Source organism: Corynebacterium sp. ACRPJ (assembly GCF_022347345.1).
Lineage (GTDB): Bacteria > Actinomycetota > Actinomycetes > Mycobacteriales > Mycobacteriaceae > Corynebacterium > Corynebacterium tuberculostearicum_D.
In genome coordinates, this window is the sequence record NZ_JAKRNC010000016.1 from 1 (window position 1) to 41,497 (window position 41,497).

The following is a 41,497-nucleotide window of genomic DNA, read 5'->3' on the forward strand; positions in this document are numbered from 1 at the left end:
TAAACGAGTCTCAAGAACAGCCGGCAGACTCATGGAAGGAGCCCGAGTATCCGGCTGGAAACAAGCCATCAACCAAATGGCCGTGGCCTACCCCGACCGCTTCGACAAATACCTATAAACCAACCCCCACACACAAACAACTTGACACGCTCTCAACAAATCGCTTGCGGGCGCTGCGCGTGCCACGAGGTCGACGTTGGGCGTGACCGCGACGTAGTGCAGCAGCGATTTCCTTTTTCAACTCGCCTTTAGCCTGGAAATACAGAGATTGATAAATAGTTTCAGGACACACGTACATAGTCTCATCACCGGGGTAGCAACTGCGCAACCGCCCAGAAATCTGCTCTGGCGAGTACCTGTCTTTTACCATTTCCCAAACCACCTCACGCAAGCGTGGATTGGCATCAATCTTGCGCTTTTTCGGTCTAAACCTACGCAACACCGATTTACGGTGCGCATGCGTGGGAAGATATACCCCAAACTCATCCCGGTTGCGTTTAAGTTCCTTGCTGATAGTTCCAGCAGAGCGCTGAAGACGCCGAGCTATCTCACGTACACCTTTGCCTTGCCGGTCAAGATCAAAGATGAGCTCGCGCTCTTCTACCGATAGATAACGCGAGGAAATACGCTTATCGATACGCTGTTGTGGAATAACCTGGACTGGAACTGCTTGGCGACCATCAACGTACTCGAGTACCTGCATAAGCCTGTTATACAGCGCCACATCCGGGCCATCCGGGACAAAAGGCACACGCCCGGTGGAAAGCTTAATGACGCCTTTGTCTATATCAGCAGCATTACGCGGATGAATGCCACAGGCTAAAGCGGCATCTTTGCGTCCTAAAGCATTTACACGCAGTTGCAGATAACTACACCGGCGAGTTGTTGCCGCAGCTTTGCGGCCGTACGGATTGCGTTTCCACAAACCAAGCTCAATACCGATTCGATATACCGGAGTAGAGCCTATAGAAAGCTGGCGCGCAATATCCATTGGTGCCACACCTTCAAGCCACAGGCGAGCTATTGCCTGACTGTCAGCCGAGCTAATACGCCTGCGGCGCTTGCGCGGCAAGTCCAACTCACCAGCAAGCCGATAAGCCACCGACCGCGGTAAACCAACCACCCCAGCAGCCGCCCGTATTGAACTACCAGCCCGAACCAACGACGCAAACCGCGCCACAACAACAGAATCCGGAACCCATTTCGACTCCACACAATCACCCAACCCATGTCAGGTGTTTCCACGACCGCTAGAAATCAAGCCTCACCTAAGTTCCGCTCTATGAAGTCTTCCTCGCTTGTTCCTGGCCTCATTGCCGGCGCCATCCTTGGCTTAATACTGTGGCTGGGCTCTGGCATGTTCTGGCTCTTTTTGGTCGGCTTGGCCATCGGCATCGCCGCAGCCCCGCTTCTAAAGCTGGCCGCCGATCCTTCTCGTTCGCGCAAGCGCCGCGATAGTTCCTTCCGTGACTAGTTCTGCACAAGTCTCATGCAATCCACTTATAAAATGCAGGACACGTATAAAAATTTTGCAGCAACCTTCCAGACAGACTTAGTAGAAAAAGAAAGTCTTTATTAACAAGGGGAGCGTGGCGACGCGTTTCCCTCCGTCTTGAAGGAGAACGCTAGGTGTTAGCACCCTCGCGCATTGTAGGGCTCGATATAGCCCGCTCACTTGCGATTATCGGCATGATAGTTCTGCATATGGCCTCCTTGGTGTGGCATACCAAGGTCATTTTAAATGGCTTGCCCGCCGCACTATTCGCCGTTCTGGCCGGCGTCACGTTGATGATTATCGCCCGCGATTTTACGGTGACGACGTTTCTGCGCATCATCGCCCGCGGCTGCATAATTACGCTTATCGGCCTCGCCCTGCTGCCCGTGGGCGGCGAGATTCAAATCGTCCTCGTGGTCATCGGCATCACGATGATCCTGGTGTCCTGGGTCCCGCCGCTGCGCTGGTGGTGGAAGCCCCTGCTCCTCGCCGCCGCCACCGCTGCCGCGACCATAAAATATGCGCCGCTGACCCTTCCGCAGGTCTATCCACTGCTGGCCTATTGCGCCTATTTCCTCGCTGGCATGCTGCTCTATGAGGTCTATATCCGCAGCTCCCGCGCCGCTGCCCAGTGGGTGTCCACCGCCATCGCGGCCGCCGTTGCGGCTGCCGGTTTTTACTTCCGCTTTAACCCGGATATGCCTGGTTGGCTGCGCTTTACCGGCCACACCGGCGTGCTAGGAGAGATTGTCCTATCCATCGCCGTCGCCGCCATCGTCCTGCACCTATGCCTGCTTATCGGTTGGACGGTGCCTAAGTTGGCGTATCCCTTTGCTGCGCTGGGCGCGATGTCGCTAAGCATCTACATCCTGCATGTGCTCACCGCTTACTACTGGCAGAGCCACGTTTCCCTCCACAACACCGGGTGGGCCTGCGCGTTTATCGCCCTCTTCCTCGTCCTCGCGAGCCTATGGCGCCGCCTGATAGGGAAGGGGCCGGCCGAATGGGCCGTCGCTAAGACCATCGCCATCGCCGTTCCTGCCGGAAAGAAGGACTAATCATGCAGCACAAAATCTTCCCCGCCCTCCTTACCGCCGGCATCGTGGCATTAACCGCCGCCCCTGCCAGCGCCCTCGAGCGCGGCGAGCCGGCCCAAGACTCGGCCGAGTCTCGCACCGTGGCGCAATTGAAAATCGGGCGCGTGGGCAGCTTCGGCGATTGCACCGGCACCCTCGTGGCCGCCCAGTGGGTCCTTACCGCGCGCCACTGCCTCGAGTCCGTCAACAACGAGGGCACGCAGGCCCGCATCAACGGAACCACCTACGACGCTGATTCGTGGGCGCTGTCCCCACTTTCCGACGCCGCCCTTCTCCACCTCACCGTCCCTGTCACCGATACAAAACCCGCAGAGATTTCCACCCAAGTTCCTGAACCAGGTAAACGCGGCACCCTCTACGGTTGGAGCAGCAGTTCGTCCATGGCGCGCCGCGGCCAGCTGCCGCAGGCGGAGATGGAAGTGGCTGAGCTCCTCGGCGCCGGCCCTGCTGGCCCCGCTAGCTCCACCGAACCAGGCGCCGCAGACGCCGCCGAGGATGCCGCTGGCGGAGAAAGCGTTCCCGCGGCTGAGGCCATGCCGGGGCTCAGTGCACCAGAGGGGACAGAAAGCGTACCGGCCGGCGAAGCGATGCCGGGTGGGGCGCCAGATGGCCCGATGCCACTGATGGAAAGCGCCATTCTCGACGTACACTCCACCGGCCGGGCCGGCATGCAGGGCGGCGACTCCGGCGGGCCTTTCTTCGTAGACGGAAAGCTTGCCGGTTTGGCCACCGCGGGCACGGCGAATGGGGATCCAGATCTGCCCTCGCCAAGCGCGGCAATCACTACGCTGGCCGGCACCAAGGACTGGATAGAAGGTGTGGTGAGCGGCCGCGATAAGGAAGCGATTCTCACCGCGGAAACCACTCCCGAACCGCCGAAAACCCCGCAGACTAGCGGCGACCGCGCTTGGCTTTATGCCGGAATAGCAGCGCTAGGTCTTATTGCCGCCGCAGTAGTATCCCGCATTCCCGGCCTACGGGGCCGCAAGCGTTAGAAAATCTCGATGCGCCCGCCCAGGGATTCGGTTTGGCGCAGCTGTGCCACCCACTTCGGGCCGCCTGGGTGTAGGCGCAGCACCGGGCGGGAAGAAATCTTGACTGGGGAGACCGATTCCTTGCGCGCGCCGGAACGGGCATCGATGCGGGTGCGGGCGCGATAGCCGGCGTCGGAAAGCTCAGCGATGGAAGGCTCGGGGGAGTCGAGCTTCTCGCGGGCGTCGCGAAGCAGGTCCATGGCTTCGTCCAATGCTTCCACCAACGCCGGCGCATTGGTCTCGCACATCTGCTGCACCAGCTCCGGGTGCGTGCCAGCCACGCGGGTAGCGTCCTTGAAAGAACCGGCAGACAGGGACTGCGCCAGGATTCCGCCGTTATCGCCCACGACGGCGAGGATCTCGGCAAAGACGTGCGGCAGGTGGGAAATGCGTGCCACCGCGGCATCGTGATTAGCCACGCGGATAGGAATCGCCTCTGCGTGCACCATCTGGGTCATGCGCACGACCTCGGTGAAGGTCTCAATCCACTGCTTCGGAATCTTTTCCCCGCGCGCCTCACACTCGGCGGCGTAGTCATAGGTAATGCCCCACGCCGCGCGGCGGAACAGGTCCTTCTGCGAGTTATCCCAACCGGACTTGGACGTGCCTGCCATCGGGTGGCCGCCCACGTAGCGCGCCTCCATTCCGCGCTCCAGTACCTGTTGGCGTACGGCTGTCTTAACGGAAACGACGTCCGTAATACCGCAGCTCGGTGCGTGCTCCTGAATGGCGTCGAGCACCCCGCCCACCGCGCCCATGGGCACGGCTATGACAATGAGCGCGTTCTCCGTCTCCGCGCGGGTCAAAATCGCCGGAAGATCATCGGTGACGTCAAAACCCTGCTTTACTGCAGTGCGGGCGCCAGAAGTGGAGTGGTTGTATCCAAAAACGGGGTGATTATATCCGGCGAGATCGCGCAGCAAAGAGCCGCCGATGAGGCCGAGGCCGATAATGCAGATGGGGCGTTGAACATCTTGAGAACTCACGATGACAATTGTGGCACAACACGACTAATCTCACGAGGTATGAGCAACGAAAATTACTCCTTCGCAGTAACCGTCGCCCGCAACGCGGGCCAATGGCTGGTGCGCAGCTTCAACGATGATTTTGAGGATCCGCAGACCTCCATCAATGCGGTGCGCAGCCTGCGTTCTGAGGGCGCTGCGTTCGCGCTGTTGTGCGTGGAGGACGCCTATTTTATTGCCGTGCGCCCAGTGCCAGGCGGGGTAAAGATGCTCATTTCTGATGCCACCTATGGCGTGGACGATGACTTCGCCGCCGATTTCATGGATATCAACGATCATGAAATCCCGGATGTGGACCCCGAAGAGGCCGATCCTTATGGCGAGGGCGATTTCGATATCTTCGCCGACCTTGGCCTATCCGAGGACCAGGTGGGCTACATCATCGACAATGACGATGACTGGCCTTCCGATATGTTGCTGCGCATCGCCGGCGAGCTCGGCTTTGGCGATGAGTTGGAAGACGTCATTGATAACGCCTGAGCCCTTGCTGCGCGCTGAGGCTCGGATGCGCCGCGCCCTCGACGTCGCCAAGCGTACGCCGGCCGGCGACGTCCCCGTGGGTGCGGTGCTTTACGACGCCGCCGGAACCGAACTTGCCACCGGCGTCAACCGCCGCGAAGAGCTGGCGGACCCCACCGCCCACGCCGAGGTCGAGGCCATTCGCCAGGCCGTCCGCGTGCACGGCGATGGCTGGCGGCTTTCTGGCTGCGAACTCGTTGTCACCCTGGAACCTTGCGCCATGTGTGCCGGTGCGTTGCAGGCCGCGCGGGTGTCTTCCGTCGTCTTCGGCGCCTTTGAGCCCAAGACGGGCGCGTGCGGCTCGCTTATCGATGTCCTGCGTGCCCCCACCGCCCCCTTTACCCCGCAGGTCCGCGGCGGCGTCCTCGAAGGTGAATGCGCTGGGTTGCTCCGAAACTTCTTCGACGGCCTGCGCTAAACGCGCGTACACTGGGCGTTATACAACAACCGTCTACTCAAAGGAGTGATTATGGGCGATTTGGAAAACAAGAAGGATGGCCTCGTAGGCAAGGCAAAGGAAGCCTACGGCGACGCTACCGGCAACGAGGACGTAGCTAACGAGGGCAAGGCCGACCAGGTCACCTCCGAGGCTAAGGACAAGCTGTCTGACGCCGCTGAAGGCGTTAAGGACAAGGCCAACGAGGTTATCGGCGGCCTGAAGGACGACTAATCCTCGTTCCTCGTTTCCACATCTCGCTGCGCTGGCACCCCGCCGGCGCAGCGATTTTGTCGCTCGGGCCCACTCCCGTAATCTGGAACGCGGTGGCGTGTCCGAGCGGCCGAAGGTGATCGCCTCGAAAGCGATTGTTGGGTAACCCCCAACCGCGGGTTCAAATCCCGCCGCCACCGCACCGGGATCCCGGCCTGTTTGCGCAGGTCGGGATTTTCTTTTGCCCAATTTTCCGGGAGGCGCGGGGAATCCGGCTGGCTGGCCGCCAGCTGTGAAAACTGGGACGCAGGTGGCTTCGCGATAGGGGATTAGAGGGGATGGCCACTACACTAGGGCAAAGTTCAACCCGTCCCCCACGCGAATGCAAAGGTACATCTACCCGTGGCTAAACTGCTTTATCGTCTTGGGCGCTGGTCTTTCCTCCATAAGTGGAAGGTCATCGTGGCATGGCTGCTGCTGCTCGCCGCCGTCGGCGGTGCCGCCGCCTTGCTGATGAAACCGATGACGAGCGAGTTCTCCATCAAGGGAACCCCGTCCATCGACGCCACCTACAAGACCATGGACCTCTTCCCAGAGGGCGGCAACCCTGCCAACTCGCCCTCGGTCAACGTGGTCTTCAAGGCCCCAGACGGCCAGAAGCTTTCTGATCCCGCCAACCGCGAGGCTATCGACGCCACCATCTCCTATCTCGAGGACAACCTGGAGATGGGCGATACCACGCGCTTTGGCAACCCGCTCGAGGTCTCTCCTCGCCTGCAGGACCAGGTCATCCACCAGTTCACGGATATGGGGCTACCGGAAGCATCCGCCCGCGCGGACGCAGATAACCTCGCCATGGTCAATGATGACGAGACCATTGCCTACACCACCTTCAATTTCGACGCCGAGTCGCCCTATAGCGTGGAGCAGGCCGACAAAGACACCGTTACCGACGCAATGAACATCGCCCGCGACCGCGGCCTCACGGTAGAGGGCAATGGTGCCGGCTTCGGCGATGAAATCGCGGTCAATTCCACCTCTGAGATCATCGGCCTCGGCGTTGCCTTTATCGTGCTCATCTTTACCTTCGGCTCCCTGGTGGCCTCGGGTATGCCTTTGGTGTCCGCCGTCATCGGCGTGGGACTAGGCGCGCTGGGCATGTTCATTGCCACCCACTGGATTGAACTCAATAATATGACCCCGGTCCTGGCCATCATGATTGGCCTTGCCGTGGGCATTGACTACGCGCTGTTTATCCTGTCGCGCTACCGCGCCGAGCGCCGCCGCATGGACGGGCCCGATGCCGCAGGCATGGCGGTGGGAACCGCCGGCTCCTCCGTGGTCTTTGCCGGCGCGACGGTCTTTACCGCGCTCTTCGCGCTCCTCATTGCACGCATTGGCTTCCTGACAGCCATGGGCTTGGCCGCCGCCGGCACCGTCGCCATCGCCGTATTGGTCTCGCTGACGCTCATTCCCGCGATGCTTGGCCTGCTGGGCGATAAGGCCTTCAATGGCCGCATCCCCGGCGTGGCCGGCAACCCGACCCGCAAGGGCAAGCGCCGCCGCGGTCCCACCATGGGCAACCGCTGGGTGCGCCTGGTTCAGAAGGTCCCCGGCCTGGCCATGGCGTTGGTTGTGCTCTCCCTGGGCGCGATGACCGCGCCGGTGCTCCACATGGAGCTCGCCCTTCCGGCCGATACCACCTCCAATCCCGATACCACCCAGCGCAAGGCCGCCGACATCATGTCCGAGGGCTTCGGCCCCGGCGTCAACGGCCCCTTCCTCGCCGTGGTCGATGCCCACACGGTCAACGCGGATGCCGGCGCCCTCGCCCCGCTTGTCGACGCCCAATCCCAGCCCGAACCAGCCCCCGCCCCCGAGGACACTGCACCAGACGCGGAGGCCGCGCCCGAGGGCGCTGCACCAGAGGACGGTGCGCCGCAGGACGTTGCGCCGGAGGACGCAGCCCCTGAGCAGCCGCAGCCGGAGCAAGACCAGCCCGCGGCCGAGGCCGAGCCGGAAATCGCCCCGGCCGCCGAGGTAGTAGACACCTCCGCAGACGCTGCGGACAATTCCTCGCCAGAGGATAAGGCCGCGCTCGCGTCCTTCCTGTACACCGCGGACCAGCTCAAGGGGCTGGGCGGCGTGAAGCACGCGCAGATCGTCGGCCTGAGCCAGGACCAGCGCGCCGCGCAGATCATGGTCACCCCAGACACCGCGCCGACGGATGCCGCGACGGTCAACGTTGCGCACGCGCTGCGCTCGGCCACCAGCGAGATTGAAGACGCCACCGGTACCGACATCGGCTTGACCGGCCTGACCGCCGTGCAGCTCGATATCACCGAGCGCCTCGAGGAAGCCATGGCGCCGTACCTGGCCATCGTCGTAGGCCTGGCCATCGTGCTACTGCTGTTGGTCTTCCGCTCCATCCTGGTGCCGCTGGTTGCGGGCCTGGGCTTCTTGCTGTCCGTCGGCGGCGCCTTCGGCCTGACCGTTCTGGTCTGGCAGGAAGGCCTGTGGAACCTGGTTCCCGCGCCGGGCCCGCTGATTTCCTTCATGCCCATCTTCCTCATCGGCGTGACCTTCGGCCTCGCGATGGACTACCAGGTCTTCCTGGTCACCCGCATGCGCGAGCACATCTCGCGCCACCCGGAGGGCACCGGAGGGCGATATAACGCCGTCGACGAGGCCACCATCACCGGCTTTACCCAAGGCGCCCGCGTGGTGACGGCCGCGGCCATCATTATGATTTCGGTCTTCGTGGCCTTTATTAACCAGCCGCTGCCCTTCATCCAGATCTTCGGCTTTGCCTTGGCCGCCGGCGTGCTTTTCGACGCCTTCTTTATCCGCATGACCCTCGTCCCCGCCACCATGTTCCTCATGGGCCGCGCGACGTGGTGGATGCCAAAGTGGTTGGAGAAGATTCTGCCCACCCTGGATATCGAAGGCACCGCCCTGGAAGAAGAATGGGAAGCTAAACACGCTACCCCTAGCCCTACCCCTAGCCCTGCACACAAGGAAGAAGAGTAAAGATGGACTTGAGCTTCGACGTCGGCAAGCGCCTGCCTGAAGGCCCCGGCAAGCACGGCCGCAGCGGTGTCATCCACACCCCGCACGGTGATATTAAGACCCCGGCCTTCATCCCGGTGGCCACCAAAGCCACGGTCAAGACGCTGACCCCGGAACAAATTCGCTCTACCGGTGCGCAGGCCATCTTGTCGAATGCGTATCACCTCTACCTGCAGCCGGGCCACGACATCGTGGACGAGGCCGGCGGCGTGGCCAAGTTTGAAAACTGGCACGGCCCGACCTACACCGATTCCGGCGGATTCCAGGTCATGTCCCTGGGCGTGGGGTTCAAAAAGGTCCTTGCGATGGATATTGCGGATCTCAGCGATAAGGACATCCGCGCTGCCAAAAAGGAACGCATGGCGCAGGTGGACGAGGATGGCGTGGATTTTAAATCCGTCATCGACGGCTCCAAGCACCGCTTTACCCCCGAGAAGTCCATGCAGATCCAGCACGGGCTGGGCGCAGACATCATGTTTGCCTTCGACGAGCTGACCACGCTGGTTGATACGCGCACCTACCAGGAAGAATCTGTCGCGCGCACGCACCGCTGGGCCAAGCGCTGCCTGGACGAGCACGACCGCCTCACCCGCGAGCGCGCCCACCGCCCGAAGCAGTCGCTGTGGGGCGTTGTTCAAGGCGCGCAGTACGAGGATCTGCGCCGCCAAGCCACCCGCGGCCTGCTCGACCTCGACCGCGCCGCCCGCGAGGACGGCAAGCGCGGCTTCGGCGGCTTCGGCATCGGCGGCGCGCTGGAAAAGGAAAACCTGGGCACCATCGTCGGCTGGGTCTGCGATGAGCTACCCGAGGACAAGCCGCGCCACCTGCTCGGCATCTCCGAGCCGGACGATATCTTCACCGCCGTCGAGGCCGGCGCCGATACCTTTGACTGCGTGGCGCCCACCCGCCTGGCGCGCCGCGGCGGCGTCTACACCCTTGACGGCCGCATGAACCTTACCAATGCGCGCTTCAAGCGGGATTTTGCCGGCGTCGACGAGGAATTCGGCGGCTACGTATCCGAGAATTACTCCCGGGCCTACCTGCACCACCTGCTCAAGGCAAAGGAATTCCTCGCCGGCACGCTGTGCACCATCCACAACGTGGAGTTCATGATCCGCCTGGTGGATAATATCCGCGCCGCCATCGACGGCGGCTACTACGAGGCCTACCGCGATGAATTCCTCGGCCGCTATTACGCCGGCAAATAGTCCTCGCGCTTCTTCACCCACTTAATGACCGCGGCCGTCACCGGCAGCATGACGGCCTCCATCAGGGTCTTCCATACGAAGCCCACGATGACGTAATTGATGAACCCGCCCACGGTGTCTACGCCGATAACCGGCGCGGCGATGGCGCAAAAGAGTAGCGTATCGCCGAACTCGCCCACCACGGTGGAGGCGATAAGGCGCGCGAAGAGGCCCTTTTCGCCGGACCGCTTCTTCATGGCGGTCAGCGTCCAGGCGTTGAGGAGCTGGCCCACTAGGTAGCCGGCCAGCGAGGCGGCCAGGATCTGCGGCATCAGGCCGAGCGTGGCGGCGAAGGCCTCCTGGCCCTCGTAGAAATCAGCCGCCGGCAGCCAGATGGCGATATAGAAACACACGGCCGCCAGAATTGCCATCGCGAAGCCGATATAGACCGCGCGCCGGGTGGACTTGAAGCCATAGCACTCGGAGAGCACATCGCCGACGATATAGGCTAGCGGGAAGAGGAAGAAGGCGCCGTCGGTAACCAGCGGGCCGAGCTGGACGCCCTTGGTGGCGTTGATATTAGAAATCAGGAAGGTCACCACAAACACGGTGACCAGCCAGGGGTAGAGGGTGGAGCGGACGGGAATGAAGCGCACCTCAGCGCCGTTCGATTTTTCCATGCCCGCCATTGTGCCAGCCCGTAGACTGTGGGCATGAATTCCGCGACCACCGGCGCCGGCCGCTACGCGCCAAGCCCCTCTGGCGATCTGCACTTTGGCAACCTCCGCACGGCGCTTCTGGCGTGGCTTTTCGCCCGGTCCACGGGCAGGCGCTTTGTGGTGCGCGTGGAGGACATCGATAAGCAGCGCTCTTCCCCGGAGTCGGCCGAGCGCCAGCTCGCGGATCTGCGCGCGCTCGGGCTGGACTGGGACGGCGAGGTCATCTACCAGCACGATCGCGACGCCGCCTATGAGCAGGCCCTGGCCCAGCTGCCCACTTACGAGTGCTATTGCTCCCGCAAGGATATCCGTGAGGCCTCCCGCGCCCCGCACGCCATTCCCGGCCAGTACCCGGGCACCTGCCGCAACCTCACCGAAGACCAGCGCGCGGCCAAGCGCGCCGAGCTTGCGGCCCAGAATCGCCAGCCTGCTCTTCGCCTGCTTGCCGACGCCCCCACATTCACCATCCACGACGCCCTCCACGGCACCTATACGGGCGACGTCGATGACTTCATCCTGCGCCGCGGCGGCCAAGACACCGGCTGGGCCTATAACTTGGCTGTCGTCGTCGACGATGCCTATCAAGGCATCGACCAAGTGGTCCGCGGCGATGATCTGCTCTCCTCCGCGCCGCGCCAGGCCTACCTCGCCTCGCTGCTCGGCATCGAACCGCCGGAGTATATCCACGTCCCGCTCGTGCTCAATGCATCCGGCGAGCGTTTGGCCAAGCGCGATGGGGCGGTGACCATGCGGGAGATGGGGGAGGAGGGGGACGTCGTCAAGCAGCTGGCGGCCTCGCTGGGGTACGAAGCTCACAGTGCCGCGGAGCTGCTCGCGCAATTCGCGCCCGATCGACTCAGCCCTGAGCCTTATATCTGGCGCGGGTAAAATCTGAGCCCATGGAAGTTCTTCTGGTGCTCATTGGGCTCATGCTGCTGACCGTGTTCGTCGTCGCCATCGGTGACAAGATTGGGCTGCCGTGGCCGGCGTTGCTGACGATTATTACCGCCTGCGCCGTCTTTGTGCCCGGCCTGCCCCAGTTCGAGCCGCCCACCGAGCTCATCCTGCCCATTTTCCTGCCGCCGCTGCTGTGGGCGCTGGCCCGGCGCACCTCGTGGGGTGTTATCCGCGAGCAATGGGTGACCATCTTGAGCCTGTCCGTGTTGCTGGTGGTCGCCACCACGCTGGCCGTTGGCTTCACGGCCTACGCCTTCCTGCCCGGCATCAGCCTGGCCGCGGCCATCCTCATCGGTGCGGCCATCGCCCCGCCGGACCCCGTCGCCGTTGACGCCGTGGCCGAGCCCGCCGGCATCCCGCGCCGCATCATTACCACCTTGCAGACTGAGGGCTTGTTTAACGACGCCGCCTCCATCGTCGCCTTCAACCTTGCGCTGACGGCCGTGACCCAAGGCGATGAGCTTTCCTTCGGCGGCGGCGTGCTCAACTTCTTCTACTCCGCATTCGTCGCGGGCGGCCTCGGCTGGGGCGTCGGCCGGCTGGTGGCGCTGTTTATTACCCACGTCCACGACGTCACCGCGCGCAACGCACTGACCTGGGTGACGCCGTTTGCGGTCTACCTCATCTCGGAGGAACTCGGCGCCTCCGGCGTTATCGCCGTGGTCATTGCGGCCGTGGAGCTTAATTCCCGTGCCGATATCCAGGCCGAAGACCGCCTGTCCGGCCAGTCCTTCTGGGAGACCATCGAGCTGCTCTTTACCGGCGTGGCCTTTGGACTCATTGGCCTGACGGTCAATACCGCTATCGGGGAGGTGGGCTCGGACCTATGGCACTCCGTGGTGGTGGGCGTCATCTTGTCCCTTGTGGCCTTCGTCGTTCGCTTGGTGTGGATGTACATCTATTACCGCATCAACGTCTCCCGCGGCCGCCCGCGCGTGGCGCCGCTGCGCCTGCAGGAGGTGCTGCTGATGACGTGGTCCGGCATGCGCGGCCTCGTCACCTTGGCACTGGTTTTGTCCATCCCAGCCGGCGTGTTCAGCTTCCACCACGAACTGGCGGTCATTGCGCTGACCGTTCTCCTGGTCACGATGGTGGTACCCGGCCTGCTGCTGCCGTGGCTGATGGAGCGCCTCGACCTCACGGAGGCCTCCCAGATTGCCAGCGATAAAATGCGCGCCGCCGTGGTGAGCCGCGCGCGTGCGGCCAGCATCGAGGCCCTGTCACACTTCCGGCCGGACGGCCACATTACTGCCGACGCCGAAAAGGTCGACCCCGAAATTTCCGCCAACGTGATTCAGTGGTTCGAGGACCGGCTGGGCGATGGCGAGGATGTTTCCGATGATTCCCGCAAGCAGCGCGCCTGGCAGGCCCGCCACGTGGCTCTGGAGGCCCGCCGGACCGCTTTGGCGGCGGCGCAGGAGGAGCTGCTACGCATGCGCGGCGATCGGGCTTATAACCCGGCCATTGTGGACGAGGTGCTCGAGGAGATTGACCGCATGGTTCTAGGCGCCAAGCGCCACTAGGCTGGGCGGCATGGATCCCTTCGATTATGCGCAGCTTGAGGACGCGCTGGATTACCTCTACGACTTCCTCGACCAGGACCTAGCGGACCGCGTGCGCGCCGAGCGCGAATATGTCCCGGCCGGGTTGGAGGGCCTGCTTGCCGACGACTCCCTCGACGACTACGTCTGGCTCTGGATCAAGGACCCAGGCCCGAATGGCTTCCGGCAATACCTGCGCGATGGGGGCTATTCCGAGGCCGAGGTCTCCCAGGCTTTCCTCTGGGCGCGCACCGAGTGGGGGATGAATACGCCGCCGCACGTCGCGTGGCTGAAGGCGGATGGCTATGAGCCACCGGTCATCGATTAGCGGCCAGCGCGGCCGCGCGCCCGTATACAACAAAAATCCCGGCTCCATGCTGTGTAGCAGGAGCCGGGATTTCCTGTGGCGGAGGATGTGGTGTCTGAGTTCATGACATATTTGACAGTCTGTGCCTGAGGGAACCGTCGTGATGCTTGACAGATCAGCCGCGACATATTTGACGCTTAGGGCTACCTTACCGTGTCGGGTGATGCTTGACTGGTGAGTCGGGACATGTTTGACACTATGAATAGTCCTAACCGCAATATGGCCATCGTCAAAGCTGTACGCCAATCCGGTGGCGTCGAAATAGAGCGCGGCCATTCAGGGCCTAAGGCACCTTCTAGAGCCCAAGAGGGAAAGGGCTCCGCCCGTCAGGCGTAGGTGTTCTTACGGCGTCTTGGTACTGCTGCTTGGAACGATGCGCCCTGGCACTGCCCGCCTGATCGAAGAAACCGGCACCCCAGAACAAAAAGCAACTGGAATGCCGGTTTGTTAACGATGTCGCGACTCATCTGTCAAACATGTCGCGACTCATGACAATGGCGGAGGATGTGGGATTTGAACCCACGAGGGGCGTGAACCCCGCACGCGTTCCAGGCGTGTGACATAGGCCGCTAGTCGAATCCTCCGAGAAGAAACATTAGCAGCCGTGGCAATTATTTTACCAATCGCCAGGTCAGCGGCCATTTTCAGCGATCTAAAGTGGTTTTGTGTCGGATGGTCCTTGGGTCGCGCGCCTGCGGGCGGTGGCGGCCCGTGCGGCCGGAGGCTCATTTGGCTAAACCGGCGCGCGGGCGTTAGAGTATGAGGCAGGATTCCGCGTGGCGTCCATCCTCTGAACTCCCCCAGGGCAGGAATGCAGCAAGGGTCAGGAGGCTCTGGCGGGTGCGCGGGGTCCCCTTTTTGTATGGCGTGCGTTACTATTGGGGGCTAAAAGTCGCCCTATACATGGAAGGTAGACATACGCATGTCGCTTCTTACTTTGGAATCGTCCGAACTCGCGGAGCTCGCCGCCCAAGTCCGTAAGGACTACGAGGACCTTAAGGCTAAGGGCCTGAAATTGGACCTGACCCGCGGAAAGCCGGCCAAGGCACAGCTGGACCTCTCCAATGATTTGCTGGCGCTGCCCGGCCCGGGCCATTACACCGATGCGGCCGGAAACGACCTGCGTAACTACGGCAACCAAAAGGGCATCAAAGAACTGCGCGATATCTGGGGCAAGCTGACCAACATGGACCCAGAGCTGCTCGTGGCCGCAGACTCGTCCTCGCTGAACATCATGTTCGACCTGATCTCTTGGGCGTTTCTCTTCGGCACCAATGATTCCGCGAAGCCGTGGAGCAAGGAAGAAAAGCTCAAGTGGATTTGCCCGGTGCCGGGCTACGACCGTCACTTTGCCATCACGGAGCAGTTCGGCTTCGAGCTGGTTACAGTGCCAATGGAGGAGGACGGGCCGGATGTAGAGGCCGTCGAAAAGCTGGTAGCGGATCCGGCAGTCAAGGGCATGTGGGTAGTGCCGATGTTCGCTAACCCCACCGGCGCCGTGATTTCTGAAGACAAGGCCCGCCGCCTCGCCCGCATGGAGGCCGGCGCGCCGGATTTCCGCATCGTGTGGGATAACGCCTACGCGGTGCACACCCTGACCGAGGACTTCCCGGAAATCCTGCCGATTCTGGATATCGCTGCGGAGGAAGGCCACCCGAACCGCTTCTGGGCTATGTCTTCGACCTCGAAGATCACCTTCGCGGGCGCGGGCGTGGGCTTCTTCGGCACCTCGGAGGACAACCTCGAGTGGTACCTGGAGCACGCGGGCATCCGCGGCATCGGCCCCAATAAGATTAACCAGCTGGCGCACCACGAGTTCTTCGGCTCTGCCGAGGGCGTGCGCGCGGTGATGCGCCGCCACGCAGCGCTGATTAAGCCCAAGTTCGATGCCGTGCTGCGCATCCTAGAAAAGCGCCTTGGCGAGTATGAGGTGGCGCAGTGGACCAACCCGAAGGGCGGCTACTTCATCTCCCTCGACGTCGTCGACGGCACCGCCAACCGCGTCTGGGAGCTGGCGCGCGATGCCGGCATCCTGCTCACCCAGGCCGGATCCGCCTACCCTTATGGCCAGGACGACAATGACCGCAATATCCGCCTCGCCCCAACCCTGCCGCCGCAGGAAGAGGTCGAGGCCGCGATGGACGGCGTCGCCACCTGCGTCCTGCTCGCCGCCGTGGAGAAGCTGGGGGCCTAAAATCAACGCCGACGAGTCTGCCCTGTGGCTGAGCGAGCTTATCCCGGCGCCGCTGGAGTTCCGCTACGTCGATAAGCGCCGGCTGGGCCTTGCCTCGCTTGCCGACGCCCAATCGCTCGCCCTCACCACCACCTTCAACACCACCGACACCGGCCTTCAAAACCAGGACGACGGCACCGATGTGCGCTGCGAGCTGCTCACGGTGGCGCGCACCGGGCAGCCCGAGGTGGCCGCCGCCATCAACGCCGCGGCTGACACCTTTGAAAAGGCCGGCGGCCTGCTGCCGGCGCAGCCGGGCGTGATGCTGCCGTCCATCCTCGATGTCCCTGACGTCACCGTGCACCACGGCCTGTTCATCGCGCCGTACCTGTGGGGCGGGCAGACCCCGCAGTTTCGGGAGGAGGGCCGCCTGACCCTCATCTTGCAGCTAGTCATGCTGACGGATTCGGAATATGCGTTTGGGGTAGAAGAGGGCGTCGGCAAGCTGCAGGAGGCGGTGGCCGAGCAGGGCATTGACCTGCTGGACTGGTCGCGCGAGGGTTAGCCGGTAAACTGGCTAACCGTGGCTTTATACCGGAAATATCGTCCAGCAACGTTCGCGGAGGTCGTGGGCCAAGAGCAGGTCACCACGCCGCTATCCGCCGCCCTTGATGCAGGGCGCATCAACCACGCCTACCTCTTTTCCGGCCCGCGCGGCTGCGGCAAGACCTCCTCGGCGCGGATTATGGCCCGCTCGCTCAACTGCGAGCACGGGCCGACCTCGACGCCGTGTGGCAAGTGCGATTCCTGCGTCTCCCTCGCCCCCGGCGGTCCCGGCAACCTGGACGTGACGGAGCTCGACGCCGCCTCGCACAACGGCGTGGAGGACATGCGCGAGCTGCGCGACCGCGCCTACTACGCGCCGGCCGAATCGCGCTACCGCATCTTCATTATTGACGAGGCGCATATGATTTCGCCCTCCGGTGCGAACGCGCTGCTCAAGGTGGTGGAGGAGCCGCCCGAGCACGTCATTTTCATCTTCGCGACCACGGAGCCGGAGAAAATCATCGGCACCATTCGCTCGCGTACCCACCACTATCCCTTCCGCCTGCTGACCCCGCCGGCCATGAAGGGCCTGCTGCAGCGCACCGTTGCGGCTGAGGGCGTACAGGTCGAGGACGCCGTGTACCCCATGGTCATTGAGGCGGGCGGCGGTTCCCCGCGCGATACTTTGTCTCTGCTGGACCAGCTGCTAGCCGGCGCCGGGCCCGATGGCCTGACCTATGACCTTGCCCGGCCGCTGTTGGGCGTCACCGATGTCTCGCTGCTTGACGACGCCATCGAAACCCTCGCCAACCAAGACAAACCCGGCCTCTTCGCGATGGTCGACCACGTCATCGAGGCCGGCCACGATCCGCGCCGCTTCGCCGTCGATTTGCTCGACCGTTTGCGCGATTTGATGATTCTGCAGGCCGTGCCCGGCGCCATCGAGGCCGGCCTCGTCTCCGCGCCCACCGACCGCGCCTCCGTGCTCACCGCCCAGGCGCAGCGCTTTTCCGGCCCGCAGCTGACTTACCTGGCCTCCACGGTCAACGACCGCATCAGCGACCTCACCGGTGCGACTTCACCGCGCCTGCTGCTGGAAATCATGTGCGCGCATCTGCTTATCGGGTCCACCGGCCCCGCTGCTGCCGCGCCGGCACCCGCAGCGGCTCCCGCCCCCGCCCCCGCTGCCAATGCTGCCGCGGTCTCGCCCGCGCCGGCTGGCCCTGCGACCCCGGGCGGTGCTCCCGCGGCCAACTCTGCCGTCGCCAGTGCTCAAGACCCCCAGTCCGCCGCTGCTGCCATCATCGCTCGCCGCCGCGCCAAGTCCCAGGAGCAGCAGGCTTCTGCCCCGTCTTCTGCTCCAACCTCAGCACCGGCCGCTCAGCCGCAGCCGCAGCCGCAGGCCCCGTCCCAACCGGAATCGCAACCGAAGGCGCAACCCGAGCAGCCGGCGGCCGCCGAGGCGCAACGCACGCAGAAGCCTCAGAACCAAGAGTCGCAGCCGCAACCGCAACAGCAAGAGGCTGGAGACCCGTGGCAGCGTGAGCGGCAAATCCCGCAAGCGGACGTGCCCGAGCAGCAATCGGCGCAGCCGGCGCAGCCAGCACAGAGCGAGGCACCGCACTCAAGGCCGGCCCAGGAGGAGCAGCGCGAGCCACTGGAGAAGCCCGTGCCGGCCCGTGCAGAGGAATCTGTCCAGGAAACCAAGCCGGAATCTGGGGCGGAGTCTGGCGCAGAGAAGGCGTCGGAAATGGCGCAGCCGCAAGCGGCGGAGGAGCCGGCGGGTGACTTCGCAGAGGCCGTGAGGGAGAAATGGGTGGCGTTGAGGGGGAGCGTCGGAAAGCGGAATAAGGTGGCCGAAATCATGCTGGCTGAAGCCCGCGTGCTTGGCTTCCGCGATGGCACCCTGACGCTGGGGCACACCACCGGCGCGCTGGCCGAGCGCATCAACGCGCCCGCCAATAACGCCGTCATCGTGGAGGTGCTCAAGGAGGAGTTCCAGCGCGATGTGGCCGTGACCTGTGTGGTGGGCACCGACCCGAAGACCGCCGGTTTCGATGCCCCGCGGCCGCCGCAGCGCAAGGAAGCGTGGACGCCGAATCAGCCGGCGCGCGAGCCGGCCGACGACCAGGAGGCGGAGAGTAAACCGGAAAGCGTCCCCGGGTGGCGCTCACGCATCGCACGGGCGACGCAGGCTGCCAAGCAACGCGATGAATCGCAGTTTAGTAACGGCGTGCCGCTGCCGCCCGAGCCTGAGCCGGACTTTGCCGCTCCGCCCGAGGAGCCGCCGGCCTACACCCGCGACGACGAAGAGCGCGACATGATGGAGGCCGCGCAGTCGACCGGCGAGATGGATCATCGCAGCGCTACCGAGGTAGCTATGGAGCTGCTGGAGCGCGAGCTGGGCGCCCGGCGTGCCTAATCGGCAAGCAGGGTACACTCGGGCGGTAGCGAAATTTACAGTTGAATTAGAAAGGAAACGACATGGCTGACCAAGACCCAATGCAGCAGGCAAATGACATGAACGACCTCATCGCGCAGGCCGCGCAGGTGCAGGCAGACCTGCAGAAGGCGCAGGAAGAAATCCTCGCCACCAACGTCGAGGGCCAGGCAGGCAACGGCCTGGTTAAGGTGACCATGACCGGCGGCGCCGAGCTCGTGGACCTGCAGATCGATAAGTCCGTCGTGGACCCAGAGGACGTCGACACCCTGCAGGACCTGGTCATGGGCGCGTTCAAGGAGGCCCACGCTGCGGCCGGCCGCCTGGCACAGGAGAAGATCGGCCCGCTGTCCCAGGGCATGGGAGGCCAGGGTGGCCCGTCTTTTGAGGATGTCTTCGGCGGCAACCAGTAGTCCGCGCGATACGATAAAAGGCCGTTGCCCCGCGTTGGGGCCGCGGCCTTTTGCTGATTTTGGGAGTAATTGATGTTTGAAGGACCTCTGCAAGACCTCATCGACGAGTTTTCGCGCCTGCCGGGCATCGGCCCGAAGTCGGCGCAGCGCATCGCGTTTCACGTTTTGCACATGGAGCCCGAGGACATCGAGCGGCTGCAGAACGCGCTGGGCGCGGTGCGCGACGGCGTGACCTTCTGCCGCATCTGCTGCAATATTTCCCGCGAGGATGTCTGCCGCATCTGCATTAATTCGCAGCGCGACGCCTCGACCATATGCGTGGTGGAAGAGCCGAAGGATATCCAGGTCATCGAGCGCACCGGAGAGTATGAGGGCCGCTACCACGTCTTGGGTGGCGCGCTGGATCCGCTAGCGAATGTGGGCCCGCGCGATTTGAATATTTCCACGCTGCTGCAGCGCCTGGGTGGTGTGCTGCCCGACCGCGAGCTGGCGGATTCCACCCCTGAAGCCCCGCTTTACGACGCCACCCCCACCATCCACGAAGTCATCCTCGCCACCGACCCCAATACGGAGGGCGAGGCCACCGCCGCATACCTGGTGCGGTTGCTGCGCGACTTCCCTGATTTGAAGATCACCAGATTGGCCTCCGGCATGCCGCTCGGAGGCGATCTGGAGTTCGTGGACGAACTCACCTTGTCCCGCGCGCTTTCTGGCCGCCTGACCATTTAACGCGGGGAATCCGCAAGCGCGGGCTAGGGGACGGCGGCCGTGGGCCCGGTTCGCGCGCGGCCGGTGAATACCGGCGGGCCGTGCGCTCTGCTGGCCACCCCGCTCTCCGCGTTGCTGTGTATACCGCTGTGGCCGCTATGCATGCTGCTATGCGGGCTGCTAGGCGAAGCGTTGTGCCGGCTGGCGGGCGGAAGCCAGGCGATTCGGCCGTTGACGCGGGCCATGCGGCCGCGGCCCGGCAGCCCGTTGATGGAGTTGTGATACGGGCACAGCAGCGTCATGTTTTCGGGGTGGGTGAGGCCGCCGCGGGAGTATTCGAGGAGGTGGTGGGCTTGGCATTCGGAGGCGGGGCGTCGGCAAGCGGGCCAGGCGCAGCGGGCGCCTTCAGCCTCGAGCATGCGGCGCTGCTTCGCGGAGGCCTGCCGGGTGCGGTAGAGGTTGACCGGGCCGCGTTCGGGGTGGATGAGCGTGAAAAGGCCGGCGCCGGCTAGGGTGCGGCGGACGAGTTCGGCGCCGGTGATGGTCGCGCCGTTGGTCATGGCGAGGCGGATGTCGTCGCCGTCGCCGGCCAGGATTTTCAGGTAATCCGGCAGCTCGATGATGACATTGGTGGTCACGGTCGCGGGCGCGGCGGCGCGGGAACCGGTGAGCCAGGCCAGCGGGTCGGATTTGGCGGCGGCCCAGATATCGGCCATCTGCGCGGCGGGGCCGGTGAAACTCAGGGTAGTTTTCTCGCCGTGCATGATGCGGCGGCCGCCGTCTTCGCGCTCGGGCGGCGGGTTGATTTCGCGCAGCAGCCGGGTCGCCGCGCGCGAGACTTGCGCGGTGGTGCCGGCAGTGGCGCATAGCTTCTCGCGGAATTGCCAGCGCTTGGTGGGGTCAGAAATGCCGCGCGAGCGGCGGGCGATGAGCGCGAGGGTCTCCAGGCTGTGTTGGTTGCGGCGCGCGGCGGCCAGGGCGCGGGATTGGTAGCGCGAGTGGCTGGTGGGCGAGAGGAAGGCCGCGGCGGTGCGGCGCACGGTGCGCGCTTGGTCCGCGGGCAGGGGCAGGCTGGAGGCGGCGTGGGCCTCTTCGAGAAGTTCCACGCCGCGCTTAGCGATGTCGCCCAGCTGCTCCAATAACGTCATGCCCCGCAGCCTATGGGCGGGGGCAAGCCGCTACAAGGGGAAGCGGCCGAGCCTGTGGATAACTCGGGGGTTTCGCGGCCGCCGGGCGAAGTTATCCACAGGTTTGAGCCTATCTTTGGGAGCGCGGGGGCTCGGAGGCGTTGAAACGTTCGACGCGCAGGCGGTCGACGGCCGGAATCTCAATCGGCTCGAGGTCCGCGAGGGCCACGCCCATGGCCTGGGCGAGGAGGAGATCCGCCAGCTGCGGGTTTCGGGCCAGCGCCGGGCCGTGCATATAGGTGGCGATGACGCTGCCTTGGACGGCGCCTTCGTAGGTGCGCTGGGCGGAGCCGTCGCTGAGATCGGCGGTGGCGGCTTGGTCGGCATTGCCATTGCCGCGGGTGAGCGTGCCGAGCGGCTGCGCGGAGGGGCCGAGGATGGTGGCGCCTAGGTGGTTTTCAAAACCGGTCAGCGGCTCGGTGAGGTCCGCGGTGACACCGGCGCGGGTGGGCTCGGAGGCTACCTCGCCGATGGCGCGGTCCTGCATGCCAGCCGTGGTGGCGTCGAGTAGCCCGACGCCGTCGACGATGCGGCCGGAGGCGCGGAAGGATTCGCCGAGGACTTGCAGGCCGGCGCAAATGGCGAAGATGGGGCGGCCGGCGTTAGCGGCGCGGGTAAGGCCGCCATCGGAAATCAGGTGGTCCGCAGCCAGGATCTGCGCGGTATCTTCGCCGCCGCCGAGGGTGTAGATATCCAGCGTCTCGGGCACGGGCTCGCCCAAGCGGATGGGGTGAATCTCCGCCTCGAAGCCGCGCATGCGGGCGCGCTGGCGCAGGACGAGGGCGTTGCCGTCGTCGCCGTAGGTACCGAGGACGTCGGGAAGCACTAGGCCGATATTAAGCATTGGTGGCCTCCTTGGAAAGCGCCTTCTTCAAATCGCGGAAGGCGGTGTAGTTGGCGAGGACCTCGATGCGGCCCTCCGGGCAGGCGGCGAGCGCGTCCATTGGGTCCGGGATGAGCTCGTGGGAGATATCGGCGTAGACCAGGCGCACGGCCAGGTCGGTGCCGCGCTCGCCGGCGGCCTTGACGCTTAAGCCATTGAAGCCTTCGAATTTCACGTCCCAGAGCCAGGACATGTCGATGCCATCGGCCACCTGGCCGTTGGTGGCGATGACCAGGCCATCGGCGCTGCGATCCACCATGGATAGCGCTTCCTGCCAGCCGGCCGGGTTCTTGGCCAGCAGCAGGCGAATTTCGCGGCCCTTCCAGTGGATGGTGGAGTAGCGGCCGGCGACATCGTCGATGCCCTCGGCGGCCGCAATGGCCTTATCGAGGTCCACGCCGAAGCCCTGCACGGCCGCGGCGATGGCCTGGGCGGCGTTGCCGCGGTTCGCGCGGCCGGGCAGCGCCAGGTTCAGCGGGCGCTTGGCGGTGGGGGTGATAATGCCCCGCTTATCGACGCCCCAGGTAGGCTGCGGCCGGCGGAATTCGCGGCCGTCGGCAAGCGGCTTAACGGCGTACCAGTCATCCTCGGTGCGCACGACGTGCCCGCCGGTGCGGGGGCAGGTGACGGAATCGCCGAGCCAGCCGGCGCCGGCCGAGACCCAGATGACATTCTTGGCGTCATAGGCCACGGAGGTCATGAGCACGTCGTCGCAATTGGCGATGACGAGCATGTCTGGGTGAGCCTCCACGGCGCCGCGCAGGGCGCGCTCAATCTTGTTGATTTCGCCCACGCGGTCCAGCTGGTCGCGGGTGAGGTTGAGCAGGACTAGGGCCTGCGGGTTGAGGTTATCGGCTACGTGGGGCACGTGGAGCTCGTCCACCTCGAGGACCAGGTGCGAGGCGTCTTTGCCGGCCATGAGCGCGGAGATGATGCCGGCGTCCATGTTGTCGCCGCCGTCGTTGGTGGCTACGGTGTGCTCGGCGCGGACCGCGGCGGCCAACATGCGGGTGGTGGTGGACTTGCCGTTGGTGCCGGTAACCAGCACGGCTGGGCGCCCACCACCCAGGTTGGTCATGATGGAAGGGTCAATGGCATTGGCGATTAGACCACCGATCATGCCGCCGGCGCCACGGCCGGTGGCGCGGGAAGCGGTGGTGGCCAGCTTCGCGGCGGTAGTGGCGGTGGTGGTGCGCAACTTCTTCAACGCACCCGGGACTCTAAAACTCATGTCCCCTAGGGTAGTCGGGCGGGCGGCCTAGTCGTTCTTTTTCCCCGCCGAGCCGCCAGAATTTCGTCGGCCCCTGCCGCGACCTCCGCGGCCGCCGCGGCGCCGGCGCCGCTTGTTGTTCTTGCCGCCGCCTTTTTTGTTGCTCTGAGACGAGCGGTGGGCCCGCGGCGCTGGTTTAGCGGATTCGGGTTCGGGCTCGGCGTCTTCGATGCGCGTGAGGGCGTCAAGAAACGCGGCGTCCGACATCAGCGGGATGCCCTTGCGGTGGGCGTGCATGGGTTTGCCCACCAAGTCCGTGGTGACATTGCAGACCACCAGCGAGGATTCGCGGGTAAGCTTCTCGGAATAGTTGAGCTCTTCGCGCATGAGCGCGGCGATGATGGTGTCTGGGTCCTCGAGGATTTCCGGTGCGACCACGATTTCCATGCCGCGGCGCAGCTCCTTACCTGGCTCGTATTTGCCGGGGTTGTGGTGCTGGACGGGGGCCTCGGCGGCGTCGACGCGCACGTGGGAGCGTTGCAGGCCGAAGCGATCGGCGCGCACGTCATCCGGCGCATAGCTGCGCACCGTGCCGCCTTCTTGCTGGCGGTAGAGCGCGATGAGCAGCCCGGTTTGCTCGCGGGAGGTTTCTGGCTCGGGCCGGCCGGCGCGCTCCACCGAGGCTTTCGGCGTGGCGTCCAGGCCGCTCTGCTTGGCGACGCCCCCCAACCGCACATCATTCGACCGCACCTGCTGCGCATAGGAGGTGGCCAAGGTATCGATAATGCGCACCGGCGTGGGGACGTGTCCGACCTTTTGGCGGCGCCGGCGGCCCTTGTTGCGGCCGCGGTTGCGCGCCCGGTTTTGGCGCGCGGCGGCCATCATGGCGCGGCGGGCCTCGGCAACGATAAATCCCCAGGTATAGGGGAGATCGTGGACGATGAGCGTGCGGCCGTCGATAAGCTTGTCCAGCGATTTAAGGATCTTGCCAAAAGCTGGTGCCTGCTCAATATCGGTGGTGCTCAGCCCGTGGAGGTGGCGCGGTCCGGCGTCGATATCGGGCTTGAGGACGGCGTGGAAGAGCTGGCCGTGTTCGCCGGCGTCGTTGAAAGCAACGGCGTCGATAGTCACGATGCGCCCGGTGCTGGGGTGGATGCCGGTGGTCTGTAGGGTCAGCGCCACGTAGGGGTAGTCGGCCGCATCGGTGGATGATTCGGCCTGCTGCGGCTGCTGCGGCTTCTTGTTAGCTGCCTCCGGCGCGGCAGGTCGCTCGTGATGGGCTGGTGGGTGCGGCTTCGGCTTCGGTTTTGGCTTGGGTTTTGCGGCGTCTGGTTCGCCGGACGGTCGCACCGCGCGGCGCGGCCGAGTGCGTCGCTGTTCTGCGCCCGGTTTGGGTGCTGTGGACCTGGCCGCGTGGCGCGAAGCCACCGTCGCGGGCGACGGCGCTGGGGCCGACGCCGGCGTGTGCTGCGGGGAGGGGCCAGGTGTGTTGTTCATTAAACTCAGTGTAGTATCCCGCATTTCGTGCAGGGGGACAGGACGCGCCGCTTAATTTTCGACGACGATGACAATGACCTTCGGCGGAGTCGTTGGCTCCTCGGGCTCCTCAGGTCGCCCCGGTTCCTCCGGCTCTGCGGGCTCTGCCGGTTCTGCCGGTTTCTCCGGTTCTTCCGGCTCTTCCGGCTCGGACGGTACCAGCGGCATCTCCGGTCCATCCGGTGCGCTGCGGTACGGCATAGGCAGCGCCGGTTCGAGCTCTACAGGGATCTCTGGTTCGGGGGTGGGGTCGATTTCTGAGCCAGGGATCGTCGTCGTAGGAGCAGTAGTCTCCGGCTCTGGCGTCGGCTCGAGCTCGGAACCTGCGATAGTGGTGCTTGGCGCGGTGGTAACCGGCGCCGGCTTAGGCTCGGGCTCGGACTCCGAGGTCAGCAACGGAGACGTCGTCGTAGGTGCGGTCGACTCCGAGGGCTTTGAATCCGAGGACGCAGGCTCTGAAGATTCGGGCTCGGGCTGTGCCGAAGTGGACGTAGAGGACGCAGAGGTAGACGTAGACGAGTCTGCAGCCTGGGTCGGCTCAGACGTTGGCTCGCTCGTGGCAGAACTGGTGGCGGAGCTGGAAGGCTCTGCGGTCTGCTTTTCCGTCGAGGCTGCGGTGGTGGTTTCAGTCGTCGTTTTCTCGGAAGTTGTCTTTTCCGAGGTAGATGTGCTTGAGGTCGGCAGATCGGACGGCTTGGCAGGCGAGGATGCCGCAGAGGACGGCTCCGCAGATGTCGTGCTCTTCGTAGACTCCGTGGTCTGGGAAGGCTCTGCAGACTGGGAGGACGAGGAGGTTGCGGTCGGCGTCTTGGCCGCCGCTACCTGGGGTGCGGGTTCTGAGCTGGAGGATGGCGTCGCGGCAGGCGTGGTCTGAGACGGTGCTGGGGCTGGGGCCGGGGCCGAGGCGACGTCATTGGCTGCGGCCATGGCGGCAGAAGCCGCGGCGGAGGCGGCGCGGGAAATTGACTGGGAATCCTCGCCGTGGTGGCCGCCGCGGGGTTCGCTGTGGTGGCCACGTCGGTTGTCGGAGGCAGGGGCGTGGGTCTGGGCACGGTCAGCGTGGGGAGAGTGCGTCGCGCTGGGCTTTTTCGTGGTCTGCGAAGTGAAGGTGGGGCGGTGCGGTGTTGGAGAGGAGGGGGCGTCGGCAAGCGGGGGCGGAGCCGAGGTACCGCTGGTGGGGTCGGCATCGTAGATGCGCGGCGTGGCGGGGTGCGCGGGGCGCTTGGGGCCATTGCCGTCGAAGTGGGAAGAATGGTTGCCTTTCGGAGCAGGAGCGGTGGAATGCGCGTTGGAGTCCGAAAGGGCTTCGTCGTCGCTCAGTAGGTTGGTGGCCACGGTGGCACCGCCACCAACGAGCACGGCGACGCCGGCTGCGGCCAGCAGGTTCGAGGTCACGGCACCGGAAGCGCCAGCAGCACCGGCTGCAGAGGTGACACTGAAACCGCTGGTTGCGGAAGCGCCGGCGGTGGTGGCACCGGCAGTAGTGCCGCCGGGAACAGCGGATGCGGCCTGTGCGCGGGCTGCGGTGGCTGCGGACATGACGGCGGCACCACCGGCGACAACGCCCAAAACTAGGCCGGCGTGGTGCTTATTGGCGGCGTTGTGCGCGTAGATGGTCAGCGCGGGGCGGTCATCGGCGTTGTAGTGGAAGTAGCCGTGGGCAATGGCGAGGCGGCCGGTCTTGGTGCAGTCGAGGACGGCGGGGGCAATCTCGCGGGCGGCGTCTCGCGGGAGGGAGCCTAAGAAGGTGCTATTGACATAGACATCAACGGTATTTCGACGCAGGAAACCGCGGGTGTGCAAAGAGACGAGATAGTGCTCGTCGGTTTGCGGAAAGCCGGTGACGTCCTTGGAAAATTCCGTCATCGTGGCGGTGGTCTCGCCGGGCAGCATGGTCCAGCGCTGCGCCGGCGGGTTATTGGCGGGGATGCACAGGTGCGGTGCCGGCAGGAGCAGGTTGAGCGTGGGCCATTCTTTGCCGGAGGCGTCCGTCATGCTCACATGGGCGGTGGTGTGCGGGCGTAGGCCGGCGCTGAGAATCCAGTCAAAGAGGGCGTAGGCCTGGGAGTCAGCGGCGCTGAGGCGGCCAAGGAGAGAATCGCCGATCCACACCGCGAAGCCTTCCTGGGCGGTGCGGGGACCGAGCTCCGCGGAGAAGTAACCGCCTTCCGCGGCGGTGGACTCGAGCAATTCGCTGAAAACTTCTGGCGGAACATCCCCGACGGGCAGATTATGGATCACGCCAAAACCGTGGTCGGGGACCACGTAGGTGGCGGAATCCAGCGAAGTCATTGGGGTCTTTCGATACGGGGGAATAGTAACACTGCATTTTAGGCGTTGACTTGGGCCATTTCCAATTTCCCCTGCCGGTGAATAAGGGGCGTTGTCCTGAGCAAAAGTTTCTACAGGATGAAAATAAGTACGGCGATAAGCGCTGCAATCATCAGTAGGGCAATGAGGGCAGGCCGCCACTGACGGCGCGGTGCGGAGTCATCGACGTTGACGGCGCGGAAGCTCGTGGTTTCGAAGGTTTCGGTGGCGGCGGGGGAGGTAGGGGTGGCGTCGGCAAGCGAGGCTTCCTTTGAATCCGGCAGCGGCGCTCCCGCATAGATGCTGAGCACCCGGCCAGTGCTGCGCGGCGCATGGTAGGCGTGGGCTAGGGTTATGCCCTGCTTGGCGACGTCCACCCCTTCCAGCCGCCCCACCCACTGCGGGCCCAAATAAGCATCGGCGCCGGAGCCGGTGGTGCTGGGTGAAAGCGTCACCAATACGTGCATGCGGGCGTGGGCGGGGATATCCAAATCCGCGGGCAGGTCGGTGATGTTGATGGGCGGGGCATAGCCCAGCATCGTCCACGGGCCGGCTGGCGGGTTATTGGCCGGCAGGCAGAGGCCCGGCCGAGGCAACAGCAGGGATAGGGATCCATCGGGCTGCGGCGCGGCGGTGGCCGCAGGGGTGAGCCCGGCGCGAAAGAGCAGATCTATCTCGGGGTATTCGGCGCGGTCTGCGCTGGTGATGTGCCCGATGGGGGAGTCGGTGCGCACCTCCAGGCCACCGTCCTGGCGGGGCGCCAAGGTGACGGTGAATTCCTGGTTTTCCTTCGTCTGCGCACCATAGATGGGCAGGGCCTGCACGGCGCCCAAGCCGCGGTGCGGAATGAGGTAGGTAGAAGAAGGCATACCCACCCTTCTACCACGCCGGGGCGCGGCGCTGGTGTGTAGCACCGGCGGCTGGGCTTAGGCCAAGGCGCGGTTGACGGCGGAGTTAATCGCGTTGATGGAAGCCCGCGTGGTGGATCCGGCGATGCCTGCTCCCCAGACCTTGTTCTGGTTGACGTCGGCGGCGATATAACAGGCGGCCTCAGCGTCGTCGCCGGCGGAGCGGGACTGCTGGGAGTATTCCATGACCTCGAAGTCGATGCCCAGGGATTCCAGCGCGTTGGCATACGCCGCGATGGGGCCGTTGCCGGTGCCGGAGACGGTGGATTTTTCCCCGCGGAAGGCAACCGTGGCGGTCACGGCGACGTCACCGTCAGCGGCCGGGGAGTTGTCCATGTGGAAGGCCTCCACAGCCAGCGGGGTCTCGCGATCAAGGAATTCGGTGGCGAAGATGTCCCACATATTCTTGGAATTGACCTCGCCGCCCTCGGAGTCGGTGATTTCTTGCACCACGGTGGAAAATTCCGCTTGCATGGCGCGCGGCATATTGATGCCGTGGTCGGTCTTCATGATGTAGGCAACGCCGCCCTTGCCGGACTGGGAGTTGACGCGGATGACCGCCTGGTAGTCGCGGCCCACGTCCTTCGGATCGATAGGCAGGTAGGGAACCTCCCAGATGGCTGCGCGCAGTTCTTCCCACGAGACCTCGGTATTGTTCGTGCCGGGGCGGATGGTGGTTGCCAGCGCATCCAAGCCCTTGTTGATGGCGTCTTGGTGGGAACCGGAAAAGGCGGTAAAGACCAACTCGCCGCCATAGGGGTGGCGCTCCGGCACGCGCAGCTGGTTGCAGTATTCAACGGTTTCGCGAATCTGCGGCAGATCAGAAAAATCGATCTGCGGGTCCACGCCCTGGGTGAGCATGTTCAGGCCCAAAGTGACGAGATCGACGTTGCCGGTGCGCTCGCCGTTGCCAAACAGGCAGCCCTCGATGCGGTCCGCGCCGGCCATAAAGCCCAGCTCGGCGGCGGCGATTCCCTCGCCGCGGTCATTGTGCGGGTGCAGCGAGAGCACGATGTCCTCGCGGCGGGCCAGGTTGCGGTGCATCCACTCGATGGAATCGGCGTAGATATTGGGCGAGATCATCTCCACGGTGGACGGCAGGTTGATGATCATGGGGTTATCCGGGGAGGGATCCATGATCTCTACTACTTCATCGCAGACCTCGCGGGCGAAGTCCAGCTCGGTGCCGGTGAAGGATTCGGGGGAGTACTCCCAGCGCCACGTGGTGTCTGGGTAGTCCGCGGCGATGGATTTGATGAGTGCGGCGGCGTCGGTAGCCAGCTTCTTGATGGCGGGCTTGTCCTTGCGGAAGACCACACGGCGCTGCAGCTTCGAGGTGGAGTTATAGAAGTGCACGATGACGTTCTTGGCGCCCTCGCAGGCCTCAAAGGTGCGGCGGATGAGGCGTTCGCGCGCTTGGACTAGCACCTGGATGGTGACGTCATCGGGAATCTTATTGCCCTCGATGATTTCGCGGACGAAGTTGAAATCCGTTTGGGAGGCGGACGGGAAGCCGACCTCGATTTCCTTGTAGCCCATCTTGACCAGCAGGTCGAACATGCGGTGTTTGCGCTCTGGGCTCATGGGATCAATCAGCGCTTGGTTGCCATCGCGCAGATCCACCGCGCACCACTGTGGGGCGTTCGTGATCTTCTTGCTGGGCCACGTGCGGTCCGCCAGGTCGATGTCTTCCACCTCGAGGGCGAAGGGTTGGTAGCGCTCGTGGGGCATGGCGGAGCCGCGCTGCTTATTCCATGCGGGCTGTCCTTCGCGGCGTGGGCCGTTCGGGGTGGTGATATCGCGAGGGGCGCTGATGAAAGAGTCAGTGGGGGACATGGTGGTGCGGTTTCCTTGTCTGTGGTGTCTATGGGGAGACGGCCAGCTGGGCTTGGGTAGCCGGACTCCGCGACGGGGCGCTGGCCAGTATTTAGGCCGAAATCCCGCCGCGGCAGATAAGGAGTAGGTCAATCCGCTGTGCCATATCGGTCACACTACAGGCTCTCTCACTATGTGGCAAGAGATTTCATTCAATGAGACGCGACGGCGGTGCGGTACTATGCCTTTCGTGTCTACCGCCCGCAATGCCGTGTCCAACTCGTCGTCCTTACTGCGCTACTTGTGGGCGCCTGCTGCGCTCGTTGCGCTCATCGGAGCCGCAGTGCGCGTGGGCGTGCTCGCGGCGGTGGCCGCCGTGCAGGACGATAAGCTCTGGGGACTGCTTAATAAGTGGGACGCCAAGCACTACGTAGAAATCGCCCGCGGCGGTTACTTCGGTGCGGATATCTCAACGGATGGGCCGGTCCATGAGACGACCATGGCCTTCTTCCCGGGCTTTCCCTTCCTGGTGCGCGCGGTAAGCGGCATCCTGGGAACCGGCGAGGCCGGCACCGCTATTGCGCTTAACGTGCTCTTTAGCATTGCGCTGGCCGCCGGGGTGATGGCCCTGGCCGCGCAGATGGGCATGGGGAAGTGGGCCCAGGTGCTCAGCGCCGTAGTGGTAACCAGCGCGCCGATGTCCATCGTGTTTTCTATGCCGTATACCGAGGCGCTTTTCGGGGCACTGGCTATCTGGGCGGTGGTGGCGCTGGTGGGCGAGCGCTGGTGGGCCGCCGCGGCGTATATCTTTGTGGCCGGGCTCGTGCGCCTTACCGCGGTGGACCTTGTTGCGGTCTTTGGGCTTATGGTGCTGCTGCGGGCCCGAAAGGACTGGCGAGCCTGGGCCGCGGTGGCGTTTTCGGTCGTGCCGCTGGTGGGGTATTTGTGGTGGTCGAGCAGCCATTTGAAAGATGTCGGCGGTTACTTTGGTATCCAGAAGGAACATTGGAATTCCGGCTTTGATGGCGGCAAAGCCACGGTGGTGTGGCTGTGGGAGACGCTCACCGGGGCCACCAATGGCGGCTACCTGCTTAGCGCCGGCGTAATGATCGCTGCCCCGGTATGCCTGGTGCTGGCGTGGCGCCGCCTGCCGCTGGCGGCCTGGCTATTTTCCGCCGTCCTCATGGCCAATGTGCTGCTTTCTGATGGCATCATGCACTCGCGGCCCCGGCTGCTCCTGCCGGCGGTGATCGTGTTGTTGCCGTGGGTGAAAAAGGGGGCGTCGGCAAGCGTGGCGGTTATTGCCTGGGCCCTGTTTGGCGCGTGGTTTTCGGCCTATATGCTCGGCGTATTTGAGTGGGCCATCTAGCCGCGCTGGCTCACCGGGCTGCGGGAGAGCACGATGGTGGATAGCACCATGACGGTCAGGGCGATGAGCATAATTGCCCAACCGACGGCCGTATCGATGAGGAATTTCTCTCCCAGCACCATGTATCCCAAGCCGAAGGCCACGATGGGTTCAAAGATGGTCATGGCCGGCAGGGAATGGGCCAGGGGGCCGGCGTTGAAGGAATATTGCTGTACCACCGTGCCGGTGAGCGCGAGGCCGATGAGGCCGTAGAACTGCCAGCTGGCCAGCAGGGTGGTGAGGCCTTCGTGGGTGAAAATATCCACCACGGCCTTCGAGAGCAGGGCGACGAAGCCATAGATAACGCCGCAGGCCGTGCCCAATGCCAGGGGGCGCTGATCCGGTAGCTTTGCGGCCGCCGCGCCGAGGATTGCGAGGGTGGTCAACCCCACGAGGAGCGCCGGCCACCAATCGCTCCATTCTGGGCGGGGATTGCCGGCAACCGGTCGGCCGTAGATGACCATGATGCCCACCGCGATGGTCAGCGCAATGGACCAGAAAACTTCGTGGAAGGGCATCTTGCGGCCGGAGTACCACGCCGATAGCGGCAGGGTAAACATCAAGGACAGCACCAAGATGGGCTGGACGACCAGCAAGGTGCCGAAGCCGAGCGCGATAACCTGCAGGCCGTAGGCGCCAATCGCGGCCGCGGTGCCCACCCACCACAAGGGGTTAGACATGGCGGCGCGCATGACCGAATCATCGGCGTCAAGGGCGATGCGGTGGCGGATGACTGTGCCCCAAGCAACCGTCAGCGCGGATGCGAGCGCGAAAAAGATGGCGAGGAGGTTGCTTAACACCCGCTCAACGGTAGTAAAGATTCCTGTTATATGCATATTCTGCGCTGTATGGCGCGCGTTTTTCTCCATGGGGGGCGGCCGGCGCATGGCGCGCTTTACGCTCGGGCGTGTGAATAAAAAGCAAGCATTGTCTAGGAATTATGATGAGGACTAGACCCCTGCGGGGTAGCATGGGTATTTGACTAATGACCGACAGATATTTCTGGACGCGCGCGAACGCACACTCCGGAAATGCCTGGAAAGACGAAAGGCGGCATCCTCACCGTGGCCCTGATCGTGCAAAAATATGGCGGCTCATCCCTCGAATCCGCAGACCGCATTCGCGCCGTTGCGGAGCGCATCGTGGCCACCAAGAAGCAGGGCAACGACGTCGTTGTGGTGTGCTCCGCCATGGGCGATACCACCGATGAGTTGCTCGACCTTGCCGCCCAGGTCAACCCCGTGCCACCACGGCGCGAAATGGACATGCTGCTGACCGCGGGCGAGCGCATCTCCAATGCGCTGGTGGCCATGGCCGTGGAATCTCTGGGTGCCCATGCTCAGTCCTTTACCGGCTCCCAGGCCGGCGTGCTCACCACCGAGCGCCACGGCAATGCCCGCATCGTGGACGTTACCCCAGGCCGCCTGACTGAAGCGCTGGATGAGGGCAAGATCTGCATCGTCGCCGGATTCCAGGGAGTTAATAAGGAATCGCGCGATGTCACCACGCTGGGCCGCGGTGGTTCCGATACCACCGCGGTGGCGCTAGCCGCCGCGCTGAATGCGGACGTGTGTGAGATTTATTCCGATGTCGATGGCGTGTATACCGCAGACCCGCGCATCGTCCCGGACGCGCAGAAGCTAGACAAGCTCTCCTTTGAGGAGATGCTGGAGATGGCCGCGGTAGGTTCCAAGATTTTGGTTCTGCGCAGCGTGGAGTACGCCCGCGCGTTCAATGTACCCTTGCGAGTTCGCTCGTCTTATTCAAATGACCCCGGCACCCTAGTGACCGGATCGATGGAGGATATTCCTGTGGAAGAAGCAGTACTCACTGGTGTAGCAACCGATAAGTCCGAGGCAAAGGTCACCGTCCTTGGAATCCCGGACCGCCCAGGGGAGGCAGCGAAGGTTTTCCGTGTCATTGCCGATGCGGAGATCAATATCGACATGGTCTTGCAAAACGTCTCCTCCCTGGAGGATGGCACCACCGATATCACCTTCACCTGCCCGCGTGCCGACGGCCCGCGCGCCATGGAGCTGTTGACCAAGCTGAAGTCCGAAGGCGGCTGGGCCAATGTGCTTTACGACGACCAGGTGGGCAAGGTCTCCCTCGTCGGCGCCGGCATGAAGTCCCACCCGGGCGTGACCGCCGAGTTTACCGAGGCCCTGCGCGACGTCGACGTCAATATGGAGCTCATCTCCACCTCCGAAATCCGCATCTCCGTGCTCACCCGCGAGGCTGACCTGGATAAGGCCGCTCGTGCGCTGCACGATAAGTTCCAGCTTGGTGGCGAAGAAGAAGCCACGGTTTATGCTGGAACCGGACGTTAAATACCCAAAAGCAACTACAGAGGATTTTTAAGTCATGACCACTGTTGCAGTCGTAGGCGCTACCGGCCAGGTCGGCCGCGTTATGCGCTCCATCTTGGAAGAACGCAATTTCCCGGCGGATAAGGTGCGCTTTTTCGCCTCGTCTCGCTCCGCCGGCACCGAACTGGAATTCCGCGGCGAGCAGATTACCGTAGAAGACCTCGCTGAGGTTACCGAGCAATCCGTTGCAGACGTTGATATTGCCTTGTTCTCCGCCGGTGGCTCCACCTCCAAGCAGTGGGCCCCGGTATTCGCCGCAGCCGGCGCGACCGTGGTGGATAATTCCTCGGCCTACCGCAAGGACCCAGAGGTTCCCCTCATCGTTTCCGAGGTCAACCCCGAGGCAGCCAAGAACACCCCGAAGGGCATCATCGCGAACCCGAACTGCACCACCATGGCTGCCATGCCAGTGCTGAAGGTCCTCCACGATGCCGCTGGCCTGAATAAGCTTCACGTGTCCTCCTACCAGGCGGTGTCTGGCTCCGGTCTGGCCGGCGTGCAGGCGCTGGCCGCGCAGGTATATTCCGTCGGTGAGCACAATGTGGGATTGGTCCACGACGGCTCCGCGATTGATGACGAAGACTTTGGGCCGTACGTGGCACCTATCGCCTATAACGCCCTGCCGATGGCCGGAAACCTCGTTGATGATGGCTCCCTGGAGACCGACGAGGAACAAAAGCTGCGCAACGAATCCCGCAAGATCCTGGACATTCCGGAACTCAAGGTAGCGGGCACCTGCGTGCGCATCCCCGTCTTCACCGGCCACACCCTGACCATTCACGCCGAGTTCGATAAGCCCATCACCCCAGAGCAGGCCACCGAGCTCTTGGGTGGCGCTCCGGGCGTTACGCTTGCCGACGTCCCCACTCCGCTCGCCGCCACCGGCATCGACGAGTCCTTGGTTGGCCGCATCCGCCAGGACCAGACGGTGGACGATAACAAGGGCCTCGTGCTCGTTGTCGCCGGCGATAACCTCCGCAAGGGCGCTGCTCTCAACACCATCCAGATTGCAGAGCTGCTCGTCTAGCACAGCGCTACATCGCCGCCTGTCGCACTACAAAGCTCGGTGCCCTCCTTCCCTGGTTGTGGGAAAGGAGGGCGCCGAGCTTTTGGCTTATTAGCCGTGGGCGAGGGGTTAGTCCTCAGAAACCGGCTTGGCGGTGCCAGTATCGGAGTCGGCACCAGTGCCCCTCTTGCCAAAGTCGAGGTCGCTAGTGGACGACGGAACCTCCGGCTTGGTGTGCTGCACGTAGGTCACGGACGGCTCCGGATCTTCGCGGTCATACTCAATATCATCATCATTTTCGAGCTCCTCGTGGATCTCTTCTGCGATATTGGTAACGAACTCGGTGGTTTCCATATTGGATGCTGCAGCCAGCTTGCGCAGCTCGCGCTCGTTCTTCTTGGTAAAGCGCTTGCGCGGATCCAGACGACGGGACACCAGCTCGTGTGCGCGCATGCGGCGGTCAGACTCGTCCGAGAGCTTGCTGCCGTTCTTGATGCGGTTAAAGACCATCACCACGATCATCAGCAGGCCCAGGTAGCCCAGGATCGGGTAGACGTTGCTGACCAAGGCCTGGAAGCCTACGAAGGACAAGATGAAGCCGATGATGCAGGCGCCGGCATAAACCGGGTAGAAGCGCTTGGGGTTATTGCGGGTCAAGCGCTTGCCCAGCGCGTAGAACATGCCGATGGCGGTATTAAAGACCATGCCGTAAATGACAAAGGTCATCAGCACGCCCAAGACTGGGTGGATGCTGGTAATCAGGCTCAGTACCGGCATATCCTGGCCGTTGACGGTTTCTGCTTCGAAGAAGAGGGCGAATACCAACAGTGCCAACAGGATGAGATAAAGCAGGCCACCGATGAGGCCACCGACGCCAACTGCACGGTTATCCAGGAAGTTACCGCCAATAACGATGGACATGGATACTGCCGTCATCACGTTCAGGCCGGTGTAGTTCAGTGCGGCTAGCCACCAATTAGGCAGCGAGGTATCAACATTGTTGACCGCCCAGTCATTCATGGCGGAGAAATCAACGTCTGCATTCAAGATGGTATAGCCGGTGGCAAGCACCACGAAGATGATGATGAATGGGGTGATGGTACCGATGACTGCGGTTACGCGGTCGACATCCATCAGGCCGACGAGCAGCACCAAAATCAGCATGGCGGTGGCGCCCACCCATACTGGGATGGACGGGAACTGCTGATTGATATTCGAACCACCGCCGGCGAACATGACGAAGCCGATGGCGAACAAGGTCACCAGGGTGGACCAGTCCAAAATCTTGGCGGTAAACGGCGATGCGACCTTGTCGTAGACAGCGGTGTGCTCCTCGGCTTGGAAGTACGAGCCGAGCTGCAGGATGGAGATGCCGGTGATCATCATCAAACCAGCGGCCAGGGCGATGCCCCACAGGCCCCAGTTACCAAAGGCCACGAAGTACTGCATGGCCTCCTGGCCGGAGGCGAAGCCTGCGCCCACGACGACGCCGATAAACGCCATGGAAATTCCGATTGCGCGTTTTAACATGAAAGGGAGAAACTCTCTTACTCACACGCGCCGGGCCCGGCATTGGTATCGCGCGGGCCCGGATCGACGGTCGATTTATCACGTGTGTACACAACTAATAAACCACACATTGGACAGATATTTCGGGCAAGAATCGCCCTCATTGTGGCCTCGTTCACCCCACTCATTGCGCGTAAAGTGCAGCTAAGTGCCAATATCTGGGGCCCGCGGGATACAAGGTAACCAGGGCGTAACAATTTGGGAGTGAAATTAACTCCGCAATCGCAGGGGGCTATTTGGGGGTATTAACCTGTCCCCGCGATGAGATCCTTGCGGGCGCGCGCCACGCGGGAGCGAATGGTGCCCACGCGCACGCCGGCAATCTTGGCCGCCTCCTCATAGGTATAGCCCAGTACCTGGGTGAGGATGAGGGCTTCGCGGCGGTCGGCCGGGAGGGCGTCGATAAGCGTACGCGCGTCGATCCACTCGCTCCACGCCGCGGATTCTTCCGGCGCCGCACCCATCGCGTCTTCGTACTCGGTGGCAGATTTCCGCGGCCGGGCCATATCGTGGCGAATATTGTCCACCCACACGCGCCGGGCCAAAGACAGCAACCACGTGCGGGCGGAGGACCGCGCCGCAAAGCGCGGCAGGGCGCTGATGACGCGCAGATAGGTCTCCTGGGTGAGATCGTCGGCCCCCTCGGGCCCGCCCAGGTGCGCCAGCAAGCGCCACACATCATCCTGGGTGGCCTTGATAAACTCCGTCAGGGCCGCGCGGTCGCCGCGACCGGCCCGAAGAGCGAGGTCGGTGACGCGGGCGTCGTCTGCTGCGGAGTGGTGAGTCACCTGAATGAATCTACCAGCACCCTTTACTCTCTTTGGCGAGCCCTGACAACCGTGCAAAGTTTTGCCACACTGGGAAGAACTGACCGCGAATTGCCAGGAGGCAAAAATGAGTGAATTTACCGCTGATGACATCCTGAACAAGGGCCAGCGCCCCGCTGGCAAGGGAAATACCACCCGCCCCTCGGGCCAGCCGGTGCCGTCCGAAAACACCTCGGTGACCGCGGGCCAGCAGGGACCGGTGGCGCTCAATGATATCCACCTCATTGAAAAGCTCGCGCACTTCAACCGCGAGCGCGTGCCCGAGCGCACGCCGCACGCTAAGGGCCACGGTGCCTTTGGTGAGCTGCACATCACGGAAGATGTCTCTGCCTACACCAAGGCCAAGGTCTTCCAGAAGGGCACCGTCACCCCGATGATGGGCCGCTTTTCCACCGTGGCCGGCGAGCAGGGCTCCCCGGATACCTGGCGCGATGTGCACGGCTTTGCCCTGCGCTTCTACACCGAGGAGGGCAACCTCGACATCGTGGGCAATAACACCCCGGTCTTCTTCATTCGCGATGGCATTAAGTTCCCAGACTTCATCCACTCCCAGAAGCGCCTAGGCACCAATGGCCTGCGCGATGCCGATATGCAGTGGGATTTCTGGACCCGCAACCCGGAATCCGCACACCAAGTCACCTATCTGATGGGTGACCGCGGCACCCCGAAGTCCACCCGCCACCAGAATGGCTACGGCTCCCACACCTTCCAGTGGGTCAATGAAGAAGGCGAGGCTTTCTGGGTCAAGTATCACTTCAAGTCCCGCCAGGGCGTGGAGAACTTCACCGATGAGGAGGCCACCACCACCGCCGGCCAGAACCCGGATTGCCACCGCGAGGATCTTTACAACGCCATCGAGGAGGGCAACTACCCGATCTGGGACGTTAAGGTGCAGATCATGCCGCTGGATGAGGCGGAGAATTACCGCTTTAACCCCTTCGACCTGACCAAGGTCTGGTCCAAGAAGGACTACCCGCTGCACGATGTGGGCTACTTTGTACTCAACCGCAACCCGCGCAACTTCTTTGCCCAGATTGAGCAGGTGGCGCTCGATCCTTCCAATATTGTGCCGGGCGTTGGCCTATCCCCAGACAAGATGCTGCAGGCCCGCGCCTTTGCTTACGCTGACCAGCAGCGTTACCGCATCGGCGCGAATTACAAGCAGCTGCCGGTTAACCAGCCGCAGAATGTGAACGAGGTCAATACCTACGAGCACGAGGGCAGCATGCAGTTCCTCTTCAATGCTCCGGAGGATCCGGTCTACTCGCCCAACCGCCACGACAAGGGTACGGGCGTGCTTGACGACGCCGCTGTAAACGACCGCTCCCAGCTCGAGACCACCACCGCGGCAGAGCTCTATATCAATCCGGAGTCCCACGGCAGCGACTTGGTGCGTGCACCGTATGTTCGCCACGCCGAGGACGATGACTTTGTGCAGGCGCGCGACCTGTACGAAAACGTCTATGACGATGCCGCCAAGGAGCGCCTGGTCACCAATATCACCAACGCGATGGCCGGTGTATCCGAGGAGACCGAGGAGCGCGTCTACGAATACTGGACCAACGTGCACCCAGCCCTTGGCCAGCGCGTGCGCGAGGTCTACGCCGAGAAGAAGTAATCTTTTCCCGGCAGCGCTTGTGCGCTAACGACGCCGCCCCCGTACCGAGTTGCTTTACTGCACGGTACGGGGGCGGTTTCTTGCTGTGTGGCTAGTCGCAGCGGCGCATCTTTTCCGTAACAAAGGCGGGAGCGCCCTCGGCGGCCCACTTATCCACGTCGTAGCACGGGGCGGCCATGCCGGAGGTTGCCTCGCCAATGGATTCAATGGCTACCCACTGGCCGCCCTCGTAGCGCGCCCAAGCAGTCCAGTCCGTGCTGTCTTTGCCAAAGTGGGCCCACTGGCCATCGCAGTTATTGACTCGGATATTGGTCATGGTGGGAGCTGCGGGCTGTAGCGCTTCTGGGGAGCAGTCGCCGCGGCCGGTGTCGGCGGGTACGGCGGCCGGGGCTTCGCTTTCCGCGTTGCCGGATTCCGCGGTCTCCTCAGCGGGAGCTGCCTCCGCAGAAGTGGGCTCGGCCGCTGCGGTCTCGGTGACGGTGTCTGCGGCTTCCGAGGTAGCGGGCTCGCTCGTGGTCTCCTCGGCCGACGAGCTTGCGGCGGTGGCGTCGGAGAACTCCGGTTCTGCCGAGGTATCGGCGTCGTTGGAGCAGGCAACAAGGCTGAAACACAGCGGCGCGATGGCCGCGGCGGCGAGGTAGCGGGAAGGGGTCAGGGAATAATTGTGGGACATGCCATATATCGTAGAGGAACTGCTATTGCGGGGGTGCTCGGCGCGCCTGCAACAGGGGAGTGACCTGCACGGATAGGTTCAGTACCATGACCTCACGCCTTGCTTCCCCAGACGCTGCGTCCCCTTCCCGGTGGCGCAGCGTCCTCTTGATCCTCCTGCTCGCCCTGCCGCTCATTATCGGCGCTGCGGTGGCGGGCCTTGCGCAGTGGGAACCCGCCCACACCTGGTCTAGTGCCGCGCAGCCGTTTGGTGCGCCGCGGGAAAATTCCGCCTCGCCAGAGGTAAAGGAAGCCGCCGAGGCGGCCAGCCGCGCGCAGGCCCAGGCGAGCATGCTTAAATCGGGCGCCACGCAGCTTGACGACGGTACAGGGGAGCTGAATAAGGGGGCGGATGAGCTCGGAGGGGGCGTCGACAAGCTGGCGACGGGCTCCCAAGAACTGGTAGCCGGCCTCAATCAGCTGCAGTCCGGAACTAATACGCTCGGTGGCGGTGCAACGGAGCTGGCCAATGGTGTCGGCGGTGCCGTGGACCAGGTAGTGGGCCTGGGCGCCGTGCAAGGGCAGATTCTGCAGGCCATCGATGGCACGATGCGCGACCTGGAAGGAAATAAGTCCAAGGAAGCGAAGGAAATTCGCTCGCAGCTGGGCGATCTCCGTGCGCAGGTGAATAATTTCCGCCTGGATAATTCGGTGACCGACCAGCTTAAGAAGCTTAAGGACGGCTCGCGCGATCTATCCAATCAGTTGGCGGTCAACGGCTATGCCTATCACGATGGCGTGAACCAGGCCGTATCCGGTGCGCAGGAGCTCAATGAAGGAATTGCGGAGTTGAACAAGCGCGTCGGTGAGGCGCAGGAGGGCGTGGACAAGCTTGACGACGGCGCCGGCAAGCTTTCCACCATGGCGGCCCAAAACCAGACCAATGTGGGTGACATTCAGCGCGCCCTGCCGCCGGCGCATACCGCGACCGACGGCCCGGCACATCTGCTCAGCCCCATCGTGGCGATGTTGGTCTCGGCCCTGGTCCTGCTCGCAGGCGCCGCGGCCGGTGTGGCCTGGCAAGTGGGATTCCGCCCATGGCTGACGGTCTTCGGCGGCACGCTGGCCGCGGTCGCCATCGGCGAAATCCTCCTCTTTGTGCTTGCCACCGGATTTACCCCTGTGGCGGCGGTGTGGGCCGGCGCGGCGCTCCTTCTGGGCGCGCTGTCCATGGCGGCCATCACCCGCGGCCTACTCGGGCTATGCGGTATTACTGCCGGCAGTATCCTCGCGGCGCTCTTTGGCATAGGCCAGACCGCTCTGGTGGGGTGGCTGTGGAAATCCGCGGCAATTGCCGGTGTTTCTAAGGTTTGGCAGATTGTTTCTAATCTTTTGCCACTGAATTGGACTACCGCGGCCGTCACGGCGGCGGGTAACGAAGGCGAACAGGCCGTCTTGTGGACCGGCGTTGCGGTATTGCTCGTCATCACTCTCATTGGGCTGAGTGCAAAGTGGTGGGCTCCATCCACAGGAAAATTCAAACCTACGGTTCATTAGGTCTGAAAAAGCACACCTAAGAATAAGAAACATTGGTGGAAACTGGGAATTTTGATTCGCGTTACCGTTTGCATTGTGCGAGTGCTACAGTTGGTCTTGCTCACAAAGCCTACTTAGGGGGTAGGCGAACGGTTTCTCCAATCCGTTGTGAGTGATAGGGAATAGGGACGACGCGGCGCTGTAGGGGCACCGCGTCGTTTCCCATATGTGGGGTGCCTAGCTGCAATTTTGCGGAAAATTCCGTGCAATTTGTTGAATGCTTTTGCTGGGGTGGGGACTTTTTCAAGCAGTGCGAAGTGCTTCGTGGTGACGATTATCTATAGGCAATTCAATTTAAACCGGTGTGAGCTTTGGGGATAGTAGTAGCGTTGTCGATAGTTGGGGTTTAACCTAGGGCACACTCGCTTGCCCGCGTAGCGTAGGGCATGGCAGATCGTCGGCGTGTGAAGCGACACTAAGGGGGCCTAGTCGGGCTTGCGGCCATGGGTCCGACCCTCACCTCTGCGGCGGCGGGACTTCTGATCTGCGGCCGAGTAAATCCCATTATTTCTATGGGGCTGGTACCCGTCGTTGGTGCCTTGATAGGGTTAAGTAGCAAAAAGTGTGTCTGAGTTACAGTGATCTTGCTGCTCAGGTTGGGTAAATCGGGCGGATATAAGGTCTTGGTGCTTATATCCGCGCGTTTCGTGTTCAATCCATCGGAA

Annotated in this window: 35 protein-coding genes, 2 tRNA genes and 1 other RNA gene; 23 read left to right on the forward strand and 15 right to left on the reverse strand. The window is 63.4% G+C overall.

What is annotated here, in order from left to right:
• Positions 1–112: 112 nt before the first annotated feature.
• Complete coding sequence (locus MHY08_RS10070; protein WP_239236534.1) at positions 113–991, reverse strand: helix-turn-helix domain-containing protein; 879 nt, start codon at positions 989–991, stop codon at positions 113–115.
• A 291-nt stretch (positions 992–1,282) separates the two neighbouring features.
• On the opposite strand from MHY08_RS10070, the gene MHY08_RS10075 reads away from it, so the two are divergent.
• From MHY08_RS10075 to MHY08_RS10085, 3 genes are all read left to right on the forward strand, one after another.
• Positions 1,283–1,474 (forward strand): hypothetical protein, encoded by a 192-nt coding sequence (locus tag MHY08_RS10075; RefSeq protein ID WP_239236536.1) that lies wholly within the window; start codon positions 1,283–1,285, stop codon positions 1,472–1,474.
• 215 nt (positions 1,475–1,689) lie between these two features.
• The gene (locus tag MHY08_RS10080; RefSeq protein WP_255710495.1) at positions 1,690–2,553 is read left to right on the forward strand and encodes a DUF418 domain-containing protein; all 864 of its coding nucleotides are present in this window, start codon (positions 1,690–1,692) and stop codon (positions 2,551–2,553) included.
• Between the two features lie 2 nt (positions 2,554–2,555).
• Complete coding sequence (locus tag MHY08_RS10085; RefSeq protein WP_239236542.1) at positions 2,556–3,587, forward strand: trypsin-like serine protease; 1,032 nt, start codon at positions 2,556–2,558, stop codon at positions 3,585–3,587.
• On the opposite strand, the gene MHY08_RS10090 is transcribed toward MHY08_RS10085, so the two are convergent.
• The gene (locus tag MHY08_RS10090) at positions 3,584–4,612 is read right to left on the reverse strand and encodes a prephenate dehydrogenase (protein ID WP_239236544.1); all 1,029 of its coding nucleotides are present in this window, start codon (positions 4,610–4,612) and stop codon (positions 3,584–3,586) included. The two genes, MHY08_RS10085 and MHY08_RS10090, sit on opposite strands and share 4 nt — an antisense overlap.
• 39 nt (positions 4,613–4,651) lie before the next feature.
• Here MHY08_RS10090 and MHY08_RS10095 point away from each other — a divergent pair, with 39 nt between their 5' ends.
• From MHY08_RS10095 to tgt, 6 genes are all read left to right on the forward strand, one after another.
• Positions 4,652–5,131 (forward strand): tRNA adenosine deaminase-associated protein, encoded by a 480-nt coding sequence (locus MHY08_RS10095; protein ID WP_204610480.1) that lies wholly within the window; start codon positions 4,652–4,654, stop codon positions 5,129–5,131.
• Positions 5,132–5,156: 25 nt separating this feature from the next.
• Positions 5,157–5,588 (forward strand): nucleoside deaminase, encoded by a 432-nt coding sequence (locus MHY08_RS10100; RefSeq protein WP_204611388.1) that lies wholly within the window; start codon positions 5,157–5,159, stop codon positions 5,586–5,588.
• A gap of 51 nt (positions 5,589–5,639) precedes the next feature.
• Positions 5,640–5,840: a CsbD family protein gene (locus MHY08_RS10105; RefSeq protein WP_204610479.1), complete on the forward strand. Its 201-nt coding sequence runs from the start codon at positions 5,640–5,642 to the stop codon at positions 5,838–5,840.
• A 91-nt stretch (positions 5,841–5,931) separates the two neighbouring features.
• A tRNA-Ser gene (locus MHY08_RS10110) sits at positions 5,932–6,019 on the forward strand.
• A 202-nt stretch (positions 6,020–6,221) separates the two neighbouring features.
• The gene (locus MHY08_RS10115; RefSeq protein WP_239236547.1) at positions 6,222–8,849 is read left to right on the forward strand and encodes an MMPL family transporter; all 2,628 of its coding nucleotides are present in this window, start codon (positions 6,222–6,224) and stop codon (positions 8,847–8,849) included.
• 2 nt (positions 8,850–8,851) lie between these two features.
• A complete protein-coding gene (tgt, locus tag MHY08_RS10120) occupies positions 8,852–10,096 on the forward strand; it encodes a tRNA guanosine(34) transglycosylase Tgt (RefSeq protein WP_239194337.1) in 1,245 nt (414 codons plus the stop codon).
• On the opposite strand, the gene MHY08_RS10125 is transcribed toward tgt, so the two are convergent.
• On the reverse strand, positions 10,081–10,755 hold the full coding sequence (locus MHY08_RS10125; protein ID WP_179387271.1) for a queuosine precursor transporter: 675 nt from the start codon (positions 10,753–10,755) through the stop codon (positions 10,081–10,083). The two genes, tgt and MHY08_RS10125, sit on opposite strands and share 16 nt — an antisense overlap.
• A gap of 33 nt (positions 10,756–10,788) precedes the next feature.
• On the opposite strand from MHY08_RS10125, the gene gluQRS reads away from it, so the two are divergent.
• The 3 genes from gluQRS to MHY08_RS10140 are packed head-to-tail and all read left to right on the forward strand — an operon-like array spanning position 10,789 to position 13,620.
• Positions 10,789–11,682, forward strand: a complete 894-nt coding sequence (gluQRS, locus tag MHY08_RS10130) for a tRNA glutamyl-Q(34) synthetase GluQRS (RefSeq protein ID WP_239236548.1) — start codon at positions 10,789–10,791, stop codon at positions 11,680–11,682.
• An 11-nt stretch (positions 11,683–11,693) separates the two neighbouring features.
• The gene (locus MHY08_RS10135; RefSeq protein ID WP_239229228.1) at positions 11,694–13,274 is read left to right on the forward strand and encodes a sodium:proton antiporter; all 1,581 of its coding nucleotides are present in this window, start codon (positions 11,694–11,696) and stop codon (positions 13,272–13,274) included.
• A 10-nt stretch (positions 13,275–13,284) separates the two neighbouring features.
• Positions 13,285–13,620 (forward strand): hypothetical protein, encoded by a 336-nt coding sequence (locus MHY08_RS10140; protein WP_005323168.1) that lies wholly within the window; start codon positions 13,285–13,287, stop codon positions 13,618–13,620.
• 534 nt (positions 13,621–14,154) lie between these two features.
• On the opposite strand, the gene MHY08_RS10145 is transcribed toward MHY08_RS10140, so the two are convergent.
• Positions 14,155–14,243 (reverse strand) — tRNA-Ser (locus MHY08_RS10145).
• Positions 14,244–14,422: 179 nt separating this feature from the next.
• On the opposite strand from MHY08_RS10145, the gene ffs reads away from it, so the two are divergent.
• The 6 genes from ffs to recR all read left to right on the forward strand — a co-directional run bounded on the left by ffs (position 14,423) and on the right by recR (position 19,960).
• Positions 14,423–14,521: signal recognition particle sRNA small type (ffs, locus tag MHY08_RS10150), an RNA gene on the forward strand.
• Between the two features lie 60 nt (positions 14,522–14,581).
• A complete protein-coding gene (locus MHY08_RS10155) occupies positions 14,582–15,853 on the forward strand; it encodes an aminotransferase class I/II-fold pyridoxal phosphate-dependent enzyme (protein ID WP_239236549.1) in 1,272 nt (423 codons plus the stop codon).
• Positions 15,738–16,397: a suppressor of fused domain protein gene (locus MHY08_RS10160; RefSeq protein WP_239236550.1), complete on the forward strand. Its 660-nt coding sequence runs from the start codon at positions 15,738–15,740 to the stop codon at positions 16,395–16,397. The genes MHY08_RS10155 and MHY08_RS10160 overlap by 116 nt, the downstream gene beginning before the upstream one ends.
• A gap of 18 nt (positions 16,398–16,415) precedes the next feature.
• A complete protein-coding gene (locus MHY08_RS10165) occupies positions 16,416–18,800 on the forward strand; it encodes a DNA polymerase III subunit gamma and tau (RefSeq protein ID WP_239194349.1) in 2,385 nt (794 codons plus the stop codon).
• A gap of 62 nt (positions 18,801–18,862) precedes the next feature.
• The gene (locus tag MHY08_RS10170) at positions 18,863–19,231 is read left to right on the forward strand and encodes a YbaB/EbfC family nucleoid-associated protein (RefSeq protein ID WP_005327377.1); all 369 of its coding nucleotides are present in this window, start codon (positions 18,863–18,865) and stop codon (positions 19,229–19,231) included.
• A gap of 72 nt (positions 19,232–19,303) precedes the next feature.
• Positions 19,304–19,960 (forward strand): recombination mediator RecR, encoded by a 657-nt coding sequence (gene recR / locus MHY08_RS10175; RefSeq protein WP_005323161.1) that lies wholly within the window; start codon positions 19,304–19,306, stop codon positions 19,958–19,960.
• A gap of 23 nt (positions 19,961–19,983) precedes the next feature.
• On the opposite strand, the gene MHY08_RS10180 is transcribed toward recR, so the two are convergent.
• From MHY08_RS10180 to leuA, 7 genes are all read right to left on the reverse strand, one after another.
• Positions 19,984–21,087 (reverse strand): HNH endonuclease signature motif containing protein, encoded by a 1,104-nt coding sequence (locus MHY08_RS10180; protein ID WP_239236551.1) that lies wholly within the window; start codon positions 21,085–21,087, stop codon positions 19,984–19,986.
• A gap of 109 nt (positions 21,088–21,196) precedes the next feature.
• Entirely contained in the window at positions 21,197–21,970 is a 774-nt protein-coding gene (locus MHY08_RS10185; protein WP_179387277.1) for a type 1 glutamine amidotransferase, read from the reverse strand.
• Entirely contained in the window at positions 21,963–23,240 is a 1,278-nt protein-coding gene (locus tag MHY08_RS10190) for a MurT ligase domain-containing protein (RefSeq protein ID WP_150851661.1), read from the reverse strand. The genes MHY08_RS10185 and MHY08_RS10190 overlap by 8 nt, the downstream gene beginning before the upstream one ends.
• A 27-nt stretch (positions 23,241–23,267) precedes the next feature.
• Positions 23,268–24,569 carry a DNA polymerase III subunit epsilon gene (locus tag MHY08_RS10195; protein WP_370658799.1) on the reverse strand — a complete coding sequence of 434 codons (1,302 nt, stop codon included), beginning with the start codon at positions 24,567–24,569 and terminating at the stop codon, positions 23,268–23,270.
• Positions 24,570–24,767: 198 nt separating this feature from the next.
• Positions 24,768–27,047, reverse strand: coding sequence for a hypothetical protein (locus MHY08_RS10200; RefSeq protein ID WP_239236554.1), 2,280 nt, complete (start codon positions 27,045–27,047; stop codon positions 24,768–24,770).
• 110 nt (positions 27,048–27,157) lie between these two features.
• Complete coding sequence (locus tag MHY08_RS10205) at positions 27,158–27,934, reverse strand: hypothetical protein (protein WP_204610463.1); 777 nt, start codon at positions 27,932–27,934, stop codon at positions 27,158–27,160.
• Positions 27,935–27,991: 57 nt separating this feature from the next.
• Complete coding sequence (gene leuA, locus MHY08_RS10210; RefSeq protein WP_239236556.1) at positions 27,992–29,809, reverse strand: 2-isopropylmalate synthase; 1,818 nt, start codon at positions 29,807–29,809, stop codon at positions 27,992–27,994.
• A gap of 220 nt (positions 29,810–30,029) precedes the next feature.
• Here leuA and MHY08_RS10215 point away from each other — a divergent pair, with 220 nt between their 5' ends.
• Positions 30,030–31,157, forward strand: coding sequence for a mannosyltransferase family protein (locus tag MHY08_RS10215; protein WP_204610459.1), 1,128 nt, complete (start codon positions 30,030–30,032; stop codon positions 31,155–31,157).
• Here MHY08_RS10215 and MHY08_RS10220 read toward each other — a convergent pair.
• Complete coding sequence (locus MHY08_RS10220; RefSeq protein WP_239229189.1) at positions 31,154–32,032, reverse strand: DMT family transporter; 879 nt, start codon at positions 32,030–32,032, stop codon at positions 31,154–31,156. The genes MHY08_RS10215 and MHY08_RS10220 overlap by 4 nt on opposite strands.
• A 228-nt stretch (positions 32,033–32,260) precedes the next feature.
• Between MHY08_RS10220 and MHY08_RS10225 the strand changes: the two genes are divergently transcribed.
• Both MHY08_RS10225 and MHY08_RS10230 read left to right on the forward strand, forming a co-directional pair.
• Positions 32,261–33,526, forward strand: a complete 1,266-nt coding sequence (locus MHY08_RS10225) for an aspartate kinase (protein ID WP_005323151.1) — start codon at positions 32,261–32,263, stop codon at positions 33,524–33,526.
• A gap of 34 nt (positions 33,527–33,560) precedes the next feature.
• Entirely contained in the window at positions 33,561–34,592 is a 1,032-nt protein-coding gene (locus MHY08_RS10230; RefSeq protein WP_204610455.1) for an aspartate-semialdehyde dehydrogenase, read from the forward strand.
• 108 nt (positions 34,593–34,700) lie between these two features.
• Here MHY08_RS10230 and MHY08_RS10235 read toward each other — a convergent pair whose 3' ends face one another.
• Together MHY08_RS10235 and MHY08_RS10240 are read right to left on the reverse strand one after the other, a co-directional pair.
• Entirely contained in the window at positions 34,701–36,101 is a 1,401-nt protein-coding gene (locus MHY08_RS10235; protein WP_239236558.1) for a hypothetical protein, read from the reverse strand.
• Positions 36,102–36,385: 284 nt separating this feature from the next.
• Positions 36,386–36,928 carry an RNA polymerase sigma factor gene (locus MHY08_RS10240; protein ID WP_005323148.1) on the reverse strand — a complete coding sequence of 181 codons (543 nt, stop codon included), beginning with the start codon at positions 36,926–36,928 and terminating at the stop codon, positions 36,386–36,388.
• 106 nt (positions 36,929–37,034) lie between these two features.
• Here MHY08_RS10240 and MHY08_RS10245 point away from each other — a divergent pair, with 106 nt between their 5' ends.
• A complete protein-coding gene (locus MHY08_RS10245) occupies positions 37,035–38,585 on the forward strand; it encodes a catalase (protein WP_204610449.1) in 1,551 nt (516 codons plus the stop codon).
• A gap of 91 nt (positions 38,586–38,676) precedes the next feature.
• Here MHY08_RS10245 and MHY08_RS10250 read toward each other — a convergent pair whose 3' ends face one another.
• Entirely contained in the window at positions 38,677–39,258 is a 582-nt protein-coding gene (locus MHY08_RS10250) for a hypothetical protein (RefSeq protein ID WP_239236560.1), read from the reverse strand.
• An 86-nt stretch (positions 39,259–39,344) separates the two neighbouring features.
• Between MHY08_RS10250 and MHY08_RS10255 the strand changes: the two genes are divergently transcribed.
• Entirely contained in the window at positions 39,345–40,793 is a 1,449-nt protein-coding gene (locus tag MHY08_RS10255; protein ID WP_239236562.1) for a hypothetical protein, read from the forward strand.
• Positions 40,794–41,497: the final 704 nt, after the last annotated feature.

Coding starts and splice junctions, on each gene's coding strand:
- MHY08_RS10070 (WP_239236534.1), bottom strand. CDS start 991: ATGGATATTGCGCGCCAGCTTTCTATAGGCTCTACTCCGGTATATCGA.
- MHY08_RS10075 (WP_239236536.1), top strand. CDS start 1,283: ATGAAGTCTTCCTCGCTTGTTCCTGGCCTCATTGCCGGCGCCATCCTT.
- MHY08_RS10080 (WP_255710495.1), top strand. CDS start 1,690: ATGATAGTTCTGCATATGGCCTCCTTGGTGTGGCATACCAAGGTCATT.
- MHY08_RS10085 (WP_239236542.1), top strand. CDS start 2,556: ATGCAGCACAAAATCTTCCCCGCCCTCCTTACCGCCGGCATCGTGGCA.
- MHY08_RS10095 (WP_204610480.1), top strand. CDS start 4,652: ATGAGCAACGAAAATTACTCCTTCGCAGTAACCGTCGCCCGCAACGCG.
- MHY08_RS10100 (WP_204611388.1), top strand. CDS start 5,157: ATGCGCCGCGCCCTCGACGTCGCCAAGCGTACGCCGGCCGGCGACGTC.
- MHY08_RS10105 (WP_204610479.1), top strand. CDS start 5,640: ATGGGCGATTTGGAAAACAAGAAGGATGGCCTCGTAGGCAAGGCAAAG.
- tgt (WP_239194337.1), top strand. CDS start 8,852: ATGGACTTGAGCTTCGACGTCGGCAAGCGCCTGCCTGAAGGCCCCGGC.
- MHY08_RS10125 (WP_179387271.1), bottom strand. CDS start 10,755: ATGGAAAAATCGAACGGCGCTGAGGTGCGCTTCATTCCCGTCCGCTCC.
- gluQRS (WP_239236548.1), top strand. CDS start 10,789: ATGAATTCCGCGACCACCGGCGCCGGCCGCTACGCGCCAAGCCCCTCT.
- MHY08_RS10135 (WP_239229228.1), top strand. CDS start 11,694: ATGGAAGTTCTTCTGGTGCTCATTGGGCTCATGCTGCTGACCGTGTTC.
- MHY08_RS10140 (WP_005323168.1), top strand. CDS start 13,285: ATGGATCCCTTCGATTATGCGCAGCTTGAGGACGCGCTGGATTACCTC.
- MHY08_RS10155 (WP_239236549.1), top strand. CDS start 14,582: ATGTCGCTTCTTACTTTGGAATCGTCCGAACTCGCGGAGCTCGCCGCC.
- MHY08_RS10160 (WP_239236550.1), top strand. CDS start 15,738: ATGACCGCAATATCCGCCTCGCCCCAACCCTGCCGCCGCAGGAAGAGG.
- MHY08_RS10170 (WP_005327377.1), top strand. CDS start 18,863: ATGGCTGACCAAGACCCAATGCAGCAGGCAAATGACATGAACGACCTC.
- recR (WP_005323161.1), top strand. CDS start 19,304: ATGTTTGAAGGACCTCTGCAAGACCTCATCGACGAGTTTTCGCGCCTG.
- MHY08_RS10180 (WP_239236551.1), bottom strand. CDS start 21,087: ATGACGTTATTGGAGCAGCTGGGCGACATCGCTAAGCGCGGCGTGGAA.
- MHY08_RS10185 (WP_179387277.1), bottom strand. CDS start 21,970: ATGCTTAATATCGGCCTAGTGCTTCCCGACGTCCTCGGTACCTACGGC.
- MHY08_RS10190 (WP_150851661.1), bottom strand. CDS start 23,240: ATGAGTTTTAGAGTCCCGGGTGCGTTGAAGAAGTTGCGCACCACCACC.
- MHY08_RS10200 (WP_239236554.1), bottom strand. CDS start 27,047: ATGACTTCGCTGGATTCCGCCACCTACGTGGTCCCCGACCACGGTTTT.
- MHY08_RS10205 (WP_204610463.1), bottom strand. CDS start 27,934: ATGCCTTCTTCTACCTACCTCATTCCGCACCGCGGCTTGGGCGCCGTG.
- leuA (WP_239236556.1), bottom strand. CDS start 29,809: ATGTCCCCCACTGACTCTTTCATCAGCGCCCCTCGCGATATCACCACC.
- MHY08_RS10215 (WP_204610459.1), top strand. CDS start 30,030: ATGCCTTTCGTGTCTACCGCCCGCAATGCCGTGTCCAACTCGTCGTCC.
- MHY08_RS10220 (WP_239229189.1), bottom strand. CDS start 32,032: ATGCATATAACAGGAATCTTTACTACCGTTGAGCGGGTGTTAAGCAAC.
- MHY08_RS10230 (WP_204610455.1), top strand. CDS start 33,561: ATGACCACTGTTGCAGTCGTAGGCGCTACCGGCCAGGTCGGCCGCGTT.
- MHY08_RS10235 (WP_239236558.1), bottom strand. CDS start 36,101: ATGTTAAAACGCGCAATCGGAATTTCCATGGCGTTTATCGGCGTCGTC.
- MHY08_RS10245 (WP_204610449.1), top strand. CDS start 37,035: ATGAGTGAATTTACCGCTGATGACATCCTGAACAAGGGCCAGCGCCCC.
- MHY08_RS10250 (WP_239236560.1), bottom strand. CDS start 39,258: ATGTCCCACAATTATTCCCTGACCCCTTCCCGCTACCTCGCCGCCGCG.
- MHY08_RS10255 (WP_239236562.1), top strand. CDS start 39,345: ATGACCTCACGCCTTGCTTCCCCAGACGCTGCGTCCCCTTCCCGGTGG.